The following is a 57,671-nucleotide window of genomic DNA, read 5'->3' as shown; positions in this document are numbered from 1 at the left end:
AAATAATCAATTGATTGATAGTTTTATCCAGAGTGTCAAGGGTGATTATGCAGAGAAAACGGTCAAATCATATGAAAATTCTCTCAAACTCTATTTAAATGAATATTTAGCTTTCAGATTTATAACGGTGTTTAATTATGAATCTGATAATGTTTCGGATTTGTATCTGCATGGTTCAAGTATGCAAGAAGTTAAACGGGTTCAAAAAAGCATGGTTAAATTTTATCAGTTTTTGGCGAATACTGGAGTAATAGATTTAAAGTTTGCAAAAACGATGAAGCAAGGCATGAAAGATAACATTGAATTATTAAATCTCTGGTAAAAATTAAAATATAACGAAATTGGTAGGTATGGTAATCACGCAATTACGATTAGCCATATCTATTTTTGTGGTTAATAAAGATTTGGTGTAATAAAATAAGGGAACTCGTTATAGTTTGTATTCTTTGAAATGACCCACAATTTACGATTGTTAATTATTTTATTTGTTAATAAATTCGATTTATTCATTATAAATAATTTGATTAAAATTGTCTTTTAAATAGATAAATTAATTAATCACGGATAAAAAGATAAATTAAAAAAGAATTCATTTAATACTGATAGAAAAGTCCTTATATGGTTAAATAAAATTTAGTTCAGAGCGTAGTTCAAAATGCTTTTTATAAAGGAGACTTTTCTAGTAATGAAAGTATCAGATCATGAGAATATTTATAAACAGATAAATAAAGACGGTAATTCAGGAAAATTAGTGGTATTAGAGGCTCCTACAGGGTGTGGAAAAAGTTACAGCGTTGTTTCTTTCTTATGCCAGCAAGCACTCAATAATAGTGGATTCAAGACTTTTTTTGTGACTGATCAAAAGAAAAACCTTATGGAGAAGAGTTTTGTGAATGAATGGAATCGTAAGAGAAAAAGCCAGAAATATTCTTACAAGAAGATTGCTGTTTTACGTTCATTAACAGACACTGTCAGTTTATTAGTGGATGATTATACTAATAAAGAAATTCCAATGATAATTATGAAATCAAATTTGGAAAAGGCTTTGATAAAACTTCAAGAGTCATTTAATTTATATAATACGATTCATAACTCTGACCCAGATACGATTTCAGGATGGTCTGAATTAAAAAAGATGGAATATGAATTTAGAAAAAGTTTAGCTGAGGTTCTTTCGGATTTAGCTGGAATTAATTTTAGTAATTTCAATGATGTTGAAGTACAAAAAGGTATAAAAGCATTTTTAAAGACATGTCCGGAAGAACTTCAAAGGTGGATAAATAAAATTTATCCAACAATTCATCCTGAGGATTTTCAAATTTTTCTATGCACAACTGATAAATTTATTCGAAGTTATACGCCTTTTTTTAAATTCGAAGGAGAATTATTTCAATACTCTGCTTTAATTGAAAATTCATTAGTTGTTTTTGATGAATTTGATAGTACTAAAACAAGATTTTGGAATAAGTCTATTAATGATGCTTTGACTATTAAATTTGATTTGATTGACCTATTTGATTCAATTTTAAAAGGATTGCAAAGAGTTGAAAATGATTTACCAATAAAATTGAACAAGATTCTTTCTGAAGGTAAAGGGTATCAACATTTTCTCGAAATTGCGAATAAATTAAATAGTGAATTCAAATTATCTTTTTTATATAAATTTAATGAAATGGAATCAAGTTCCTATGTGATTCACACACCAGGAAATACCTTAGTGAGTTTGAATAAAAAAAGATATGCTCATTTTGATGAAAATTTAAAGCAAATTATCGTTAATCAAAATGAACCGGATGAATTAAACTTTAGTCTTATGCTGAGACGCGTTTCCGGTTTTATCAAATATTTTAATGATTTTATCGTTCAATGTGCAAGACGATACATGAATTTTAGAAATTCCCATGGCTCTGATTTAGATATGGCAATTACTCAAATGGACGCCTACAGAACTATTTATCATGCATTACGATTGGACGACAGACAAATTGAAGGATTAGTCAATATCTTACCTGAAATCAAACAAAATGATAAGACTAACAAGATTAGCCAATATGATCCGCATGATTATCATGAATTTCAAAAGGAGGGAATGTCACTTTATTATTTTGAAAATTCAGCTGCGCATGATTTAGAAACAGAAATTAATGCTTCATTTTTGAATGCGACAGCTGAAAATTTTCTCTTAAATTTAACAAAAAAATGTCTAGTTTATGGATTGTCCGCAACTGCATTTGCACCAACAGTTTTAGATAATTATGATTTGGATTATTTGAAAGAAAAATTAGGTGATAATTTTATTAACGGGAGAAAATTTTTAACTAAATCAACAATTTCTGAATTTGATTATGTCAAAAGATATCATGAACACAAAATAAAAAATGATTCTTGGATAGTGGGTTTGAAATTGACTCTAAAGGACTCAGTTGAAATGGCTCTGTCTCATTCAAGAACTAAGAAAATTTCTAGGATAGACATAGATTGGAAAAAAATTCAATCTTTGGATTCAGAATTACAAAAAACTCTTAACGGAATCAAATGTTCAAATATTAAAAATAGAGAAAAAGAAATACAATATTTCCGAACTAGATATTTATCTTTATTTGAAAGTTTTGTTTACTTTATTTTAGATAAAAATTTGACTTCGTTTTTGGGCTTGCAATCAAAGTTGGCAGATGAGTCGGATGAGATGTCAAAAGTTTTAATCGAAAAAGTTTTTAATGGATTGTGCAATGAGTTGGCTGATAAACATGAAAGCTTACCTCAACTTTGTTTTATTTCAACACAAAATGGGCAAGTTCAAGAAATGTTAAATCAAGCTTTAGAATTACTAGAAAAAAAAGATATTAGGGTTTATTTATTGAGTGCTTATGCATCGATAGGTGTTGGCCAAAATTTGCAACATAAAATGAGCGAGAAAGAAAAGGCATTAGCATTCAATATAGCTATGCCAGAAGTTCAAAGAAATGACGAAAGAATGAATCAAATTGATTTAGGAGGAATGTATTTAGGCGATGTCACGAACATCATGACCAATTTAACTGATTTTAAATTGAGCTCAGATATTTTAAAATTTGTAACTGGATTAGAGTATCTGCAAGATGCTAACGAAATAGGACCTTTTGAAGTAAAAAGACAGATGAAAGCTATTCAAAATAGATCCCCCTATTGTTCTCATCCTAAACATACTAAAAGTATTCCAGTAAGTTATACTAGAGCGATTATTCAAGCATTAGGTAGGATGAATCGGACTTTTAATAAAGTTCGTCGACCGTTGATACTAGCTCACAGTAATGTCATTAAGAATATTAAATACATTCATAAAGATAAAATGTTGTTTAGTCCCGAATTTAATTCTCTAATGAAAAAGGTTGATTCAGAAAATAATATTTTGCAACAAGATTATGATACCAATGTTGTAAAAAATAATTTAACCGCTTATAGCTATCGTGATGTAAATCAGTTAGTCCACAGATTGAGTAGCGATGAAAAATTTGCCGAGGAATATCAAAAAATTCGCAAACTGGTTTTAAAATATCCAACGATTTCTAATGATGATTTAAAACTATTACAAAGTACTTCCAAAAGATGTTTACAATATCTTCCTAACTCAGATAGATCAATATCATATTGCGTTGATTGTGGTTCAATTAACCGAGGAGAAATTGATTTTAGTTCGACAATTGATTTTAAGGAAAAAACATCGTTATGTGTTTCTGAACAGGAATCAGGTTTAGATATTTTAATGAACTATAAAGGTTTGAAACAGTTCTTTGATAGTAATGGCTATGCAACAGAGTGGGTTCCAAATGAGAATATTTTAAATCCAATTCAGTATATAAATTTGTATCGAGGAATTTTGGGAGAAATTGCAGGAAAATATATTTTTGAAGATGTTTTTGGTAATCAATTGCGTAATTTTGAAAAGTTAGGGAATAATGAATTGTTTGATTACAAAATTGAAAATAATAATGTTGCGATTGATTTTAAAAATTGGAATCCAAGTCACTTGGAAGATCGAAAAAATGCACTTTTAAAAGTCCAAAAAAAATTAAATATTTTAGAAAACAATGAAAATAAAAAATGGCGAGCCATAATTATTAATATTATAGGTGAAAATTATTCTCCAGTGACTATTACTAATGATGGCAAAATCATGGAGGTTTCAGCATTAGTTGATTTCAATTGTCAGAATTCCTTAACATCTGAAGATAAAAAATTGATTGGAGAGTTCTTAATTGGAAATTAAAAAGATGGTTAGGACTAATGAGACAGTTTACGATTTAGATTTTCTTAAATTAAATCATGATTTTGATTTAATCTATGCTCAGTTGGAAAGTAAAAGTTCATATAAACAATTTCAAAAAGATATTAGTAAATTAAAGTTACAAGCTTTAACAGCTATTAATTCACTTAGGTATGTAATTTTGTTTAAAAAAAATGAATTTGTTGAACCAAAAATAAATAATGAAATAACTTATACTAAAGTAGATTTTGGTATCTTTAATAAGAAAACTCCAATTTATGAAAATAATATCGTTCAATTAATGATTAATCAATTAGCAATTGATGAAGTGATGTTACCTGAAAAAAGCATCACTCCTTATTTGTTTGTTGGCAAGGGACAACAACCCAAAATATTAGCAGATGATTTAAAACAAATGATTACCTTAAAGGTATCTCTTAACTGGGAAAAAAATTTCGAAATTGGTGTGACGACGTTTACTGAAATCAGTAAAATTAAGAAAGTTCAGGAAGTTCAGGAACCATATGTCTGGGATAATAATCGTGAACAAATGCAACGCACCTATGATTATGGGAAAAAAGAGAGAAAAATAGTCTTATATGAAAGACACAATGGTCATAAAAAAAATTTAATAAATTATCTTTCTTTAGAAGATTTAGAAAACTTTAGTAAAAGTAAAATCGGGATTTTAAACCAATTATTAGATGAAATGAATACTTACTTTAATAAATATTTTCTTGATGGATTCAAATTGAAAGAAAGAAAAGAAGAGCAATTTGTTGACGGTAAATTGGCAGTTGATGTTGATAATATTTGGGATCATCTTCAAAATAAGACGATAAATTTATTTTTTGATCCTGACGATTTGATTTCAAAACAATTAACTGATTTGTTAATGGCAGGTTTTCAAGATAGTGAGTTATTAAAGTGGGAGAATATTACGATTACTTGTGCCAATCAAGCAGTTGATGGACTTAATATCCAAGTAATTCGTGATGCTCGTAAAGATATGAGTGTTGATGAACGATATCAATTGGGACAAGATAAAAAAATCATTCAACATATTACACCTGATGGTTTGGGAAACTTGAACCATAAAACTAATAAAGTTAATTGGAAACTAAAAAAGCATAAAGTTGATGGAGAAGTTCAAAATAAAGATATTGTTAAGAGTCCAGAAATTATAAATACTTTTCTTAATTTGATTGTCAAAAATGACATACGCCAGAAACAGATGACGCTGGTTTCTGGAGATTTATTGAAATTAGTTAGCTGTTATGAATTCTTTAGTTTCGAATGGATTAAAAAAGGTTCGATAAAAGTTATCAAATTAAGTATATCTTCTGAAGGAACAATGTTATTTGATTCAGACATTGTTAGTTTAGAAAATTACAATAGGAAAAGTGAGTTGGCACATGTTGTTTATGATGTTGCCGACACAATTAAAAGTAAAGAAAAAAAATATCACTGGGATCGTGTTGATTGTGTTATTAAGTCAGGCTCAGACTATTTGTTAATCACACAAACATCAATACAGGTTGTTCCACTGCAAGATGAAATAAAAGAACGTGAAATACACTTTGATAGTGAAAAGATTGTGTTAAAAAATGAAGTGATTAAAGATTTGAAAACTTTTTTAAGTATAAATCACCAAACCACACATGATGAGTATAATGATGAAGATGTGAATCTATTGATTGCTGCAGTTAAAAAAATTTCGACTTCTGTGGTTTCAATAGGTGAAATTAAAGATCAATTAAAATTAGATAGTCAAATAAGTTTCAAAAAGAAGAAATTTCGAAGTATTTGTCGAGATTTAGAAAAAAATTTCAACTATACTTTTAACAATTCAGTTCGTCAAAAGGATCCAACATCTTTGTTCCCAGGTTTTGATGGTATCGGTATTACAAGGTACAATAATGCATTTCTTTACTATGTAGGAACTAAACGGAGTTCTGGTATAAAGCAAGAAATCAGTAAGGCAATTAAATTTAGGAAGATTACAGCACTGACAGGGGATGACAAGGTCATTTTAGATTCTTTTGGTGATATTGCAAAAATGATGAGTGTTGATTTTGTCCGCCTAAAGCAGCTTACTGTAATCCCATTTCCAATGAAATATTTGCGAGAATATGATGATTATCAAGATAGATTATTAAATCAAAATAAATCTTTATAACACTGAAAAAAAGCCACGACTTTGTCGTGACTTTTTAAATTAAAATGAATTTTTAGCAGTTCTTAGAATCGAAAAATTTGAGAGACTATAGAGTATTTCGTACAAACAATCACCAAACTTTGAATGGGTTATTTCTTTGTTGTCACATTAGGATTATTAGAAATTTTTGCCAATAAAAGAATCATTTTATCTAAATCATTATCTGACAAAAATTTACAAGTATCTAACTTTGATACCAAAGCAACCGTAAATGAATACTTAGGATGTGTCTGACGAATGTCATAAAGTTGGCGAGCAATTTTTCTATAATCTAAAGCGGGTCTTGACTTAAAGATTGTTTCAATAAGTTATCATAACATCCCCATAATGGAGAAACAAGACCAAAAAATCATGCGAAGTAACATTATGTAAATTCATGTTAATATTTTTGTAGCTATTGATAACATCTAAAACGTTATTCCATTCGATCCATGCTCTGAAGAAATTAAAAATAGATTTTGATTTCTTTATTTTTTTCCATTTCCGATATGTTCTAGCCTTGAAAAACTTTCGATTTCTTTTGTGACAAGATTTAATTCTTTAATATCCATTATTTGAACTCTATTCTAAAGCATTAATTGAAAATGTAATCATTCTCACACAACTGCTTTATTTTGCTATCTAGATTAAATAAATTCAGTGTGATTTGTAAAAATGGAGTTGAATTATTTATTAAACTTGAGTGTAACATCATAGCTAAGTTTCGTGATTGAAAAAGTTCAGAGCGTATCTTTCCAATTAAATAAATTGTAATGTATTATTAAATAGTAGTTTAGTTTTTAGCAGGAGGGCAATAATATGGAATTTCAAAAATTAAGTAATGGTGTTTCTATCCCTATGTTAGGCTTTGGGACATATCAAATCAAAAAATCCGAAGTGGCTGACGCAATAAAAGGTGCAATCGACGCTGGATATCGTCACTTTGACTGTGCTCATATTTATGGCAATGAGGTTGAAGTAGGTAAGGCTCTTAAAGATTCGGGAGTTAAAAGAGAAGACTTATTCATCACTTCAAAAGTTTGGAATGCTGATCAAGGTTATGATTCAACTTTGGCTGCGTTTGATAAAACTTTGAGTGACCTTCAATTGGATTATTTGGATCTTTATTTGATTCACTGGCCAAATGAAGACAATTTCCAATTGACTTTGGATACTTGGAAAGCACTCGAAAAGATTTATGCAGATGGAAAAGCTAAGGCTATTGGTGTTTCTAACTTTTCAGAAGAACAATTAAAGAAGCTCTTTGCGGTCGCAAAAGTTAAGCCTATGGTAAATCAAATTGAGCGTCACCCACTCAAGACTCAAGTTGAATTGGCTAAATTCGATAAAGACAATGGCATTGTGAATGAAGGCTATTCTCCAATTGGACATGGTCATTTAGTACTTCAAAATGAGACCATCAATAAGATTGCTAAAGCTCACAACAAGAGTGCTGCTCAGGTTGTACTTCGTTGGCAAGTTGATACAGGATTCGTTATTTTCCCTAAGTCATCAAACCCTGAACACGTTAAAGCAAACTTTGATATTTTCGATTTCAATTTGACTGATGATGAAATTAAAGAAATTAATGGTTTGGATGAAAACAAGCATTTGAATTATGATAATTAAAATTAATAAATTATAGTTTTTCAAGATATATTCTCAGTGTTTTTGCTGAGAATATATTTTTTTGTTTGAGAAATAAATAATAAATTATCTCTTAATGGGTATTGACCTAAAGTAAACTTTAAGAATTAGTATAGTAGTGATAATTAAAGGAGATAAAAAATATGGCAAAAAAAATCACAGTTTTAACTGGTAGTCCACACAAAAATGGAACTTCAAGTCAATTGGCAGACGCATTTGTTAATGGTGTTTCTAAAACCAATGATTTATATCGATTCGATGCTGGTTTAAATGCATCAAAAATTGATTTTCTAAAAATAGATGAAAATGAAATGACGATTCATGATGACGATATTATCTCTAAGGAAGTTATGCCTAGGATTTTGGACGCAGACGTTTTGGTATTATGTACTTCTCTTTATTACTATGGAATCAACGCTGAATTGAAAACAGTTATTGATAGATTTTATGAATACAACCATGAATTAAAAGACGGTAAAGATGTTTATGTTCTTATTAGTGGTTATAGTTCCGGGAATAAAGACAGTGAATTTTATCATTCTCTAGTAGAATATTTTGATCAACTTTGTAAATATATGCGTTGGAATATAAAAGGAGAAGTTCTTGCTTCAAATTCATGGAATAACAATGAATTGAATAAGCATATTGCAGAGGCAGCCGACTTAGGGAAAAGTATTAATTAGTTTTTTTATTGGAAGAGAAAAATACCCCTTAGATATACAAACTTTTGTATGTCTAAGGGGTATTTTTGAATTTTACTGTTAAATCATCAGGGCCTAAATTTACTCTTCTACAAATATGGTAAATTTAATGATTTTAAGTAATTCATAAAGCATTAATAGTCGAAATATAATCAGTTCATGAGTATAATAACCTCATAAGGAGGTAATGAAATGCAAATGAAAGAAGGCTCTAAGAAAAAATTAAACATCAATATTGATAGAAATTTGGCAGATGAGACTCAATCTGTTCTAGATGAATTAGGGTTAAATCAAACAACAGCAATAGTGATGTACTTTAAACAAATTGTGTCAAAGGGCAAGATTCCTTTTGCAATTGAACTAACTGATAAACAGAAAGCCTCACGAGAGTTAAGAAAAAGTATCAAAGATATTCCTATTGAAAAATTGCAGACAAAGAAGCAAATAGAGGAATGGGTTAATGACAAATCACAAGATTACTAAACCAGATGATATCTTAATACTTTATGTTAGTTTTATTGATTCTGATAGTGGGAAAAAAAGACCGATTTTAGTTGTAAATTCAAATGAATATTCAATTACTTTTTTTTCATTAACAACGAAGTACGAGAAAAAATCTAACAGAATAAAAAAACAATATTATAAAATAAAAAATTGGAAAAAATCTGGCTTGTTGAGGCAATCCTATGTAGATATTGGAACATTAAGGGAAATTTCTTTAGAAGAAAATATTAACTTTTATAAGTTAGGTGAATTATGTATTGATGATATTGTGGGATTAAATAAGTTTATAAATGAATTTTATATAAGGAAATATTGAGTTTCGTTTGAGAGTTGGGTTCTTTTAGTGAAATAATTTCATTAAAAGAATCCTTTTTTATTTGTAAAAATTGTTAGATTGAAAATCAGGGCAATTCAATTAGTCATGCTATAATTGAAAACGGCATTATAAGTAATTTCCTTAAATATAATAGTAATTAATTGTGAAATATAATCGTGGAGGACTAGTATGGCAACAAAACAAGACGAGAATAACCTAGTTGATCTGGCCAAACCAGTTCATCAACAAATGAATCAATATCGAATTCAACAGATTCAAGCGGTCTTGTCTCTTTTAAATGAAGGCGACACAGTACCATTTATTGCTCGTTACCGAAAAGAACGAACTGGCGCTCTTGATGAAGTTGCGATTCGAAATATCGAAGATGAAGCTCATCGTTTGATGAAATTGAATCAAAGACGTCAAGATGTTATCAATTTGGTTCAAGAACAAGGTAAATTAACACCTAAACTGCAACAACAATTGGAAAATGCGACCGTTTTACAACAAGTCGAAGATTTGTATTTACCATATAAACAAAAACGGCGTACGAAAGCTACTATTGCAAAAGAAGCTGGCTTGGAGCCATTGGCAAATTGGTTGCTGACTTTTCCAAAGAATGGACTTGATAGTAAGGCTAAGTCTTTTATTGCTGCAGATAAGGATTTACCCGATTTAACATCTGTTTGGGCTGGCGTCCATGAAATTTTAGTGGAGAATTTTAGTGAGAATGCTAAATTCCGTGAATGGATTCGTGGCTACACTTGGCAAAATGGCGAATTGACTAGCAAATTGAAACGTGGAGCTAAAGCTAAAGATGAACAACAAGTTTATGCAACTTATTATGAGTTCAGTCAAGCTTTGAAACAAGTACCACCTTATCGTGTCTTAGCCATTAATCGTGGGGAACACGAAAAAATCTTAACAGTGGGAATTGATTTAGACACAGCTGCAATTTTGAAGTATGGCCATTCTCAATTAGTAGGTCAAAAGACAGGCCCAGCGGTAGTTAAAATTGAAGATGCTTTTGCCGATGCCTATAAACGATTTTTAGGACCTGCTATCGAAAGAGAACTGCGTCGCAAATTATCGGAAGAAGCACAAAATCATGCGATTCAAGTCTTCGGTAACAATCTGTATCATCTTTTGATGCAAGCACCTTTAAAGGGCAAAGTAGTGATGGGATTTGACCCAGCTTATCGAACAGGTTGTAAATTAGCCATTATTGATAAAAATGGTCGCTTTTTGGCTAAGCAAGTTATCTATCCACATAAACCTGCCAATGCTAAACAACGCGCTGCAGCAGGTCCAGAGTTTAAAAAATTGCTTGAAAAGTATCATGTTGAAATGATTGCGATTGGTAACGGAACTGCCAGTCGAGAATCAGAAGAGTTCGTCAGCAACATTTTAAAAAAATTGAATCACCCAGTGTATTACGTAATCGTCAATGAAGCTGGTGCCTCGGTTTATTCAGCTAGTGCAAACGCTAGGGCAGAATTTGCGGATTTACACGTTGAAGAGCGTTCGGCTATTAGTATCGGCCGCCGTCTGCAAGATCCATTGGCAGAATTGATCAAAGTTGACCCTAAGGCTATCGGGGTAGGACAGTATCAACATGACGTTTCCGAAAAAGATTTAGATGAGAAATTAGACCGAGTGGTCGAAACAGCGGTCAATCAAGTCGGCGTTAATTTGAATACAGCTAGTCCGGAATTGTTGACGCATATTTCAGGATTGACTGCAACGACGGCCAAAAATATCGTGAAATTTAGAAATGAAAATGGGGCTTTCTCGAATCGTCAATCATTAAAGAAAGTTCCTCGCTTGGGACCAAAGGCTTATCAGCAATCAGTCGGATTTTTGCGGATAATTTCTGGTAGCAATCCCTTGGATAATACCGATATTCACCCTGAAAGTTATCCAGCAGCTAAGAAGTTATTGATAGATGTCGACTCTTCAGCTAGTGATATTGGAACAGCTAAATTGCAGCAACAGTTGAGTCAGTTGAATAAAAATGAAGTGGCTCAACAATTAGAAATTGGTTCGGAAACTTTGACTGATATTATTGCAGGGCTAAGTAAACCGGGTCGAGATTTGCGTGACAGCATGCCAGCACCATTACTGCGTCAAGATGTTTTAACCATGGCTGATTTGAAACCGGGGATGGAATTGCAGGGAACTGTTCGTAATGTCGTTGATTTTGGAGCTTTTGTCGATATTGGCGTCAAACAAGATGGCTTAGTTCATATTTCACAACTATCTGACCATTTTGTCAGTGATCCTAGTACTGTAGTGACGATTGGTGATATCGTGACTGTTTGGGTACTTGAAGTGGATGAAAATCGTAATCGAATTCAATTGACAATGCGTAAGGGTCAACAAAAATAATATATGATAAAAAAGACCATGAACAAAATTCTAGTTCATGGTCTTTTAAACTGAGGTTATTTTTTGATTCAATAGTAATTAATTGTTGATGCTGGTAGCGAATTCGGGTTCACTAACAGCAACATTAGGTACTGTGTCAGAATCGCCATATGACATTAAGGTGTTGGAATCTATCAATAACCATTCATTAGTGGAAACTTTTCCATAGAATTGATTATTCTTATTACGAACAACTCGATTAATTTTCCACGAAGAGCCGGCAGGCAAAATTCTGGTCATAGAATTAGTTTCTGTATTATAAACAGCTTGGCTATTTTTTAGAGTTGTTGTTAAGGAGTAACTTGGAATTGGAACGTTTGATACCCATTGATTAGTAGCGACACGATAGTAAGTAATGTTGTTCATGTTTTTCATACTATCGGCTTTCCATGACGTATTGGCTGGCAAAGTTTTACCAGTATAATTGCCATTGTCATCAACAATCCGTGAAGCATTGTTTAAAGTGATTGTTGTAATAGGAAATGCGTTTGTTTCAACAAATGCGGCAAGGACATATTCATTAGTTGCCACTTGGTAATAGGCGATACCCTTGATGTTTATCAATTGGCCTAATTGCCATGAGGAACCTGCAGGAAGGACGACGCCGTTAGTATTTCCATCGATGTTATAGACTTGAGCATCGCTTTCTATAGTTCCCAAAAGATTAGGGACAGCTGGCTGGATAACTGAATATGTTCCAGATGCTCCATCAGTTACTGTAATATGAGTAGCACTGAGATAGTTATTAGTTGCTACCTGGTAATATCTTTCTCCATTAATAAGAATAGATTTTCCTAACTTCCAAGAAGATTGACCTGGAAGAAAGAGATCAGTTTGATTGCCATTAGAATCAACGGTGTAAGCTCCACCCAGGTCAACTACTCCAACTGGATTTTTAAAGCTATCAGTTGTTGTAGTAGCTGCTTGTACAGAAGATTCAGATTCATATGAAATATTATTTAAAATACTTGGAGCAATTAAAACAGCTAATGTTGATGCTAACAAAAACTTATTCTTTTTCATTTCAAAATATTCCCCTCAAATCAATATTATTAGACTAGTTAATCCTTGAATCGACTTTTTACACAAACAATCTATTGTTGTTATTTAAGTAATGTTTTAAAAACGAAATATAATTGCACTAGATTAGGACAAGCAAGAGATTGTATTGGCAAAGTATTGGATTATCTAACTATGATTAAAGTAGCATTTATTTTTGACCCATTTTAGATTTATAAGAAAATTTAAAGAATTGAGGAAAGAATACTTTAAAAAAATCAGTTTTTTTGACTTAGAATAAAATCACAACAAAAAGAGCAATCTTCCTATTTCATAAAAATTGGAGATTGCTCTTTTTAAATTTGGATTGCTTTATTTAAAGTATTTCTTAGCAATTGTTTTATAAATATCAATATATTTCAAGTAATCATCTTCAAAAACAAATTCATTGATTTGGTGAGCACTTTCATTACCAGGACCAGCTACAACGACATCTAAATCAGGGTTAGCTTGAATAAATTGAGAGGCATCAGTTCCACCAGGAGCACCAACAGTCAAAATGTTTACGCCGAGCACATCTTTGTAACTGTCACGCACCAACTTAATGAAATCAGAATCGATATCTGTCTTAACTGGCCAATTGTTGCTGAGTAGTTTGAATTCCAAGTTCATTTTAGGATCAGCTTGATTTAATTTTTCAATTAAATCTTTCAAATCTGCAATCAATTTGTCATTGCTGAATTCAGGGATGGTTCTGATTTTAACTGTCAACTCAGCATAATCAGGGATAGTGTTCTCTTGGTCTCCACCTTTCATGATCGTAACTGAAGGTTTAGTCGTACCCAAAATGTCGTCTTCTGTTTGAACGATTTTTTGGAAGTATTCTTTTTGTTTATTATAGTAAGCAACTAAATTGTCGAGAGCATTGACGCCGACTTCAGGCATTGAACTGTGGGCAGCTTTACCGTGAGAAATAACCTTATAAGTAACTGAACCCTTGTGGGCACAAAAAGCAGCCATCCGTGTTTCTGGCTTTTGTCCATTGACTTCAATTAATCCACTGTCAATCAATTTTTCCATAACCAGACGGGATGATGAATTGCTAGGTTCACCAACGACTAACGCTTTGACATCGTCAACGAAGCCTTCCTTAGCTAACTTTTCAGAACCAATTTCGCCGACTTCTTCACCGACGGTTGCTAAGAATTTTAGATTGCCTTTAAAATCGGAATCTTCATTCAATTCAATCAAGGCAATTGCTAAACCTGCGAGGCCACTCTTCATATCTGATGAACCACGACCAAATATTTTGCCATCGATGTGTTTGGGATTGAAAGCACCATAATTCCATTTGTCATCATCAACAGTAGGGACGACATCCTCATGCCCAGTAAAGCCTAATATTGGACCATCGCCTTTTTTGATAGTCGCAACTAGAGAAACACGCTTGTCGGCATACTTATTCAATTCGACATTGATATTATGTTTTTCGAATAAATCTTTTAAGTAATTGGCAACTTTTTCTTCGTCGCCATTGACTGTTTCTAATTTTATCAAGTCGTCTAAAATACTAAGTCTTTGTGCTTTGTCCATTTTTTACTCCTCCAAAATAATGTATACTAAACTAATAAAACATTCTGTATACATTCTAATATTTTTTAATCGAAAATAATAATAAAAGGTCGTGCAAAATGAATTTACTGATGAAATTAGACCGTTGGTTGGGTATTTTACTTTTGGTCTTAGCTGTACTAGGATTTATTTTCAAATGGTTCAGCAAAAGTAATTTGATTTCTGCTGTCGTTGCAGGAGCGGTTTTACTACTGATCTCCGCTACAGCAGACATTGATAAGCCAAAAAAATAGCAGGGTTTAACTGCAATTGTCGTTGCAATCAAACTCTGCTTTTGTCATTTAATTGATTAATTTACTTTTTTACGTCCCTCAGGGGTATATTTATCTTTTTGGTGTTTCTTATATAGATAGTAGATTCCACCAACAATTGCCAAGATGACGATCAATGGCAAGATTAAATGGATAAAGATAGAAAACAATAATAGGGCGATGAAAAATCCTAAAACGTATTTCCAAATATTGTTCATTAAATTCTCCTTTTTTTAATGCTTGTGTCTTAAATTTTATGCGAATCCCTGATAAAGTCAAGGCAAGAGCTTAAAGTTGACTTTGGTAAAAGAAGACCGTATTATAATCTCAGTCGCTACCTCTAAGATATACGGAACATAAAGGAGGCGTGAATAATATGAAATACAGAATTCTTTTAGATATGAAGGATCAATTATTCACAGCAGTTGATGTTAAAGATAGTAATCGCTATGGCAACGGTACAACCATCGAAGAAGCTATCACTAATTTGAAAAACAAAGCTGCATAATTAATGTAAAAAAATTGTCGGAGTGTTAATTCACTTCGACTTTTTGTTTACTCTGGATTATCAACCTCAAAATCTCCAAATTTAGCATCAACTGATTTTGCCAGGTCATGTGGTTCAACCAAGAGTGATTGCCCAATTTTGCCAGCTGAGACGATAATTTTTTCAGCTTCATCGGCTTCTTTTGAGAAATAAATAGGATAATTGTGAAGCGAACGAATTCCCACTGGACTATTGGCTCCATGTTCAAAGCCACTAGTTTTAACGAGGTCTTTTAGAGGAATCATGCCAACTTTTTTATTGACTGATATTTTAGCCAACTTTTTGTAGCTTAGATGCTTATCTAATGGCAGCATGCCAACTAAAGGACCAGTTTTATTTCCAGTTAAAACTAATGTTTTATAAATTTTGTAGCCGTCACGACTAGTCTTATCAGTCGCAATTTCTTGAGTATCGCCGTCTTTTTCAGTTTCAAAAGTCATCGGTTGATATGCAATTTTTTCTTTATCTAAAATTTTTTCTACGAGAGTTTTTTGTAATTTCTTTTTTTTGCTCATTTTTTGTCACCAATCCCCAATACTTAACACTTACTTAGTATATAATAACAAAGCAGATAATTTTTAAAAGTAATTGAATATTTGGCATACAATTTATTTTTAATTATTAAACCATTTGTAGCTAACTGTTATATAATTATTAGCGTTACAACAGGATAAGGAGCGATTAGATGAGTTTGTTTAAAAAAGAACCAGAAGATCCTGCCAAAAATGATTTTAGCAAAATTTCTCAAGAAATTAAGAATAGCCCAAAGAAATTATCTGAGGCTCAAAAGTTGTTTAAGGATAATGAATCTTTAAGGAAAAAAGCTTATGACACAAGAGAACAACCTGATAAAAAATAGGTTGTTCTTTTTTATTATAATTATATAACTAAAAACTAATGCTTTTAATAATTAAAAACATATGGTATAGTCTTAAAAAGAAATGAGGTGGATTTATGGAATTAACAACTAGTAAATATCGTATTTTAGAAACAAATGTCTTATTAGAAAGGTTCGTTACTTATAATGAAGTGTTTGCGGAATATTTTAAAACGATGAAGGTAATCGAGCGTGGGGAAGCCTTACGATACGAAACATATGCTCGGTTGCAAGAAAACTATCTTTCTAATATTCATAAATTTATCAAACTATGCAATTCATATATAACAAAATACCAATTGGAAAATAGTTTGATAGCTGAAAAACTGAATCAATATTTTCTCGATTTAATTGATGGGATCAGCTGCTTAGATACGGATCAAAATCAAATCAATCATCCAAAATTAGAAGAAGCAAAACAAAAAATTAAACAACGCCAAGTAGATTTTATTCATACAATTGGTTTTTTAACTAAATAAAGACGGTAACGTCTTTTTTTTATTGGCCTTTTCTAGTAATCTTATAATAATGGAGGAACGTTTATGATTTGGAAAAAAATAACGGTCGCAATCCCAAATGATTTTGACCCCGAGATTATTTCTGACGTATTTATGCGTGTTGGCGCAAACGGAACAGAAATGGTCGATGATGAAGATAAAAGTGTCAAAACCAAGATTAATTCTTATTTTGATGAAAAAAATTATAATACAAAGATTTTGACAGAATTAGAAGCACAGATTAACAAATTAACTGATTTTGGTTTTGATATTACTGGAGTGGAAGTATCTGTCAGTGATTTAGACGATAAAAGTTGGGAAAATGAATGGAAACAATATTATCATCCCGTTCAAATCAGCCGTTATTTGACTGTTGTGCCAAATTGGGTCGATTACCAACCCAAGAACCCTGGTGAACGAATAATCACGATGGACCCAGGCAAGTCCTTTGGAACGGGGACTCATTCCACGACTTTTTCTTGTATGCAAGCTTTAGAGATGATACTTGGTCAATCCAAGTCACTCTATGACGTTGGAACAGGTTCAGGAATCCTGTCGATTCAAGCACGTCAATTAGGCGTCAGTGATATTAAAGCTTTTGATTTGGATAAAGAAGCCGTTCGTGCGGCTAAAGAAAATATTCAATTAAATCCTGGCTGCGAAGATATTGAAGTGTACGAGAATTCATTGTTAGACGGCGTAAATGGAAAAGTTGACGTCATTGTAGCTAATATTTTGGCAGATGTGATTTTACAGTTTGTCCCTCAAATCGATGAACATTTAAATAAAAATGGATTTGTCATTCTTTCAGGAATTATCAATGAAAAAGAAGCTTTGATTACTGATAAAATGACAGAAATAGGTTTTATCGTCGTTGAAGTTCTCCATCTTAAGGGATGGTCTACTTTGATTTGTAGAAGAAAAGAAGAGTACGAGGCAGAAGATGGAGCAATACTTCGTTAATAATGAAATAATTGATAGTAATTTTAAAATAAACGATTCTGAAACATTTAAACATATCGTTAAAGTTTTGCGTCATCAAATTGGCGATGTGATTTATTTAGTTGATCCAACAAAAAATTTATTTACAGCAAAAATTGCACAGATTGATTTAGACAATAAAGAACTTTCAGTAGAAGTAGATAAATTGGATATTCCAAGTACTGAAATGCCAGTTTCTGCAATTGTGGCTTGTTCTTTATCGAAAAAGGATAAAGTTGAATGGATTACGCAAAAGTCGACTGAACTTGGTGCAAGCAAGATTATTTTCTTTGCTTCCAAATATTCGATTATGCATTGGAAAAATAATGTCGTTGAAAAAAAGCTGGCCCGTTTACAAGAAATTGCCAAAAATGCCGCTCAACAATCTAAACGTCGCATTATTCCAGAAGTTATTTATTTGAATAAATTGTCAGATTTGTTGAAGTATCAGGTTTCAGCAAATTTAGTAGCTTACGAGGAATCAGCTAAAGTTGGCGAAATAAGTTTACTAGCTCAAACCTTACAGAAAAAGCCGGAATCAGTTTTGTGTGCTTTTGGTCCTGAAGGCGGTTTTGCACCAGATGAAATTGAAATGTTGAATCAAAATGGATTTTTATCCGTAGGACTAGGACCACGTATTATGAGAGCGGAAACTGCTCCCACCTATTTCTTATCAGTGCTATCATATAAGTACGAATTAACTGTAAAATGAGGAACAAATTGTGAAAAATATTTGGAAAAAAGTTGAAAAATCAAAAACAACTTACATTGCTTTAATCTCGATTATCTTGGTTTTTATTTTACCAATCTTAATTAAACTCTTTCATTTGGGAAGAACCAGTCGAATAATTTGGCTTTTCTTTGTGATTAATATCTTTTTTGCTGGTTTTATTGGTTGGTTCACCAGAAAATACGGTTTGTCTTTTTATAATTTATTTATTTTCCCAATCATTTTTGTAATCAGCGTTTTTGCAAAATATGGTCGTTATGGCTATTTTCTTACAGGCATTTACCTGCTTTTAAGTATTTTAATTTACTTTTTATTTGAAAAAGAAAAATAATTGTAATTTTGACCTAAAGGAATCATAATAATATGTAAAAATAAAAAGCACTCACTGAGTGCTTTTTATTGTAAACGGGGTGAATATTTCTATGAAAAAAAATAAAGATTATACGCCAGAGGAAGTTTTAGATATTTGCCGCGGGTATATGAATGAAGAGCACGTTGAATTTGTCAATAAGTCTTACAAGTTTGCCGCTTATGTTCATAAAGAGCAAAAACGTGCAACTGGTGAACCATATATTATTCACCCAACTCAAGTTGCTCAAATATTAGCTTCATTGCATATGGACCCTTATACTGTTGCGGCAGGGTATTTACATGATGTTGTTGAAGACACCAATGTCACTTTAGGAGATGTCAAAGAACTTTTCGGTACTCAAGTTGCAACAATTGTAGACGGCGTAACAAAAATTAGTAAATATAAATACCATTCTCACCAAGAACTTTTAGCTGAAAACCATCGGAAGATGCTTTTAGCTACGGCAAAAGACTTGCGTGTCATCATGGTCAAATTGGCCGATAGACTGCATAATATGCGGACTTTAAAGGCCTTGCGTCCTGATAAACAACGGAGAATTGCCAATGAAACTCTGGAAATTTATGCTCCTTTAGCTGATCGTTTAGGTATTAGCAAGATTAAATGGGAGCTGGAAGATTTATCGCTTCATTATATTAATCCTCAGCAATACTATCGAATCGTTCATTTGATGAATAGTAAACGTGACCAACGAGAGGCCTATATTGCGGAGGCAATTGATTATATCAAGAAGAACGTTGATGCGTTAGGGATTAAATATGATATTTATGGTCGTCCTAAACACATTTATTCCATCTATAAAAAGATGCGTGACAAGCATAAACAATTTTCCGAGTTATATGATTTATTAGCAATTAGAATCGTGGTAGATTCGGTCAAGGATTGTTATGCAGTCCTAGGTTCGATTCACTCGAAGTGGAAGCCTATTCCTGGCCGTTTTAAGGATTATATTGCTGTTCCTAAGGCCAATGGCTATCAATCGTTGCACACGACGATTATCGGTCCTGGTGGACAACCACTTGAGGTTCAGATCAGAACTTTTGAGATGCATCAAGTTGCTGAATATGGTGTTGCTGCTCACTGGGCATACAAGGAAGGTAACTTCGAGGGCGTTAAATTAGACGATAATGAACAAAAAATTGATGTCTTTCGTGAAATCCTTGAACTGCAGGAGAATTCCGATAATGCCTCTGACTTTATGAAATCAGTCAAAGGTGAAATTTTTAATGACCGGGTCTATGTTTTCACACCTGAAGGCGAAGTTATTGAATTGCCCAAGGGTGCAGTTACATTAGACTTTGCTTATCAAGTTCATACGGAAGTTGGTAATCATTCGGTCGGTGCTAAAATCAATGGCAAAATGGTGCCTTTGAATACGCAATTAAAGAATGGCGATATTGTCGAAATGTTGACTAATTCTAATTCACAGCCAAGTCGTGACTGGGTCAATACGGTTTTCACTTCTAGAGCTCGTAACAAGATTAAGCGTTACTTTAGAACTAAGGACCGTGAAGAGAACATTCAGCTTGGCCGTGAAGCGGTTGAAAATGAATTGAAGAATCGTTCACTTTCAAGCAAGAAATATTTGGACAAGAAGCATCTGGAATTGGCAATGAAGATTTTCAATTACACAGAGCCAGATGAACTGTTCAATTCAGTTGGTTATGGTGAATTGTCGCCAATCAACGTCGTTCATAAGATTTTGAGTGAAGACCCTGATCATAAGCGTGAAGCTGAGAAAAAAGAACTTGAAGAACAGGTCATCACTGATACGGATGATAAGACAGCACCAGCAACAGACAGTCCTAAATTACGCAAAGAAAGAAATAATGCCAACAGCAGCATTTCAGTTCAAGGAGTCGACAATCTCTTGATTCGTTTAGCTAAATGTTGCAGCCCAATCCCGGGAGATAAAATTGTTGGTTATATTACCAAGGGACGTGGTTTGACGATTCATCGAGCTGACTGTCCGAATGTCCAAAGCGAGGAAGCTCAAAAGCGTTTCATCGATGTCAGCTGGGATAATGTTACAAAAGAAAAGCGTTATTCAGCTGAATTGGACATTTATGCATTTAACCGCAATGGCTTGATCAATGAAGTTTTGCAGGTTATCAATTCCAATACTAATACGCTCAATAATGTCATTGGTCGTCTTGATAAAGAAAAAATGGCAATTATTCACGTCAGCATTGGTGTCAACAACAAGGAACATTTGGATAGCATCATTTCTAAATTGAAGAATATTCCAAATGTATACGAAATCAAGAGGACGGTAGCTTAATGAAAGTTGTAATACAACGTGTTAAAGATGCTAAAGTCACTGTTGACGAAAAAATCCTTGGTCAAATTGATCAAGGATTTTGTTTGTTAGTGGCTTTTGCGGATACAGATACAGAAGAAACATTGGAATACATGGCGCGTAAGATTGCGAAGATGCGGGTCTTTTCCGATGCGGATGATAAAATGAATTTATCAATTAAGGATGTCGATGGGAAAATTTTATCTATCTCTCAATTTACTTTGTACGCCGATACCAAGCATGGCAATCGACCAAGTTTTACGGGAGCAGGGAATTTTGTTGCTTCAAGTAAAAAATATGATCATTTCAATGATTTGTTACGAGGATACGATTTGACTGTCGAAACTGGCGAATTTGGAGCTGATATGCAAGTATCAATTACCAATGACGGACCAGTGACTATAATAATGGAGAGATAACTATGAAAAGTATTGTTTGGGATTTTGATGATACCATTGCCAACAGTTATCCGGGGATTGTCTCAGCAACTCAAAAATCTCTACGAGAAAATTTTGGCATTAGTTTGTCAAAAGATACAATTTTTAAAGAAGCTAAGAAGACTTCAATTAGACGATTCGTCACTGATTTATTAAAAGACGAAGAGGATCAAAAACAAGCTGTCAAAGTTTTTTATGCATCATATTTCCGTTTTGAAAAAGAATATCATGATAAAATAACTTTAATTCCACATGTAAAAAATGTTTTAAAGTATTGTGATGAAAAGCATTATGTCCAATTCATCATAACGCATCGTGATCAATCGATTTATGATTTAGCTAAAAGTTTAGGAATCGAGCATTATTTTAAAGAAATCGTCAGTGTCAGCGATGGTTTTAAACGTAAACCTAATCCGGAAATGTTAAATTATTTAATCGATAAATATGATTTGAAATCTGATGGTCTTTGGGTCATAGGCGATCGACAAATCGACATAGAGTTTGGTAAGGGCGTTGGTGCACATACAATTCTCTTAAACTCAGAAAAAGTTGATTTTGCTTGCGACCATCAAGTAAGTGATTTATTGGATGTTGAAAAAATAATTTAATGTTAATGGATGAAAAATATGGAAAACAAACTCGAAAAATTAACGTACGATCAAATTGTAGCAATTCACCTAGCAATTAATGATAGTGAAGAAATCACTTTTAGTGAAAAAAGGCTTCAAAGCAATGTTGAATTCTTGAATCAATTTGACAACTTGAACGTTTATTTAACACATTTGTTTTGCACAATAATTTGTGATGATATCTTTGCAAAGGATAATATTCAAACTGCAATTGTGGCAATGGACTTCTTTTTGCGACGTAATGGTTATTGTTTAGATTTAGCCAATAAAGAAGAGCACAAGACGATTATGGACTTAGTGAAAACTATTCAAGATAGTCGTGAATTAAAGAAGACTGAACTTAACTATATTCAATCTCGATTAGCAGATTGTGTTCACCCATATAGTGATTAAGATATTTTACTTAAAGAGTTTAAGATATAACTATTTTTCTCCTGAATTTGCAGCATAAACGGGGAACATAGCATAGCTTTTTATGCTTAAAACAAATAGCTCCTGGTAATCAGAGTGCGATTACCAGGAGCTATTTGCCTTAATGCTGTGTTATATTTCGCGCTCTTTATTTCGCGCTCTTTATTTTGAGCTAATTACCTTATATCCACCACTAGTAAATTTATTCAGCAATTGCAAATCGTGATACCAGGCCTCATCTTTGACAAAATGATGTTTCTTATTGATGGCAAAGGAACCATGAATGGCATAAATAAAGAGTAATTCAGCTTCTGATTTGCTAAGCCCGGTTCGTTTTTGAATAGATGGAACAGTTCGAGATTTTTCATGTTTAATAATGCGGCCGATAATATAATCGCTCAGACTAGGATCCATTAATAAATGATGATACTTGGGAGAATCGGCCACTCGTTGACAAGCTGGCAGTAATGACTCGTTTTCTTTTAAGACGTCGATTGATGGATTATCTTCAAAAGACATTGGTTCTACTTCCGTGTTAGAGAAGAGTAGGGCTTCATCAAGAACTTCATTTAAAACGTCAGTCAAATTATCAAAATGGAGATAAAAAGTCGAACGAGTGATTTCTGCTTCACGACAAAGCGAAGTAACGTTTATTTGACTGTAAGAATTTTGTTCGATTAATTTTAAAAAAGCTTTTTTAATGGCATTGATTGTATAGACTGTGCGACGATCTGTTTTACGTTTGTTTTTCATAAAACTCCTTTACATATTTCCTGATCCGTCAGATTAAAAACACTTTTAAAAAGTTGTTCTTAATTTCTGGCGGCTTTTTGTTTAGTATCTAGTTAATAAAATACACGTTGTAAATAATTATACAACTAGTCAATCATTTTATTAAGGAGGATAAAATGAATCAAGAGATAATTAAAGCTAAAAAAATGCTTGATAATAGCGATGCCATTTTAATCAGTGCCAGCAATGGGTTGTCAATTGCAGAAGGATACAACATTTTTGCAGACGATGAGAATTTTCGCAAATATTTTAATGAATTTAAATCGCTCTATGGCATATCCAGTTTGATTCAAGGTGTTTTTGCCCAAATACCGCAAACCGATCACCAGGTATTTATGCATAAAGTCCATCAATTAATGATTGATGATTATCAGCCCAATCAAACCTTTGGCAATTTAAAAAATATCTTGCATCAAAAAGATTATTTTGTCGTGACATCGAATGCTGATACGCATTTTCAATTGAATGGTTTTGACCCAGATAAAATTTTTGAAGTTGAAGGTAATTTTGATGGTCTTGAAATAAAGTCTGTGGCATGGGAGAAGCAACAGACTCGATTTGAAAAATTTATTACTGATTATAAAGACAAGAAAGTTGTGCAATTGGAACTAGGAATCGGCGCCAACAATAAAATGATCAAATTACCATTGATGAGTTTAGTTTCCCAAGATAAATTGGTCCTTCATTACGTTAAATATGTCCAAAGAAATTAACGTGCCTACAGAAATCAGTAACCGTTCAGCTTCATTGGCTGGCGACATTGGACAAACATTTAAGAGTTTATTAGCAGTTGAGGAGAATTGAAATTATGCAAAGAGAACAATCACTGTACGAAAAAATCGTTATGGAAACGCAAGTCAATTATCAAAATTATTTTAACTTATACGCTAAAGGCGGTACACCGGTTGTTTTAACTGAAAATAAACCACTGCCTTATGATGAACAGATCAAGGTCTTTGCCGAAAAGATCAAACAAGCGACTCACGTTATTGTCGGGGGTGCTTCAGGCCTATCAGCTGCTGGTGGTGGAGACTTTTATTATGAGAACAATGATTCATTCAAAAAGTATTTTGGGAAATTTGCAAAGAAATATCCTCTTAAAGGTGCTTTTTCAGGGATGAATTATCCTTGGTCGAGTCGTGAAGAGTTCTGGGGTTACATGGCAACTTTTCTTCACACAACCCAACATGCTCCAGTTAGAAAGCCTTATCGAGACTTGCAAGCTATCTTAAAGGATAAAGACTACTTCATTTTGACAACTAACCAAGATACACAAGCAATTAAGGCTTTTCCTGAAGAGAAGGTTGCCCAGATCCAAGGAGATCACCGCTTTTTCCAGTGCTCTAGGCAATGTAGCGATAAAGTTTGGGATGCGGTTAAACCGGTCCAAGAAATGGTTGATGCCATGGGTGATGATACTAAGATTCCTAGCGAATTGATTCCTAGATGTTCTAATTGTGGTGCTGAGGCCTTTCCTTGGGTCAGAGGCTATGGTAATTTCTTAGAGGGAACAAGGTATCAACAAGAGTATCAAAAGATTTCTGATGATGTTGTAGCTCATTTACATGACAGTCATGTGCTCTTTATTGAATTAGGAGTTGGCCGAATGACACCAATGTTCATCCAAGAACCATTCTGGGCTTTGACTAACAGTTTGGATGGTGCGTACGATATCATGGTCAATCGTGATCACCAGTTTTTGCCAAAGCAAATTGAAAACAAGGGTCAAGCTATTAAAGCCGACATCGATAAAGTTTTGGACGATGTCCGTTTGGAGCTTGGTAAATAAATTTCATTAAAAAAGAGTTTCAACGAAAAATTCGTTGAAACTCTTTTATTATTTAAAGTATTCTTTTAAGCCATTAGTTACATCAGTAGCAACTTGTTGCTTATAAGTATCTGATTTAATGTATTTATAGTCTGACTTGGAATTGATATAGCCTAATTCAATCAAGACTGATGGTTGACTGTTGTAATGCAATACGTAGAGATCTTTTTGTGCTGTACCACGATTGCCGATTGACAAGCCTTTTAATTGGCTATTGAGATCAGTAGCTAATTGACCATCTTTATTCTTGTTGTAGTAGTAAGTAGTTACACCAGAACCGGAATTTGCTTGTGCACTAGAGTCGAAGTGGAGACTGATAAAAGCATCCGCTTGAATCTTACTTGAGAGTCGAGCTCTTGCACCAAGCGATTTACTGTTGTCGCCAGATCTTGTCAAGACTACTCGAGCACCTGTTTTTTCAAGTTGTTCCTTGATAGCCTTAGCATAAGAAAGGGTGAAGTTCTTTTCAAAAGTCTTCTTCTTTGATTCAGCACCAGAGTCATCGCCACCATGTCCAGGGTCAATCACGATGGTAGCCTCAGAAATATTAGTGGCGGCGGATTTAACAGCGCTCTTTGTACCTGTTACAGTTACGACCCAACTAGCAACATAGCCAACTGAACCATCGGTATCGCGAACTTTGTACCATTTACCATTTTTACCAAGATAATCAAACTGTTTGCCAACTTTGACGGTTTTGACGACACGTCCATTTTGGTTAGGCTCAATTCTTAATTTGGTACTTGGTTGAGTAACGGTAACTTTTTTAATGTCATTATCAGAGGTAGTAGAACTATTTGATGAACCAGAAGTTTCTTGAGTACTTTGGATAAAACTAGACTTGACCCAGCCAGCAGTTCCGTTATAAAGAATCTGCGTCCAGTCTTGTTCACGGTACATGATAGTAACCTTTTGCGATTGCTCGATTGTGCCTAAGACATTACTATTAGCATCGGCGCTCTTGAAGACAGTCGTATTTGGTACTTTAACAATACCTACTTTATTGGTTGTCGAGCTTACATCAGTGTTGTCGATCAACCAGCTGGCAACCCAGCCAATTTTGTCACCGGATAATCTAACTTGATACCATTTGTTTTTTTCAGCTAAAATAGCTAATTTATCGCCTTTTTTCACTTGTCCCATATTGGCGTAAGCTAAGCCTGGTCCAACACGGACATTAACTGAATCTGATTGGACGACAACAGCATTAGCACTTGCTAAGGCGACAGTTGACCAACTTGATAGAGCGATTAATAACAAAATAGCAACAAGGATTCGGTTTTTAACAAAAAATTTAATAATTTTTTTCATTTCACTGATTCCTTTATTGTTTAACGACTGATAATCCTATAACTATATATTACTGAATATTTGTCCAACTTGAAAGAATAGAATACTAATTTCTTTGATAAAACTTGACTTTTTTAGTAAATTTGGATATTTTATAACTATATTACGAATCAAGAAAGGTTGTTTTACAGAGAATCTGGTGGCTGAGAGCAGATAACAATTGTTGTGTGACTTTTTTATCGTTCGGCAGGCGTTAACTGCAGCAAAAAAACTAGGTGGTACCGTGCAAATTGCGCCCTTGTCTTATTCAGACAGGGGTGCTTTTTTATTTTAAGGAGGATTTTATGCGTTATCAAAAACCAAAGGGGACGATGGACATTTTGCCCGGAGATTCCAAAAAGTGGCAATATGTTGAATCTATTGCTCAAGATACGTTCAATAAGTATCGTTTTTCGGAAATAAGAACACCGATCTTTGAATCATACGAAGTCTTTGAAAGATCTTCAGGTGATACATCTGATATTGTTTCAAAGGAAATGTATGATTTTCACGATAAGGGTGATCGACACATTGCTTTGCGTCCTGAAGGAACAGCAGGCGTTGTGCGTGCATACGTTGAAAATAAACTATATGGACCTGAACATATCAAGCCTTATAAAGTTTGGTACAAGGGACCAATGTTTAGATATGAACGTCCTCAATCAGGTCGTCAACGCCAATTTCACCAAATTGGTGTCGAAGCCTTTGGTTCAGATTCTCCTGAATTAGATGCTGAAATCATTTCAGTCGGTTTGGAATTTTTGAACCGTTTAGGTATTAAGAATTTGAAGGTTGCTTTGAACTCACTTGGCGATCCCGAATCACGAGCCGCTTATCATCAAGCATTGGTGGATTACTTCACTCCATTTAAAGATCAATTAAGCGATGACTCTAAAGTACGTTTGGAAAAGAATCCATTGCGTATCCTTGACAGTAAAGACAAGGGTGACAAGAAAATCGTGGCTAATGCTCCATCAATTTTGGATTATTTAAATGAAGCATCTAAAGACCGCTTTGAATATCTCAAGTCTCTATTAGACGATTTGGGTGTCAATTATGAGGTTGATTCAACAATGGTTCGTGGTCTAGATTATTACAACCACACGATTTTTGAATTCATGGTCACTGATCCAGCTTTTGACAATAAGGAAATTACTGTTCTTGCTGGTGGTCGTTACAATGGACTCGTTGAAGAACTCGGTGGACCACAGACTCCTGGAATTGGTTTTGGCCTTGGAGTAGAAAGATTGATGTTGTTGCTAAAGGATGAAGATTTGCCTGCAAGTGACGACTTAGATGTTTATTTAGTAACAATCGGTGAAAAGGCAGAACGTGCTTCAGTTAAGATTCTTGTGGGCCTACGTCAAGCTGGTTTTTGTGCCGATAAGGATTATCTTCAAAGAAAAATTAAAGCGCAATTTAAGACAGCCAACAATTTGAATGCTAAATATACCGTGACAATTGGTGACTCTGAATTGGAAAATGACACTGCAAGTGTTAAAAATATGGCAACAGGTGAACAAATCAGCGTTTCACTAGAAAACTTAGCTGAAGAATTGAAAAAGATCGAGGGATAATTATGGAAGAAAGAACAGATTATTGCGGAAACATCACTGAAGAATATGTCGGTAAAAAAGTTTCCCTAGACGGCTGGGTACAACGTCGCCGTGATTTAGGTGGCTTGATCTTCGTTGATTTAAGAGATTACAAGGGTATCGTACAATTAGTCTTCAATACTGATCACCAAGATGTACTTGACGTTGCTGAAACGTTGAGATCAGAATATGTTATCAACGCCATTGGTACAGTTAGACTCCGTGGCGAAGGTGCAACTAATGAAGAAATGACAACAGGTAAAGTTGAAGTTGTTGTTGAAAAAGTTGAGATTTTGAATAAATCACTGACACCACCATTTGAAATCAAAGATGATATCGATTCTTCAGAAGAAACAAAATTGAAGTATCGTTACCTTGATTTACGTAGACCTGAAATGCAAAAAGCTATCAGAACTCGTGCTCAAATCAAGCATTCAGTTAATGAATATCTTTATGACAATGGCTTTATCGACATTGAAACACCAAACCTAACTCCATCAACTCCTGAAGGTGCTCGTGATTACTTAGTTCCTTCACGTGTTTATCCTGGTCGTTTCTTCGCTCTTCCACAATCACCACAATTGTTCAAGCAATTATTGATGGTTGGTGGATTTGACCGTTACTTCCAATTAGCACATTGTTTCCGTGATGAAGACCTTCGTGGAGACCGTCAACCAGAATTTACTCAAATCGATCTTGAAACTAGTTTCATGAGTAAAGAAGAAATTCAAACAGTTACTGAAGGACTTATTGCTCGTGTCATGAAAGATGAAAAAGGTATCGAAGTTAAGACTCCTTTCCCAAGAATCGATTGGGACGACGCTATGGCACGCTTTGGTTCAGATAAGCCTGACGTTCGTTTTGGTATGGAGTTGCAAGACTTAAGTGAAACCTTCAAGGATAGTGGCTTCAAAGTCTTCAAGGGTACGATTGATAATGGTGGTCAAGTTAAGACTATCGTTGTTAAAGGCGGTGCTGATAAGTATTCACGTAAAAATATCGAAAGCTATCAAGAATATATCAAACGTTTTGGTGCCAAAGGCTTAGCTTGGGCTAAATTTAATGACAACGAATTAACTGGTGGCGTATCTAAATTCATCAAGGACCAACAAGATGCTCTAGTAGAACGTTTAGGCCTTGAAAATGATGATTTGTTACTATTTGTCGCTGACAATAAAAAAGTTGTTGCAGACGCTTTAGGTTACTTGAGAAACGCTATTGCTAAAGAACAACAACTTTATGATCCTAACGAATTTGCCTTTATCTGGGTCGTTAACTGGCCATTGTTTGAGTATGATGAAGGAATCAAGCGTTGGACGGCTGCTCACCACCCATTCACAATGCCAAATGAAGAAGATGTTCACTATCTAAATGATGGCGAAGATCCTCACAAAGCATATGCTCAAAGTTACGATATCGTCTTGAACGGTTATGAACTTGGTGGGGGCTCAATTCGTATCCACGATTACAAGATTCAAGAGAAGATGTTGAAAGCTTTGGACTTCACAAAAGAAAAAGCTTATGAACAATTCGGCTTCCTACTAGATGCTTTACAATACGGTTGTCCTCCACATGGTGGTTTGGCTATTGGTTTGGATAGATTTGCTATGTTATTGTCTGGCAAAGATAATATCCGTGATGTGATTGCATTCCCTAAGAATTCTAATGCTACAGAACCGATGACTCACGCTCCATTAGAAGTTTCAAAGCAACAATTAGATGATTTGGGCATCGAAATCAAAAAAGATAATCAATAATATTTAGAATAATGCAGGAGTCATATTGGTAATAACTGATATGACTTTTTTTATATGAAAAATTATCATTGAAATTACTAGTTTATTAGCGGTAAACTTAAAATAACATTAGAAAATTATTCAAATTGTGCACAATTTAACAATCAAACTAACTGCCACAGTAAGATTGTGAGCATAATTCTAGATTAAATTTTTCTGGTGTTTATACTGGAACATGTAATAAAGAGAAGGAGTGATTTTATGGCAGACTACAAAAAAGATTTAACTGGTCTAACTGATGAGGAATATGAGGTGACTCAACACGCTGCCACTGAACGTGCTTTCACTGGTAAGTATGATGATTTCTATAAAAAGGGAATTTACGTTGATGTAACTTCTGGTGAACCATTATTCTCTTCAGCTAAGAAGTATGATGCTGGCTGCGGTTGGCCTTCATTTAGTGAACCAATTGCTAAATTAAAGGAGCATCGTGATACATCTCTAGGTATGGAAAGAACTGAATTGACTAGTAAATCAGCCGATTCACATTTGGGACATGTATTTACTGATGGTCCTGAAGAATTAGGCGGTTTGAGATACTGCATTAATTCTGCTTCATTAAAATTTGTTCCATATGAAGAAATGGATGAAAAAGGTTATTCTGACTACAAAAAATATGTTGAAGATGGGGATGCTGAATAAATGAAAGAAGAAACTGCAATTTTTGCTGGGGGCTGCTTTTGGTGCATGGTAAGTCCTTTTGATCAACAACCAGGTATTATTTCAGTTGTTTCTGGTTATACTGGTGGTCATGTAGCAAATCCAACTTATGAGCAAGTGTGTTCTGAAACTACTGGACATACAGAAGCAGTTAAAATCACATTTGATGCCGATGTAATTTCTTACAAAGATTTAGTTGAAATTTATTGGCAAGTAGCTGATCCAACTGATGCTACTGGTCAATTTCAGGATCGTGGCGACAGTTATCGTCCTGTAATCTACTATGCCAATGATGAACAAAAAGAAATTGCCGAAACGTCTAAAAAGACTCTTGCTGAATCTGGTGAATTCGATGATCCAATCGTGACTCAAATTCTTCCTGCTAAAACCTTCTATGATGCCGAAGACTACCACCAGGATTTCTACAAGAAAAATCCGCTTCGTTATCAAATGGAAGAAATGGGCGGACGTGGTGATTTTATAAAAAAGCACCGTAAATAATATAAATATTATAAAAAGCCTGAAAAAAATCTTAATTGTGCTAATATGTTGTAAGTAACTTAACACAATTAGGAGAATTTATTAGTATGGGTGAATTAGATAAGCTGATCGAAAGGCATCAGTACTTATCAAAAGTTTCAATAGCATTTCTGTATTCAATTGCTGTATCGATTGCGGTTAATATGTTCTGGACTCCGGGTGGGATTTATGGTTCTGGAGTAACCGGTGCTGCGCAGTTGGTTTCAACAATTTCACATCGGTGGATGCCATTTAATATTTCTACAGCTGTTATGTACTTTGTATTGAATGGTCCACTTTTTGTGCTGTCTTGGAGAAAGATAGACCACAAATTTACCGTCTTTACGATAATTGCAGTCGCTTTAGCCAGTATGATGATGCATCTGTTGCCACCAATTAAAATTACGGCAGATCCATTAGTCTGTGCCATCTTTGGTGCGGTTGCCAATGGATTCGGTACCGGAATGGCTTTAAGAAATGGTATTTCAACAGGTGGTATTGATATTCTTGGGATTATTCTGAGAAAGCGGACTGGTAAAAGCGTTGGAACGATAAATATTATGTTTAATATCTTTATCGTTGCCTGTGCCGGATTATTGTTCGGTTGGGTCCACGCTTTGTACAGTGCGGTCAGTATCTTCATCAATGGTCAGGTAATTGACATGATTTATAACAAGGATCAAAAGTTACAAGTGATGATCGTTACTTCTAAGCCAAAGAATGTTATTACGCAGATTCAAAATGAAATGAGACGTGGAATTACTATCGTGCATGATGCCGAGGGTGCTTACAAGCATGAAGAGAAGACAATTCTCTTTACTGTTATCTCTCGTTCAGAGTTGCATGATTTGGAAACGGCGATGGCAAAATCTGATCCGCACGCTTTTGTTAGTGTCACGGATACGGTTAAAGTCATGGGTCGATTCTATCAAGCTCATATTTATTAAAATAAAATTTAAATATATAATCATTTTCTAAATGGGTAGACTAATCATTATTGGTTAATCTACCTGTTTTTTTTGATTGTTTGCCTATGCTATAATTTTCTTTGCATAGGGATGGAGGATTTTAAATGATAATTGGATCACACGTTGCCATGAAGGCACCTAAAATGTTAGCTGGTTCAGCTAAGGAAGCACATAGCTATGGTGCTAACACGATGATGATTTTTACTGGAGCACCGCAAAACACTCGTCGAAAAGATGTTTCGGAAATGAATATTCCTGAGGGTCAGCGTCTATTGAAACTTTATGGAATTGATCATGTTATTGGTCATGCTCCATATATTGTTAATTTAGGTAATACAGTCAAGCCTCAGAATTTGAATTTTGGGATTTCATTTATGCACGATGAATTTAAGCGTTGCGATGCTTTAGGAATTGAAGCCTTAAGCTTTCATCCAGGAGCACATTTAAAAAAAGGTCCAGAAGTGGCTATCAAGCAGGTTGGCCAAGCGTTGAATGAAGCCATTGATCCTAACCAAAAAGTTTCCGTTGCGATTGAAACTATGGCCGGTAAAGGTACCGAAATTGGGACTAGTTTTGAACAAATCGCGGAAATCTTTGATAACTGTGCCCAAAGCGATAAACTATCGGTTACGATGGATACTTGTCATATGAGTGATGCTGGTTATGATATTAAAAATGATTTTGATGGTGTTCTAAACGAATTCGACCATATTATTGGTTTGGATAAATTATCTGTAATCCATTTAAACGACTCAAAAAATGAAATCGGTTCGCATAAAGACCGTCACGAAGACATTGGTTTTGGTACAATTGGTTTCGATGCCTTAAGCTATGTTGCCCACCATCCACAATTGGAGAATGTTCCGAAAATTATGGAAACCCCATATGTGAAAAAAGATGAAAACGATAAAAAGGGCGTTGCTCCTTTTAAAGCAGAAATCGACATGTTAGTAGCTGATAAATTTGATCCAGAAATGAAAAATAAATTAATTAAATAGCCGAGTCGCACTCTAATTTGAGTGCGATTTTTTATTGATTATTTTTTGGAATTAGTATTAAGATACTATATAAAAATAATCAAACAGGGGTGATTCAATGTTAATGGATGGACATACGCACACTGAGCTTTGTCCGCATGGAAGTGGCGAGCCGCTAGAAAAGATGATTTTACGCGCAATTCACATGGGTCTAAAAAAGTATTGCATCACAGAACATGCCCCTTTGCCACCTGATTTTAAAAATAGCTATCAAGGGAGCAAAAGCGGCATCGATGAAGCGTCGATAAGTTTTGACGACTTACCCAGATATTTTGCTTTGACTGAAAAAATGCAAAAAAAATATGGTGACGAAATTGATATCACAATAGGATTTGAAGTTGATTATTTAGAAGGTTTTGAAGATTTCACCAAAACATTTTTGGATGAATATGGACCAAGGACGCAAGAAAACATTTTATCGGTTCACTTCATGAAAGGAACAAATAATAAATTTTGGTGCGTTGATAATGGCGTAGAAGATTTTGAAAATGGTTTTGAAAGTTACATCAAAAATCCTCAAAAGATTTTTAAGCTTTATTATCAAACCATTCAAAAATCGGTTGAAGCGGATTTGGGGAAATATGCTCCACAAAGAATTGGACATATGAGTTTGGTTAGAAAATATCAGGATTATTTTAATTTAACTGAAGATTTAGATGACAATAATTTAAAGTTGGTTAATGATATTTTGTCTAAAATTAAAAGACAAGATCGACAACTAGATTTAAATTTAGCTGGTTTATATAAACCACTGTGCAATGATTTTTATCCAGGGAAACAAATTTTAAATCTTGCTCAAAAACTCTCGATTCCTTTAGTTTACGGTTCTGATGCTCATGATATTGAATCTGTTGGTCGGGGAATTCACTTATTAAAAACTTTAATTAACTATTGACATTTCCAAATTCAGCGCCTATTATTACAACTAAATTAAATTCACTAATATTTTACTAATCAAATTATAATAATAGTCATGAATAGGACAAGTAAATATTGATCCCTCCTCAAGAGAGTTTCAGTAGCTGGAAATGAAACGGAAATTAATGTTGAACACACACCTATGAATAACTTCAAAGCTGAATCAAGTAGGCTTTGACGATACGGGTTCGTTATCCCAGTTGACACAGCCAACATGAGGTTTAATTCGCAAGGATTAAACGAAGGTGAGGTGGAACCACGTAAATTACGTCCTCTTAGCAATTATTTGCTAAAAGGGCTTTTTTATTCTCATTTTTTGTTTTGCTGTTTCAAAATTTATTCGATTAGTAAGGAAGATGGGGGCGTTGAAATGAATAATAATTTATTACCATTAGGAACTCGCGATGAGTTCGGTCAAAGAGCGGTGGTCAAAGAACATCTAATCTCAGTGATTGAAAATTCAATTTCCACTCGTGGATTTTCTAAGATCTCAACGCCACTTTTGGAAAAACAAGCTGTTTTTGAACCATATCAATTAGGCAATTATCAATTGTACCGTTTGCTTGATCAGGAAGGCGAAACCATCGTTTTACGACCAGACATGACTTTGCCCATTGCAAGATTCTTAAGTTCGACCAATGTTTCTTTACCACAAAAATTTTGGTATCTCGGCGATATTTTTAGAATTAGTCGCAAACTCTCGGGTTCGTACAACGAGTTAACTCAAGCAGGGATTGAATTAGTCGGGTATCCCTCAATCAAAGCTGAGTTTGAATGTTTAGTTTTAGTCAATCAACTCAGTCAAAAATTGTTGGATGAGCCAATTGAGTTGGAACTTGGTATGGCAGACTTTGCCGAAGTTGTTTTATCGCAAGTGACGTCCAATGAGGAATTGAAAAAAACCGTAGCTCAAGCATTATTCGATAAACAAATTCCTAAGTATGAACAATTAATTGCACAATTTAAAGATAAATCAGAATATCAATTTTTACTTCAGTGGCCCAGACTTTTTGGTAAACCTGAAAAAATTTTTAAAGAATTAAAAAAATTTGATTTATCCTCTAAGGTTCAACAACGAATCAAAAAATTGCAAGAGGTTGTTTCGTGGGCTAAGAAAAATCTTTTGAACCAAACTTTTTCAATCGATTTGAGTAGTCAGGCCCCACAACAATATTACACAGGATTAACTTTTCGGGGGTTTTCTAAAGCGGGATCAGGATATTTATTCAGCGGAGGTCGTTACGATAAATTATTAGCTAATTTCCAAGATGTGAGTGAATCAGCTGTTGGCATGGGAATCAATATTGATTTAATTACAGATTTAGTCGTCAACAAGACAAAACCAAAAAAGAAGCAATTGATTTACTTCAAAACCAATCAATGGCAAGAAGCAGAGTCGTTGTTGAAGGGTACTCCAGGAGGCATTCTTTCGCTTTCGGACAATTTGAATAATGCTCAAATCGAAGCAAAAAAATTGAATGCAACTTTAATCGATATGACAGAGGGTGAATTTATTGGCTGAAAGACGTTTAAAGATAGCTTTAACCAAAGGACGAGTAGAAAAACAAGTTGTCCCAATACTTGAAAAAGCTGGTATCAATTGCGACCAAATTCGGAATAAACAAAGAAGATTGATTTTTAACTCCGATAGTCAACCTTATCAATTTATTTTAGCTAAGGGTCCAGATGTAACGACTTTTTTAGAACGAGGAGCAGCTGATATTGGTATCGTTGGGAGCGATATTTTAACAGAGCATCAAAGTTCACAGTATGAACTATTAGATTTAAATGTTGGCAGATGTCAGTTCGTTTTAGCTTCAACTAAAGAATTCAATCCGAAAGCACCAAAAAGAAAGATTATCGGAACTAAATATCCAGTAATAACGAAACACTATTTTGATTCTTTAGGACAAGATGCTGAAATTATTAAAATTGAAGGCTCAGTTGAATTAGCGCCTTTAACTGGATTGGCTGATGCAATCGTCGATATTACGGAGACTGGGACAACGATTCGAGAAAACAATTTAAAAATTTTTGATTATTTAGATAAAGTTTCAACCCGATTAGTAGTCAATCGGATGGCTTTGAAACAAAGACCAGAAATGATTTTTGAATTCGTCGATCGACTCAAGGCTGTTGTAGAAAATGAAAAGATGGGGCAAGCACAATGAAAATCGTACAAAAAAGTTTAAATGAATTGGAAAAAATGGTTCAAATGAAGACTCGTCAATTGACTGATCCTAAGGTTGTAGAATCGGTCAGTCAAATAATCAATGATGTGGTTGAAAATGGCGATCAGGCCTTAAAAAAATATGAACAAAAATTTGATAATGTTAACATCGATAATTTCAAATTGAGTCAAGAAACAATTGATCAAGCTTATCAAGCAATCGACCCAGATGTTAAGAATGCTTTGTTATTAGCTAAGAGAAATATTGTTAGCTTTCACAAGAAGGAATTAGAAAATGGCTTTATTGATAGTGAACAGCCAGGAGTGATTCGAGGACAAAAGTTAGTTCCGTTACAAAAAGTTGGCCTTTACGTTCCAGGGGGTACTGCAGCTTATCCTTCAACTATTTTAATGAGTGCCTTGCCAGCCAAAATAGCTGGTGTGAAACAAGTTGTAATTGTGACCCCACCTCAAAAAGATGGCATTTCTAAAGCTGTTTTAGCAGCTGCCAAAATTGCCGGCGTCGATGCTATTTATCAAGTTGGTGGCGCTCAAGCAATTGCTGCCTTAGCTTATGGGACGAAATCCATTCCTCGAGTTGATAAAATCGTTGGTCCAGGAAATGTCTTCGTAGCTACAGCTAAGAAACAAGTTTTTGGTCAGGTCGCGATTGATATGGTAGCTGGCCCCTCAGAAATTGGCATTATCGCTGATGATTCAGCAGATTCTAAACAATTAGCAGCTGATTTATTATCGCAAGCCGAACACGACAAGTTAGCACGACCAATTTTAGTGACCGATAGTTTGAAATTAGCCCAATCCGTGAGCGAGAATGTCGATTCGCAATTAAAGGTTTTGCCACGTCTAGAAATTGCCAGTGCTTCGGTACAAAATAAGGGCTTTATTGCAGTTGTTGAAAAAGTTGAAGATATGTTCACTTTGATGAATACAGTTGCTCCTGAACATTTGGAAATCCAATTAGAAAATCCTACGCAATATCTCAATTCGATTAAAAATACTGGCTCAGTCTTTTTAGGAAAATATGCGTCTGAACCTTTAGGGGATTATGTAGCTGGACCTAATCATATTTTGCCCACTGGCGGGACAGCTAGATTTTCATCGCCATTAGGTGTTTATGACTTTGTCAAAAGAACGTCATTTATTCAGTACACTAAAAAAGCACTGGCGAAAGAGGCTCAAGCAATCACTACTTTGGCCAGAGTTGAAGGATTAGAAGGACACGCAAGAGCAATCGAATCACGTTTCGATAAATATTACGACTAAGGAGATTCTTATGAGAAAAGCAACGATTGAAAGAAAAACGCAGGAGACACAAATAAAAATCAGTCTAAATTTAGATGAGCAAACAGGTATCAAAATTGATACAGGAATTGGTTTTTTGAATCATATGTTGACGCTTTTTGCTAAACACGGACGTTTCGGCTTAGAAGTTGTAGCTCACGGAGACCTCGACGTCGATCCTCATCACACAACAGAAGATACCGGTATCGTTTTAGGCGAATGTTTCAAAAAGGCCCTTGGAAATAAGGTTGGTATTGAACGTTATGGAACAGAATTTGTACCAATGGATGAGACCTTAGGTCAGGTCAGCGTTGATCTTAGTGGAAGATCTTATCTGGTATTTGATGCCGAATTGACTAATCCAAGATTAGGTGGTTTGGATACTGAAACAGTGGAAGATTTCTTTCAGGCAGCTGCCTTTGCAGCAGAAATGAATTTACACGCGCGGATTCTCTATGGTAGAAATACGCACCACAAAGTTGAAAGCCTTTTTAAAGCTTTTGGCAGAGCAATGCGTGATGCAGTTACTATCAACCCAGATATTATCGGGGTCAATTCTACGAAAGGTGTGATTTGATGTTTGCAATCGTTGATTACGATACTGGTAATACATTGAATTTAAAAAAAGCCCTTAATTATTTAAAAATCGATAATAAATTGACAGCTGATGCAGAAGAAATTTTAAATGCTCAAGCAATTATTCTTCCTGGCGTAGGTGCTTTTGAAAGTGCAGTAGAGTCATTAGAAAAACGTGATTTGATTGATACTTTGAAGATGGCCGCTCGAAAAAAAATACCTTTTTTGGGGATTTGTTTAGGGATGCAGCTACTCTTTGAAGATAGCGAAGAATATGGCCTAAATAAAGGCTTAAATTTGATTCCCGGACATGTCTTGGCAATACCAGACACTGGTTTGAAGGTTCCTCAAATGGGCTGGAATCAAAATGTTGTTAAACAAGTCAGTCCTTTTAAGATAATCGATAATCAATTTACTTATTTTGTTCATTCATATTATGCTGATTGTCCTGCACAATACGTTATCTCAGAAGTCGACTATGGTATTAAAATCCCTAGTATCGTTCAGAATGAAAATGTGATTGGAATGCAATTTCATCCTGAAAAAAGCGGTCAAGTAGGTTTAGATTTGTTGAAAAAATTTCAAAAGATGGTGATGGAAAATGATTTTTCCCGCAATTGATTTACATAACAGTCAAAGCGTCAGGTTGTATCAAGGAGATTATCAAAAGGTCACCTTAATCAATAAAGATCCAGTTACTCAAGCTCAAGAGATAGCGAAACAAGGCGTCAATCAGATTCATTTGGTCGATCTTGATGGAGCTAAAAGCGGTCATTTGGAAAATTACGAGATGATAGAAAACATCAGACGACATTTTGCAGGCTTTTTAGAATTTGGCGGAGGAATTAGGGATGAAAAAACTGCCCGCATGTATTTAGATATGGGAATTGACCGAATCATTATTGGTTCAGCAGCTATTGAAAATCCTGATTTTGTCAAAAGATTATTAAAAGAATACGGTGGCAAAAGAATTGTTATTGGTGTTGATGGAAAAGATGGCAAAGTTGCGGTTAATGGCTGGATTGAGCAATCAAACATCTTAATGGAAGACTTAATTAAAGAAATGATGAATCAAGGAGCACAATCATTTATTGTGACTGACGTAGCTCGAGATGGAACAATGACAGGACCAAATTTAAATTTATTAATGTTGCTTAGTCAAAAAATTCCCCAAGCTAATCTTGTTGCTAGCGGTGGCGTTCGTAATAAGAAAGATTTACATAATTTAAGAGCTCTCGGAATTCAAGATGTCATTATCGGTAAAGCTTTATATGAAAAGACAATCACTCTTAAACAGATTGTGGAGGTGGAAAATGGTGTTAGCGAAGCGAATAATCCCCTGTCTTGATGTTGATGATGGACGAGTGAAAAAGGGTATCAATTTTGTTAACTTGACTGATGTTGGCGACCCAGTAGCAATTGCTGCACAGTATCAAAAGCAAGGTGCTGATGAACTGGTTTTTTTAGACATATCAGCGACTAACGAAAAAAGAAAAACGATGTTAGATGTTGTTGAACAAGTTTCTCAAGAAGTTTTCATGCCTTTGACAATTGGTGGCGGAGTTAGTTCAGTTTTGGATATCCAAAATTTATTAAGAGCCGGTGCCGATAAGGTTGCTATCAATTCAGCGGCAATCGATAATCCAGAATTGATTTCTCAAGGTGCTAAAAAGTTTGGCAATCAGTGCATCGTTTCAGCAATTGATGTGAAATTTGATGCTGCTCTTCAAAAATATTTCGTCTACACTCATGGCGGTAAAAAAAAGACCAATCTTGAAGCAATAGCTTGGGCCAAACGAGTCGTGGAACTTGGAGCAGGCGAATTGTTGGTCACAGGAATGGATCAAGACGGAACTAAGAATGGTTTTAACATTTCGTTATATCAAAAATTAAATCAAGCAGTAAATGTTCCCATCATTGCTTCTGGGGGTGCCGGAAAATTACAAGACTTTAGTGAAGTTTTTTTAAAAGCCAAAGTTGATGGTGCTTTAGCAGCCTCAGTATTCCACTATGGCGAATTAACGATAAAAGATGTCAAACAATATCTTAATCAAAAAGGAGTTGTTGTTAGATGATCGAACCAGATTTTTCGAAGGGATTGTTAACTACAGTAGTTCAAGATGACCAGACAAAAGAAGTCTTAATGGTCGCTTGGATGAATCAAGAGAGCTATCAAAAAACTAAAGCGAGCGGTCAAACATGGTTTTGGTCACGTTCAAGAAAAGAATTATGGCATAAAGGTGCCACTAGCGGCAATTTGCAAGATGTTGTAAAGATGACATTAGATTGCGATAAAGATACGTTGTTGGTTGAAGTGAAACCTCATGGTCCAGCATGTCATACGGGGCACAGAAGCTGTTTTTATCAAAGTATCGATGAATAAAGGAGAAATTTGGATGCAAAATTTAGATGAATTATACGAAATGGTCTTAGATAGAAAGAATAATCCTAAAAAGGGATCCTACACTGATTATTTGTTCACTAAAGGTTTGGACAAAATTTTAAAAAAAGTTGGCGAAGAGGCGACCGAAGTCATTGTTGCATCCAAAAACCCGGATAAACCACGTGGAGATGATGAATTAGTTTATGAATCAGCTGATTTGTTATATCACCTTTGTGTTTTGTGGGCTCAACAGGGAGTAAGTTTTGATCAAATCAAAAAAGAATTGGCTAAACGTGAAGGATTGATGAGTCAATTCAAGGATCGTCCTGAAATTAAAGACTTATAGGAGGCAACTGATGAGAGAAGTTATCAAAAAATTACAGCCATATGTCCCAGAAAAGCCTTTAGAAATATTAAAAGATGAACTAGGATTGAAAAAATTAGTTCGTTTGTCGGCTAATGAAAATCCTTATGGGACTTCACCAAAAGTAAAAAAAGCAGTAATCGATTGGACTTATGAACAAAGCAATCGATATCCAGATGGAAATGCTAGTGAATTGCGTCAACTAATTGCAAAAAGGTTTTCATTAGATCCAAAACAAATCGTTTTTAGCGTCGGCTTAGATGAAATGATTGCCATGTTATCAAGGGTCTTTTTGGAACCAGGAGATGAAGAACTTATTTCGACGCCAACTTTTTCAGAATATGCTCTGAATGCCGAAATCGAGGAAGCTTCTATAAAAAAGGTGCCGGTTTTAAATAATGGGGGCATTGATTTTTCAGGGATGCTCGAAGCTGTAAATTCTAAGACTAAGTTGATCTGGCTTTGCAATCCTAATAATCCGACAGGAACTTATGAAACAACTGCAGATATTGAAAAATTTATTCAGCAAGTTCCAAATAAACTGGTTTTAATCGACGAAGCATATATTGATTTCGTTGATCAAGAAAAGCCATCAACTATGGAACTGACTAAAAAATACCCTAATGTCGTTGTCATGCGGACGTTCTCCAAAGTCTATGGCTTAGCTAATTTTCGAATCGGCTATTCAGTCTTTGCCAAGCAAATCGCTGAGCAGATGCAAAAAGTAAGATTGCCATATAATGTTAATTCAATTGCTCAAGTTGCTGCTAAAGCGGCTTTTGAAGATCAAAATTTTGTGGATCAGGTGGTGCAAAAAAATTCTGAACAAAGAATTTCTTTGGAACGATTTTTTAACCGTTTGGAAATAAAGTATTATCAAAGTCAGGCTAACTTTATTTTCTTCAAATATCCTGAAGCTGAAAAGCTGGCTAATTATTTGTTACAAAATGGCTACTTACTCAGAACGGAACTGAAAAAAGACTGGTTAAGATTAACTATTGGCACAAAGGAAGATAATCAAGAAATTCAAAAATTGATTGAAAATTATGGAAGAGAGTAAAAAGAGAGCTCCTTAGACGTGTGAATTAAGTCTAAAGAGCTCTTTTTGATGTCATAAAAAATAATTAGCCTTTTTGATAGCCATTAAAATTAAGCTTTTCCATAATTATAGCAGCTGTCTCTTCAATTGAACGGTCGGCAGTGTTGATTACTGGACAACCGAGTTTCTTATAAATTTTATCTGAGTAATCCAGTTCTTTTTTAATTTCGTCTTCATCAGAGTAGGTAGCATCAGGATTTAGTCCATAAGCTATCATTCTTTGACGACGGATTTTAAGCAAAACATTCATATCATTAGTCAAGCCAACGATTTTACTTCTATCAACGTCCCATAATTGGTCTGGGAGACTCATCGAAGGCCCTAATGGTAAATTAGCTACTCTAATATTTTTATTTGCTAGATAAAGCGAGAGCGGTGTTTTCGAAGTTCTTGAGATTCCTAATAATACCAAATCTGCTTCGAGTAGTCCTTTAGGATTTTGACCGTCATCATTTGAGATGGTAAACTCCATAGCAGAGATCATATCGAAATAATTTTTATCCAATTCGTGCAAGAGTCCTTTTTTACGAATTGGTTTTTGATGGGTCATTTGTGAGAAAGTTCCGATAATTGGATTCAAAATGTCATAGTAAGTGAGGCCATTTTCCTGGCAAAATTTATTGATCACTTCACAGATTTCTTCTGAGACAATTGTGTGTAAAATGACTGAATTCTTGGCTTTAGCCTCATTTAAAATATTTTTTAGCTGTTCGTCGTTTTTAATAAAGGGATATTTAGTATATGTGGTGTCCATTTCAGGAAATTGAATGAATGCTGCTTTAGCAACTCTTAAAGCGGTTTCACCAACGCCATCTGATAGTACAAAAACATTTAATTTTTGTTTCATGATAAATTCCTCCAAAAAAATGTAAAAAATTATTTGAACATTATCTTCTTTTTGTTATAATAACATATGAACTGCAAGAGCAATAGACAGTTACGTTAGAAATCGGAAGGAGGGATTATCATATGGCAAAAACCGTCGTTCGTGAAAACGAGTCGCTTGATGATGCTCTTCGTCGATTCAAACGTTCCGTTTCAAAGAGTGGTACTCTTCAAGAATATAGAAAACGTGAGTTTTACGAAAAGCCAAGTGTCAAGAGAAAGTTAAAGTCTGAGGCTGCTCGTAAGCGCAATAAGAAACGTCGTTAATAGACTTGTTTCGAAAGGTTAAAACATTTATATGTTTTAACCTTTTTTTTATCAAAAAAAACTCTCAATGTGCTATCATTCAAGGTAACAATAGGAGGTTTGTTGTTTATTGACAGAAAAAGTTGAACTAATTAAAAAGAGCATTCAAATCAAGAATCCTCAAAATGCCATCAATCTTTTCGGTGTTAATGATAGTAATTTACATTTAATTGAGGAAGGCTTAGATGTTCAAATTCACGCCTTTGGCGATCGTCTGGATGTAACGGGGACTGAGGAAAATGTTTCTAATACATTGGCATTACTGAAGAAATTAATAGAATTAGCAAATTCCGGAGTTAGTTTGGGTGCTGCTGATGTAGTCAGTGGCTTGAAGATGTCCGAACGAGGAACTTTGGATTATTTTGGTGATTTATATAAGGATGAATTGATCAAAGATTTCAGTGGTAAACCTGTTCGGGTGAGAAATTTTGGTCAACGACAATATGTTAATGCAATCAACCACAACGACATAACATTTGGAATCGGGCCTGCCGGAACTGGTAAAACTTATTTAGCCGTTGTTATGGCAGTTTCTGCTTTGAAACAAGGTAAAGTTCAAAGAATCATTTTGACTCGTCCAGCTGTTGAAGCGGGCGAAAGTCTTGGCTTCTTGCCTGGAGATTTGAAAGAGAAGGTCGACCCTTACATGAGACCTATTTATGACGCCTTGTATGCCATTTTAGGGTCAGAACATACTGGAAGACTATTGGAACGTGGCGTGATTGAGGTTGCTCCTTTAGCCTATATGAGAGGTCGTACTTTGGATGAAGCATTTGTTATTCTAGATGAGGCGCAAAATACGACTCGTGAACAAATGAAAATGTTTTTAACACGTCTTGGATTTGATTCCAAGATGATTGTTAATGGTGATATTTCACAAATTGATTTGCCTGGACACACTCGTAGCGGGTTGATTCAAGCTCAATCAGTTTTGAATAACTTGCCACATATCCATTTCGTCAATTTCACTTCCGCTGATGTTGTTAGACATCCAGTGGTGGCTGAAATTATCGATGCCTATGAGAAATCAGACAAAAATGAAAAATAAGTATTGGGGACTATTATGGACTTAGAAATTTATAATGATGATAATTTAATTGATCAAACAAGAGAGAACTGGGTCAAAGATATCGTGCAATTTACTTTTAATAAATTGGAATTAAAAGATAATACACAATTGTCGATTCACTTTGTAACAAAGGATAAGATTCACGAGATCAACAAAAAATATCGTGATACGGATCGAGCTACTGATGTGATTAGTTTTGCCATTAACGATGGTGAAGATTCACTTGATTACTTGGAAGCGCAAATTCCTGATTTACCAGTTGACTTGGGCGATCTCTTTATCAGTGTAGAAATCGTTGACGAACATGCTAAAGAATACGAGCATTCATTTGACCGTGAATTAGGCTATACGATTGTTCACGGAATTCTTCACTTAAACGGTTATGATCATATTAAAAAAGAAGACGAAAAAGTCATGATTGGCTTACAAGAAAAAATTCTCAGTGCTTATGGATTAGAAAAGTAGAAAACAATTATAAATTGGAATATAAGGCGAATTTAGCTTTATATTCTTTTTTTTACTTATTACTTTCTAGTTAAGGGAATCTCTTGTATTATAATTAATAGTTAAGATACATATTAAAGGAGACTGTAACTAGTGGAGATTAACGAGAAGCAATTATTTGAGATTGCAAGTAAGGCAATGGAAAATGCCTATACTCCTTATTCGAATTACAAAGTGGGTGCAGCAATACTTTGTGACGATGGAAAAATTTATTCTGGTGTCAATGTTGAAAATGCATCCTTTGGATTGACGAATTGTGCCGAAAGGACAGCTATCTTTAAGGCTGTTTCAGAAGGTGCTAAGAAGGTTTTGGCGATTGCAATTGTCAACCAGACTAAAGTGATGTCAAAGCCTTGTGGAGCTTGTCGACAAGTGATGAGCGAATTCATGGGTCCAGAAGATGTCGTTTTTTTAGCAAATAGCCAAAACGAATACAAAGAATTTACTTTTAAAGAAATTTTGCCACTAGCATTCAGTGATGAGGACATGGATTAATTATGGATAACAAAAATTTTAAATCAGGTTTCGTAGCAATTGTAGGACGTCCTAACGTTGGTAAATCAACATTTATGAATCGTATTATTAAAGAACAGATTGCAATTACTTCACCGAAAGCACAAACAACACGTAACAAGATTCAAGGTATTTATACGGATGATGAACGTCAAATCATTTTCTTGGATACACCCGGTATTCACAAGCCTCACAACGACTTGGACCAATATATGGATAAAGCTGCTATTTCAGCTCTAAAAGAAGTTGATGCTGTTTTATTCATGACTGAAGCTGGCGAACAAGCAGGTCCTGGAGACAAGTTTATTATTGAAGAATTGAAAAAAGTCAAAGCACCAGTTTTCTTAGTTTTGAATAAAATTGATTTGATCAATCCTGACGAAATGGCGCCACAAATTGACGAGTATAAGGATTTAATGGATTTTGCCGAAGTAATTCCAATTTCAGCAACTAATGGTAATAATGTTGAAGACTTATTCGACACTTTGACAAAACATTTGCCAGAGGGACCACAATATTATGCAGCTGACCAAATTACCGACCACCCAGAATACTTTATCGTTGGTGAATTGATTCGTGAGAAGATTTTGGAAGATACCCGTGATGAAATTCCCCACTCAGTTGCTGTTGTCGTAGAATCGATGAAACAAAGAAGCGAAGCTGGAAAACTCCAAGTTGAAGCTTATATTTATGTTGAACGCGAGAGCCAAAAGCCAATCGTTATCGGTCGTGGCGGTTCAATGTTGAAGAATATTGGGATTGGTTCACGAATCAAGATTGAGCACCTCTTAGGCGAAAAAATCAATTTGAAGCTTTGGGTTCGAGTTAAAAAGAATTGGCGCGATGATCCTGCTTTCTTAGCTAGTGCTGGCTATTCACTAAAGGATCTCAATAATTAATGCACCAAACGCCTACTAATTTTTTTGGTATCGTCGTTCGTCGACAGCGCTATAAAGAACGGGATGCTTTAGTTACGATTTTGACCAAAGAATATGGCTTTAGAACTTTTTTGGTCAGAGGTACACAAACAGCTAAGTCCAAGATTTCTGGGTCAGTGATCACTTTTTCCTATGGTGAATATTCAGGCGTCGTCAAAAAAGAAGGTCTGTCTTATTTGAATTCAGCTAGTGATATCAAACAATTTGATGAAATCATCAATGATATCGAATTGAATGCCTATGCGACCTTTTTATTTGACCTCTATCATGAAGCCTTTATCGATGATCCAGTGCCGGATAACTGGTATCGGATGTTGTTTAAAGCTTTGCTTTATATTGAAAATGGTTCTGATGCCCAAATCATCGTTAATATTATGCAGATGAAACTCTTAAAGGCCTTTGGCGTTGAACCCAATATGGATTCTTGCGTCGTTGGCGGCGAAACTGAGGGTGTGTTTGACTTTTCAGTTTTATTAGGTGGCTTACTTTGTTCAAAGCATTTCGATAGCGATATTCATCGGCTGCACATTCCTAAACGAATCGTCTATTTTTTAAGATTGTTTAGCAAAATCAGCCTTTCACAAGTGGGAAAAATTGAGATTAAAGAGAACAATAAAGATTTGATTCAACATGCTATTGATGCTATCTATTTAGGAACAGTTGGTTATTATCCTAAAAGCAAAACTTTTATTGATAAAATGAAGCGTTGGCATTTGTAGTTAATTGACAATCATTAAAAAAATGGTTATATTGATAAATGTTGAAACAGCGACGAAGGACAGTGAAAGCTTCGAACAGATTTATGGCGTACAAATTTAATTTGAATATAAAAGAGCAGGACTTTGTCCTGAATTAGGGTGGAACCGCGAATACTCGTCCCTTGCAGAAGTACCTCAGTGTACCTGCAAGGGATTTTTTTGTGTTTTGTCCGAAGGGAGAAAAAATGGTTAAGAAGTTAAATATACAAGATATGATTCTTACGCTTCAAAAGTTTTGGGGCAGTAAGGGCTGCATGTTGATGCAAGCCTATGATACAGAAAAGGGTGCTGGTACCATGAGTCCCTATACATTTTTACGTGCGATCGGGCCGGAACCATGGAATGCAGCTTACGTTGAACCATCAAGACGTCCAGCTGATGGTCGTTATGGCGAGAACCCTAATCGTTTGTACCAACACCACCAATTCCAAGTTGTTATGAAGCCAGCTCCAGAAAATATTCAAGAATATTACTTGGATTCATTGAGAGCTTTAGGAATTGAACCTTTGGAACATGATATTCGTTTCGTTGAAGATAACTGGGAGAACCCTTCAATGGGCTGTGCCGGTGTTGGCTGGGAAGTTTGGCTTGATGGTATGGAAGTTTCACAATTTACATACTTCCAACAAGTCGGTGGACTCCAATGTCATCCAACAACTAGTGAGATTACATATGGTGTTGAACGTTTAGCTTCATATATTCAAGATGTTAACTCAGTTTACGATCTTGAGTGGGGCGACGGCGTTTTATACGGTGATATTTTCAAAGAACCAGAATATGAACACTCAAAATATTCATTTGAAGAAAGCAATCAAGATATGTTGTTTAAATTCTTCGATGAATACGAAAAAGAAGCTAATCGCTTGATGGATTTAGGCTTAGTTCACCCAGCTTACGATTATATTTTGAAATGTTCACATACATTTAACTTGCTTGATGCTCGTGGTGCGGTTTCAGTTACAGAACGTGCTGCCTTCTTGTCAAGAATTAGAAAGATGGCTCACAAGGTTGCCAAAGCCTTCGTTGAAGAAAGAAAGAAACGTGGCTTCCCACTTCTAGCAAACAGCCAAGTAAAGGAGAATGAAAATGCCTAAAAATTACTTATTAGAAATCGGTTTGGAAGAAATGCCAGCCCATGTCGTTACTAAGAGTGTTAACCAATTTGCTCAAAGAGCTGAAAAATTCTTAAAAGAAAATCGTATTTCCTTTGATTCAATCGAAAAATTTTCGACTCCTAGACGTTTGACGATTCTTGTTAAGGGAATTGCTGACAAGCAAACTGATATTGATGTTAAAGCTAAGGGACCATCAAAGAAAATTGCTCAAGATGCTGATGGCAACTGGACTAAAGCTGCTCAAGGATTTGCCCGTGGCCAAAAGATGACTCCTGACGACATCTTTTTTGAAGAACTAAAAGGTGTTGAATACGCCTATATTCAAAAACACGAAGACGGTAAAAAAGTTGAAGATATTTTGACTCATATGGACGAGGTAATTACAGCAATTACCTTCCCAACAAGAATGCGTTGGGGCTCATATGATTTCGAATATATCAGACCAATTCACTGGTTAGTTTCATTGCTTGATAACAAAGAAGTTCCTGTTCAAGTGCTCGATATTAAATCAGGTCGCATGACACGTGGACACCGTTTCTTAGGTGAAGATATCGAAATTGACGATGCTAAAAATTACGTTGAAAAATTAAAATCACAATTTGTGATTGCTGATGCTAAAGAACGTAAACAAATTATCTCTGACCAAATTGATAAAATTGCCAAGGATAACGACTGGGATATTGATGTTGACGCTGATTTATTGGAAGAAGTTAACAACTTAGTTGAGTATCCAACAACATTCTATGGCTCATTTGATAAGAAATATTTGGAAATCCCTGACGAAGTTTTGATTACTTCAATGAAGGATAACCAAAGATATTTCTATGTTCGTGACCAAGAAGGCAACCTTGCTCCGTACTTTATTGGGGTTAGAAACGGTAATTCAGAACACATTGAAAATGTTGTTCGTGGTAACGAAAAAGTGCTTGTTGCTCGTTTGGAAGATGCCGACTTCTTCTTTAAAGAAGACCAAAAGAAGACTATTGCTGATTACGTTGAAAAACTCAAATCAGTTAACTTCCACGTTAAAATCGGTACAATGTACGAAAAAATGGCTCGTGTTCACCAAATTGCCGATTACCTAGCAGATTTATTTGGTTTGTCAGCTTCAGAAAAGACCGACCTATTACGTGCTAGTGACATTTATAAATTCGACTTGGTAACAAGCATGGTCGACGAGTTCTCAGAGTTACAAGGTGTCATGGGTGAGAAGTACGCTGAAATCATGGGTGAAACAAAAGGCGTTTCTCAAGCAATCAGAGAACACTATATGCCAATTTCTTCAGAAGGCGATTTGCCTGAAACTAAAGTTGGTGCAGCTTTGGCAATTGCTGACAAATTGGATTCCATCATCACATTTTTTGCCGTTGACTTGATTCCAAGTGGTTCAAATGACCCATACGCCTTGCGTCGTCAAGCCTATGGTATTATCAGAATCTTGAATCAAAACCAATGGTCAATGAACTTAGATGATTTGCAAGATTATTTGAAAGCTAATCTAACTATTCCAGCAAAATTAGACTTGAGTAAGCATGAAAAAGACGTCAACGATTTCATGATTGATCGTGTACGTCAATTGTTGAAACAAGATAAGATTCGTGTTGATATTATTGATGCTGTGGCTGGTGGTTCAAATATTGATCCAATCAAGATGATCGACGTTGCAAAAGTCTTACAAAATCATGCTAACGACGATGACTTCAAGGTAGTGATGGAAGCTCTTGGTCGAATCGTTAACTTATCTAAGAAAGCTAAGTTTGATTATTCTGATGACTTAACAGTTGATGATGCATTGTTTGAAAATCCATCAGAAGCTAAGTTAAAAGAACAAGTTGCCAATGTCAGTGACGACAGTGCTGAAGCTTTGTTCAAACAATTAGCCGCTTTACGTCCTACAATCGATTCATACTTCGATGAGAATATGATTATGGCTAAGGATGAAAAAGTTAAGAATAATCGTTTGACACAACTAGTTATTGCTAATCACTTGATTGCCAAATTAGGTGACTTGTCAAAAGTACTTACTAAATAATTAATATTCTAAAAAGTAATTATATCCTCAAGGGTATGATTGCTTTTTTATTTCCAATCAAAAAAGTTATAAATTACCAGTTAAATGACGTGACTTTTTAGATAGACCGTGTATAATAAATAGTTGACAAGCGACCAGTGGTGCCAGTTTGCACTTTTTGTGGGAGCACTTTTTTATTTCTTGGTCGTTATGTATTGATGCAACATGTTTGTTTTCATGAAATGAATGTGTTAAATTATGATTCACCGTTTTGTTAAACATATGAGGAGGTGACGGCCATGGCAACGAGAATTCCTCAGGAATTCATTGATGAAGTTACCTCGAAGACTAATATTGTCGATGTTATCAGCAAATATGTACAGTTAAAGAAATCTGGTAAAAATTTGTTTGGACTTTGCCCGTTTCATGAGGAACGAACACCATCGTTTTCAGTTGCGGAGGACAAACAAATTTTTCATTGCTTTAGCTGTGGTCGTGGTGGAAATGTTTATAAATTCATTATGGAAATGGAAAATAAGAGTTTTCCAGAATCTGTAATTGAAGTTGCCCAAATGGGGAATATTCCCGTTCCTGATCAATATGAAGCTAGAAACACGCAATATCAAAATTCTGACAGTCGAACATTATTAAAAATGTATAGCGATGCGGCTAAACTTTACAGTCACATTCTGACTAAGACTGAAAATGGTACTCCAGCTTTGAAGTACTTGAAGAATCGAGATCTTTCGGATGATTTGATTCAAACATTTGGAATCGGATATGCGCCTAATAATAATAATCTTTTATTACAGTTTTTCAAAGATCGTGAAATCACAGAAGATGTTTTACGAAAATCAGGATTGTTCGCTGAAAATCAAGAGGGCGAGTTGTTTGACCGCTTTCGTGATCGGGTGATGATTCCAATCACTGATGAGTCTGGTAATATTATTGCCTTTTCAGGGCGTGTTTTAGATAAGAATGCTTCAACGGCAAAATATTTGAATAGTCCTGAAACTGAGATTTTCAATAAAGGTAAGACGTTGTTTAATTTAAATAATGCCAAAAAAGAAATCCGTGAGAAAGGAAACGTAATCCTTTTTGAAGGATTTATGGATGTTATCAGTGCTTATAAAGCAGGCGTTACTAATGGAGTAGCTTCGATGGGTACCAGTTTGACCGACGATCAGCTTTATGTTTTGAGTCGATTGACTGATAAAATCAATGTCTGCTATGACGGAGATGACCCCGGAGTCGAGGCAACTTATCGGGCTTTGACGCAATTGACCGATGACCGGTTCACTTATGGCGTGATCAGTATCCCTGATAAGAAGGACCCCGATGAATATATCAGAAGCGAAGGCGCACAGAAGTTTCAAAATTTAGCAAATGGTGGCGTGCAAACTCCAATTTCCTTTATTTTGAATTACTTCAAACGCAATTATAATCTGAACAACGAACATGACCAATTAGAATTTCTAAATCAGTCATTGCAAGAAATTGTTAAATTGCAATCACCCGTTGAAGTTGATATGTATGTTGGAAAAGTTGCTGATGAAATGGGTGTTTCTAAAGAGTCGATCAATAAGGAATTAGATTCCTTGCGTCGACAAATGGAAATCCAAAAACCAGCTAACAATTACAAAAATGTCCAAAAAAAGGCTTTAGAAAAGGTCACATCTACTGTCAAGCCTAAGTATGACCGCTTAGAAAAGTCTGAGAGATATTTACTATATTGGGCAATCAATTTCCCTGAAATCAGAGTAAATCTGAAAGGTGATGGTTTTAGTTTCGTTCATCAAGACTACCAACGAATTTTTGATTCATTGCTAGCTTATGTTGAAGAAGAAGATATTGACGAGGATGTTAATATTTCTGAGTTCATGAACTTTTTAAGCGATGAAGATAAAAATTTGTTAGCGGAATTAGAGATGATGAATATGCCTGAAGAATATAATGATCAAGAAATTGATGATTATATGAGGAATATCAAAAATTCAGGTTTAGAGTCACAGCTTGGAGATATCAATCAACAGTTGAAGAAAGCTGCTTTAGTTGGCGACAACAAATTGCAGTTGGAATTAGCTCAAAAATTGATTAATCTGAGAAGAATCCTTAGCAATTAAGCATACTGGAGGAATATAATATATGGCTACAAAGAAAACAGCAACAAAAACACCAAAAGTATCAAAAGAATTGAAAGCTGCTACTAAAAAACTTATCAAAGATCTTAAAAAGACCGGTAAGATTACAGAAGATGACCTTCAAGAAAAAATCATCAAACCTTACAAATTAAAAGGCGAGGCTTTGAACAACTTCATCAGTGAGCTTGAAGATGTTGGTATCGGTGTTGTTGATGATAAAGGTAATCCAAGTAAGCTAGCTCTTATGAAAGAAAAGAGCGAGGCTAAAAAGAGTAAGAAATCTACTACAACTACTACTGATATTAAAGTTAACGACCCAGTTAGAATGTACTTAAAGGAAATTGGTCGTGTTCCTTTGCTTAATGCTCAACAAGAAGTTGACCTTGCTTTGAAGATTGAACAAGGCGATGAAGAAGCTAAACAAGCTTTGGCTGAAGCTAACCTTCGTTTGGTTGTTTCAATTGCTAAGAGATACGTTGGACGTGGAATGCAATTCTTGGACTTGATTCAAGAAGGTAACATGGGTCTGATGAAGGCTGTTGAAAAATTTGATTACCGTTTGGGATTTAAGTTTTCAACTTATGCAACTTGGTGGATTAGACAGGCTATCACGCGTGCTATTGCTGACCAAGCTAGAACTATTCGTATTCCAGTTCACATGGTTGAGACCATCAACAAGTTGATTAGAATTCAACGTCAATTGCTTCAAGATTTGGGTCGTGAACCACTTCCAGAAGAAATTGGTGCTGAAATGGATATGCCTACTGGTAAAGTTCGTGATATCTTGAAGATTGCTCAAGAACCAGTTTCATTGGAAACACCTATTGGTGAAGAGGACGACTCGCACCTTGGCGATTTCATTGAAGATTCTGATGCAACAAGTCCTGAAGACCACGCTTCTTATGAATTGTTGAAGGAACAACTTGAAAATGTTTTGGATACTTTAACAGATCGTGAAGAAAATGTTTTACGTCTTCGTTTCGGCCTTGACGATGGTCGTACAAGAACACTTGAAGAAGTTGGTAAAGTCTTCGGTGTTACTCGTGAAAGAATTCGTCAGATTGAAGCAAAGGCATTGAGAAAGTTGCGTCACCCATCAAGATCTAAACAATTAAAGGATTTTCTTGAGTAAAATAGTAACTGTTTTGAGGATTGCCCTAGAGCAATCCTCTTTTTTTGTGAAAAAAGTGCTTTTAAAGACATTTTTATGAATATGTTTCTGAAAATTGGGAGTTTTCATTTATATTTTTTCACATTTTGATTTACAATTAGTATATATTTATTTTGGAGGATGTTATGTTAGATAAAAAGATTTATGATGAAATATTTGAACGTTCATTTACTATTCCTATTAAAGTTATTTTTTGGGATGGCAAAGAAAAGAATTACGGACCAGAGGGAAAATCTGATATAACTATCAAATTTAATGATAAGATTCCTATATCTGAGGTTGTTAAACATGCCACACTTACTTTAGGTGAAGCATATATGGACAAGAAGATTGAAATTGATGGCTCAATCCAAAAATTGATTTCTTCAGCTTACACACAATCAGACAGTTTCATGTCCAGTGCCAAATTAAAGAAAATCATTCCTAAGTTCAGTCACACTGAAGAAGGAAATAAAAAAGAAATTCAAGAACACTATGATATCGGTAATGATTTTTATAAGTTATGGCTTGATAAGACTTTGACATATTCATGTGCTTATTTCAGAACTCCTGAGGACACTTTGGAACAAGCTCAAATGAACAAAGTTCACCATATTTTAAATAAGTTGAATACTAAACCTGGAGAAACAATCCTTGATATTGGTTGTGGTTGGGGAACATTTATGTTCACAGCTGCTAAAGAATACGGCTTGAAAGCTAAGGGTGTAACTCTTAGTCAAGAACAATACGATTACGTTAACCAAAAGATTCAAGACGAAAACTTAACTGACCAAATGGAAGTTATGCTTGAAGATTACCGTGAAGTCAACGAAAAATTCGATCACGTCGTTTCAGTTGGTATGTTCGAACACGTTGGTAAGGAAAACTTGCCTGGCTATTTCCAAACTGTTAAAGACCTTTTGAAGCCAAATGCTAATGCTTTGATTCACGGTATTACTGGCCAACATTATGGTGTCGGTGTCGATGCTTGGTTAGTTAAATATATCTTCCCAGGTGGCTACATTCCTGATCTTAAGGAAAACGTTGGTCATATCTTGGATGCTAAACTCCAAATCGATGACTTAGAACCACTTCGTCGTCACTATCAAAAGACAGTTGAAATTTGGGATCACAACTTCAACAAGGTCAAGGACCAAGTTAAGCAGATGTATGGCGAAAGATTCGTTCGTATGTGGGACTTATATCTTCAAGCCTGTGCTGCTTCATTTGAAAGTGGTAACATCGATGTTGTGCAATACTTATTGACAAACGGACCTAGTGGTACTGCAATGCCAATGACACGTGAATACATGACAGACTTAGACAGAAAGACTGCAGAATAGAGGACAATGTGACTTTACTATCAAAGAGATTACAAGCTGTTTATCAAATGGTTGATAACAATGTGAGAGTGGCTGATATCGGATCAGACCACGCTTATTTGCCCGTAGAATTAATCGAACAAGGAGTTGCTTCATATGCGATTGCAGGTGAAGTGGCACCTGGTCCAATGTCTCGCTCAAAAGAAGACGTCGAGAAGTTCGGACTCAGTGAAAAAATTGATGTTCGTTTAGGTGATGGTCTTGCGGTTATTACTGATAACGACGCAATTGACACAGTTGTGATTGCCGGAATGGGAGGAATATTGATTCAAAATATTTTAACCAGAGCGACAACTGAACAACTGCAAAACGTTAAGACTTTAATTCTGCAACCTAACATTGGTGAGCCTCTTGTACGTCACTGGTTGGTGGAGAATAATTTTGCAATCGTCGATGAAGATATCGTTGAAGAAGATCATCACGTTTACGAAATTATCAAAGCTAACAAAGTTGAGAATCCAGTTAGTTTGACTGAAGCCCAATTTTTGATGGGACCAATTTTGATCGATAAGAAGACAAAGACTTTTGTTGCTAAGTGGCAACATAAACTCAATAGCTATCAAAAGGCAGTTGAGAACATGGGTCATGCTAAAAAAGTCGATCAAGATAAAATTGATGTAATGAACCGATATATTAAATATATTGAGGAGATACTCTAAATGGTTAAAGTTCAAGATATTATTAATAGAATAGAAGAAACTGCACCATTATCAATTAAAATGGAAGGTGACCCCACAGGTTTTCAATTAGGCGATCGTAAGCAAGATGTCAAAACCGTTATGACAGCCTTAGACGTCAGACCAAATGTGGTTCAAGAAGCCATTGAAAAAAAGGTCGACTTGATTGTGGCACACCATCCATTGATGTTTCATGCTGCTCATAATTTAGATTTAGCTTCGCCACAAAATAAAATGTATTGTGACTTGTTATCTCATAATATTTCCGTCTATGCCGCTCATACTAATATTGATAAAGCTCATGATGGTATGAATGACTGGTTGATGGAAGAATTAGGTTTGGAAAATGCTCGCTTCATAGATGAAAATGACGATTATTCGATTGGTCGTATGGGTCAATTGAAAGAACCTATGGATTTAGTTGATTTCGCCAAAATGGTTCGTGATGCCTTTCATGTTCAGAATTTACGCTACGTAAAATCTGATTTAGGACAAAAAGTTAAAAATGTTGCCATAATCGGTGGCGATGCTGGCAAGTTTTATCCAGAAGTTTTGAAGGCTGGTGCCGATACCTTTATTACTGGAGATGTTTACTACCATACGGCCCAGGATATGATGGCTAATGGTCTGAATGTAATCGATCCCGGTCACCATATTGAAGTAATCTTTATTAAAGAAATGGCAAGTATCTTAAATGATTGGAAAAAATCTAATAAATTCGATGTAGATATAGTACAATCAGAAGTGGATACAGAACCATATAATTTCTTATAGGGAGCGTATAAAAATGGCAATAAAATATGAAAAATTGATTCCTCGCTTTTTGGGATATGTTAAGCAAAATACCCGTTCAGATGAGAATTCAACAACAATTCCTTCGACGAAGAGACAAACAGTCTTTTTAGAGAAGCTGGCTGATGAATTAAAAGAAATCGGCATGGAGGATGTCAAAATCCGGAAAGTTGATTCATATTTAACGGCTAAGTTGCCTTCAAATCTTGATAAGGATGTTCCAGTCTTAGGATTGATTTCTCACATCGATACTGCTGACTTTAATTCTGAAAATATCAAACCTAAAATCGTTGAAGATTATGATGGCAAGAGCGTTATCAACTTGGACGATAAAGGCGAATATACTTTGGACCCAGCTGTTTTTCCTTCATTGAAGAACTACGCTGGTCAAACTTTGATTACTGCTAGTGGCGATACACTTTTAGGTTCCGATGATAAATCTGGTGTGGCTGAGATCATTACAGCCATGGAATACTTGATTGGTCATCCAGAAGTTAAACACGGTGAAATTAAAATCGGCTTAGGTCCTGATGAAGAAATCGGAACAGGTGCTAAGCATTTTGATGTCAAAGACTTTGGTGCCGACTTCGCCTATACAGTTGATGGTGGTCCAGTAGGTCAATTGGAATTTGAAACTTTCAGTGCTGCTAGTTTGAAAGTTCATATTACTGGTAAAGATGTTCACCCATCTGGCGCTAAGGGTATCATGGTCAACTCATTGTTAATTGCTAATGAATTCCAAAGTGCCCTTCCTGCTGATGAAGTACCTGAAAAGACTGATGGTCGTGATGGTTTCTTCTTACTTTGCGATGAACAAGGTTCAATCGATCATACTGATATGAATTATATTATTCGTGACTTTGAACGTGACGGTCTAAAAAGCCGCAAGGACAAGGTCACAGAAATCGTTAAGTCATTGAATGACAAGTATGGTGAGGGTACTGTTAAAATCGATATGGGCGACCAATACTACAACATGTATGATGTTATGAAAGACCATATGGAAGTAGTTCACTTAGCTGAACAAGCTATGAAGAACTTGGATATAGAACCAGATGAAGCCCCAGTTCGTGGTGGGACTGATGGTTCAACAATTTCCTTTATGGGTCTACCAACACCAAACTTGTTTGCTGGTGGCGAAAACATGCACGGACGCTTTGAATATGTGGCTGAAGAGTCAATGGAAAAAGCTGTCGATGTAATTTTAGAAATTATTAAATTAAATAATGATAATAAAAAATAAAGTTAATTCGTTTAGAAGGTAGCTTTATCGGCTGTTCGTCAAATTAAGTTGATGGCAGTTTACATAAGCAGTTAGATCATAATTGGTCTAGCTGTTTTTTATTTGGCTGACGAGCTTGCTCGGAGCCAAAAAATTTGAAGATTGATACGCTTAATA

Annotated in this window: 59 protein-coding genes and 1 other annotated feature (1 of these 60 running past the window's edge); of the genes, 52 read left to right on the top strand and 7 right to left on the bottom strand. The window is 35.0% G+C overall.

Annotated features, from left to right (window positions below; genetic code table 11):
- From FHL05_RS01325 to FHL05_RS01290, 8 genes are all read left to right on the top strand, one after another.
- Nucleotides 1-322: the 3' end of a DUF6933 domain-containing protein gene (locus FHL05_RS01325; RefSeq protein ID WP_153385490.1), read on the top strand. 674 nt of this gene lie to the left of the window's left edge; the window shows 322 of its 996 coding nt (coding positions 675-996); the start codon falls outside the window, past its left edge; it ends in the stop codon at nt 320-322.
- Between the two features lie 363 nt (nt 323-685).
- Nucleotides 686-4,246, top strand: a complete 3,561-nt coding sequence (locus FHL05_RS01320) for a hypothetical protein (RefSeq protein WP_153521849.1) — start codon at nt 686-688, stop codon at nt 4,244-4,246.
- Nucleotides 4,236-6,422, top strand: coding sequence for a hypothetical protein (locus FHL05_RS01315; protein WP_153521847.1), 2,187 nt, complete (start codon nt 4,236-4,238; stop codon nt 6,420-6,422). The genes FHL05_RS01320 and FHL05_RS01315 overlap by 11 nt, the downstream gene beginning before the upstream one ends.
- 837 nt (nt 6,423-7,259) lie before the next feature.
- Nucleotides 7,260-8,069 (top strand): aldo/keto reductase, encoded by an 810-nt coding sequence (locus tag FHL05_RS01310; RefSeq protein WP_153521845.1) that lies wholly within the window; start codon nt 7,260-7,262, stop codon nt 8,067-8,069.
- Nucleotides 8,070-8,230: 161 nt separating this feature from the next.
- Nucleotides 8,231-8,770 (top strand): flavodoxin family protein, encoded by a 540-nt coding sequence (locus tag FHL05_RS01305; RefSeq protein ID WP_153521843.1) that lies wholly within the window; start codon nt 8,231-8,233, stop codon nt 8,768-8,770.
- 210 nt (nt 8,771-8,980) lie between these two features.
- Entirely contained in the window at nt 8,981-9,271 is a 291-nt protein-coding gene (locus FHL05_RS01300) for a type II toxin-antitoxin system RelB/DinJ family antitoxin (RefSeq protein ID WP_153521841.1), read from the top strand.
- Nucleotides 9,249-9,608 (top strand): type II toxin-antitoxin system PemK/MazF family toxin, encoded by a 360-nt coding sequence (locus FHL05_RS01295; RefSeq protein WP_153385483.1) that lies wholly within the window; start codon nt 9,249-9,251, stop codon nt 9,606-9,608. The genes FHL05_RS01300 and FHL05_RS01295 overlap by 23 nt, the downstream gene beginning before the upstream one ends.
- Nucleotides 9,609-9,797: 189 nt before the next feature.
- A complete protein-coding gene (locus FHL05_RS01290; protein WP_153385482.1) occupies nt 9,798-11,996 on the top strand; it encodes a Tex family protein in 2,199 nt (732 codons plus the stop codon).
- A gap of 78 nt (nt 11,997-12,074) precedes the next feature.
- On the opposite strand, the gene FHL05_RS01285 is transcribed toward FHL05_RS01290, so the two are convergent.
- Together FHL05_RS01285 and FHL05_RS01280 are read right to left on the bottom strand one after the other, a co-directional pair.
- Nucleotides 12,075-13,058, bottom strand: coding sequence for an SLAP domain-containing protein (locus FHL05_RS01285; RefSeq protein ID WP_153385481.1), 984 nt, complete (start codon nt 13,056-13,058; stop codon nt 12,075-12,077).
- 348 nt (nt 13,059-13,406) lie between these two features.
- A complete protein-coding gene (locus tag FHL05_RS01280; protein WP_153385480.1) occupies nt 13,407-14,627 on the bottom strand; it encodes a M20/M25/M40 family metallo-hydrolase in 1,221 nt (406 codons plus the stop codon).
- Between the two features lie 98 nt (nt 14,628-14,725).
- On the opposite strand from FHL05_RS01280, the gene FHL05_RS01275 reads away from it, so the two are divergent.
- The gene (locus tag FHL05_RS01275; protein ID WP_153385479.1) at nt 14,726-14,899 is read left to right on the top strand and encodes a hypothetical protein; all 174 of its coding nucleotides are present in this window, start codon (nt 14,726-14,728) and stop codon (nt 14,897-14,899) included.
- A 56-nt stretch (nt 14,900-14,955) separates the two neighbouring features.
- On the opposite strand, the gene FHL05_RS01270 is transcribed toward FHL05_RS01275, so the two are convergent.
- Nucleotides 14,956-15,135, bottom strand: a complete 180-nt coding sequence (locus FHL05_RS01270; protein ID WP_153385478.1) for a hypothetical protein — start codon at nt 15,133-15,135, stop codon at nt 14,956-14,958.
- 158 nt (nt 15,136-15,293) lie between these two features.
- On the opposite strand from FHL05_RS01270, the gene FHL05_RS12665 reads away from it, so the two are divergent.
- The gene (locus FHL05_RS12665; protein WP_272950453.1) at nt 15,294-15,425 is read left to right on the top strand and encodes a hypothetical protein; all 132 of its coding nucleotides are present in this window, start codon (nt 15,294-15,296) and stop codon (nt 15,423-15,425) included.
- A 47-nt stretch (nt 15,426-15,472) separates the two neighbouring features.
- On the opposite strand, the gene FHL05_RS01265 is transcribed toward FHL05_RS12665, so the two are convergent.
- Complete coding sequence (locus FHL05_RS01265) at nt 15,473-15,979, bottom strand: aminoacyl-tRNA deacylase (protein ID WP_153521839.1); 507 nt, start codon at nt 15,977-15,979, stop codon at nt 15,473-15,475.
- A gap of 170 nt (nt 15,980-16,149) precedes the next feature.
- Here FHL05_RS01265 and FHL05_RS12445 point away from each other — a divergent pair, with 170 nt between their 5' ends.
- The 9 genes from FHL05_RS12445 to FHL05_RS01225 all read left to right on the top strand — a co-directional run bounded on the left by FHL05_RS12445 (nt 16,150) and on the right by FHL05_RS01225 (nt 22,677).
- Entirely contained in the window at nt 16,150-16,323 is a 174-nt protein-coding gene (locus FHL05_RS12445; RefSeq protein ID WP_162853722.1) for a hypothetical protein, read from the top strand.
- A gap of 95 nt (nt 16,324-16,418) precedes the next feature.
- Nucleotides 16,419-16,820 (top strand): hypothetical protein, encoded by a 402-nt coding sequence (locus FHL05_RS01260; protein WP_153385476.1) that lies wholly within the window; start codon nt 16,419-16,421, stop codon nt 16,818-16,820.
- A gap of 63 nt (nt 16,821-16,883) precedes the next feature.
- On the top strand, nt 16,884-17,801 hold the full coding sequence (gene prmA / locus FHL05_RS01255; RefSeq protein ID WP_153385475.1) for a 50S ribosomal protein L11 methyltransferase: 918 nt from the start codon (nt 16,884-16,886) through the stop codon (nt 17,799-17,801).
- A complete protein-coding gene (locus FHL05_RS01250; RefSeq protein WP_153385474.1) occupies nt 17,782-18,531 on the top strand; it encodes an RsmE family RNA methyltransferase in 750 nt (249 codons plus the stop codon). Before prmA ends, FHL05_RS01250 begins: the two co-directional genes overlap by 20 nt.
- 10 nt (nt 18,532-18,541) lie before the next feature.
- A complete protein-coding gene (locus FHL05_RS01245; protein WP_162000153.1) occupies nt 18,542-18,880 on the top strand; it encodes a hypothetical protein in 339 nt (112 codons plus the stop codon).
- A 91-nt stretch (nt 18,881-18,971) separates the two neighbouring features.
- Nucleotides 18,972-21,200: a RelA/SpoT family protein gene (locus FHL05_RS01240; protein WP_153521837.1), complete on the top strand. Its 2,229-nt coding sequence runs from the start codon at nt 18,972-18,974 to the stop codon at nt 21,198-21,200.
- Entirely contained in the window at nt 21,200-21,637 is a 438-nt protein-coding gene (dtd, locus tag FHL05_RS01235; protein WP_153521835.1) for a D-aminoacyl-tRNA deacylase, read from the top strand. Before FHL05_RS01240 ends, dtd begins: the two co-directional genes overlap by 1 nt.
- 2 nt (nt 21,638-21,639) lie before the next feature.
- Nucleotides 21,640-22,263 carry an HAD-IA family hydrolase gene (locus FHL05_RS01230; RefSeq protein ID WP_153385471.1) on the top strand — a complete coding sequence of 208 codons (624 nt, stop codon included), beginning with the start codon at nt 21,640-21,642 and terminating at the stop codon, nt 22,261-22,263.
- 18 nt (nt 22,264-22,281) lie between these two features.
- On the top strand, nt 22,282-22,677 hold the full coding sequence (locus FHL05_RS01225; RefSeq protein WP_153385470.1) for a hypothetical protein: 396 nt from the start codon (nt 22,282-22,284) through the stop codon (nt 22,675-22,677).
- 180 nt (nt 22,678-22,857) lie between these two features.
- Here the strand turns inward: FHL05_RS01225 and FHL05_RS01220 are convergent, their stop codons facing one another.
- Entirely contained in the window at nt 22,858-23,448 is a 591-nt protein-coding gene (locus FHL05_RS01220) for a TetR/AcrR family transcriptional regulator (protein ID WP_153385469.1), read from the bottom strand.
- Nucleotides 23,449-23,603: 155 nt separating this feature from the next.
- Here FHL05_RS01220 and FHL05_RS01215 point away from each other — a divergent pair, with 155 nt between their 5' ends.
- Together FHL05_RS01215 and FHL05_RS01210 are read left to right on the top strand one after the other, a co-directional pair.
- Nucleotides 23,604-24,200 (top strand): SIR2 family NAD-dependent protein deacylase, encoded by a 597-nt coding sequence (locus FHL05_RS01215; RefSeq protein ID WP_238333973.1) that lies wholly within the window; start codon nt 23,604-23,606, stop codon nt 24,198-24,200.
- Nucleotides 24,201-24,295: 95 nt separating this feature from the next.
- On the top strand, nt 24,296-25,276 hold the full coding sequence (locus FHL05_RS01210; protein WP_153385468.1) for an SIR2 family NAD-dependent protein deacylase: 981 nt from the start codon (nt 24,296-24,298) through the stop codon (nt 25,274-25,276).
- Nucleotides 25,277-25,324: 48 nt separating this feature from the next.
- On the opposite strand, the gene FHL05_RS01205 is transcribed toward FHL05_RS01210, so the two are convergent.
- The gene (locus FHL05_RS01205; RefSeq protein WP_153385467.1) at nt 25,325-26,626 is read right to left on the bottom strand and encodes an N-acetylmuramoyl-L-alanine amidase family protein; all 1,302 of its coding nucleotides are present in this window, start codon (nt 26,624-26,626) and stop codon (nt 25,325-25,327) included.
- Between the two features lie 323 nt (nt 26,627-26,949).
- Between FHL05_RS01205 and hisS the strand changes: the two genes are divergently transcribed.
- The 17 genes from hisS to hisC all read left to right on the top strand — a co-directional run bounded on the left by hisS (nt 26,950) and on the right by hisC (nt 41,992).
- Nucleotides 26,950-28,221, top strand: coding sequence for a histidine--tRNA ligase (hisS, locus tag FHL05_RS01200; RefSeq protein ID WP_153385466.1), 1,272 nt, complete (start codon nt 26,950-26,952; stop codon nt 28,219-28,221).
- Between the two features lie 2 nt (nt 28,222-28,223).
- Entirely contained in the window at nt 28,224-29,996 is a 1,773-nt protein-coding gene (gene aspS / locus FHL05_RS01195) for an aspartate--tRNA ligase (RefSeq protein ID WP_153385465.1), read from the top strand.
- A 240-nt stretch (nt 29,997-30,236) separates the two neighbouring features.
- Complete coding sequence (msrB, locus tag FHL05_RS01190; protein ID WP_153385464.1) at nt 30,237-30,677, top strand: peptide-methionine (R)-S-oxide reductase MsrB; 441 nt, start codon at nt 30,237-30,239, stop codon at nt 30,675-30,677.
- On the top strand, nt 30,678-31,196 hold the full coding sequence (gene msrA, locus FHL05_RS01185) for a peptide-methionine (S)-S-oxide reductase MsrA (protein WP_153385463.1): 519 nt from the start codon (nt 30,678-30,680) through the stop codon (nt 31,194-31,196).
- Between the two features lie 86 nt (nt 31,197-31,282).
- On the top strand, nt 31,283-32,161 hold the full coding sequence (locus FHL05_RS01180) for a YitT family protein (RefSeq protein ID WP_153385462.1): 879 nt from the start codon (nt 31,283-31,285) through the stop codon (nt 32,159-32,161).
- Nucleotides 32,162-32,286: 125 nt separating this feature from the next.
- The gene (locus tag FHL05_RS01175; RefSeq protein ID WP_153521833.1) at nt 32,287-33,180 is read left to right on the top strand and encodes a deoxyribonuclease IV; all 894 of its coding nucleotides are present in this window, start codon (nt 32,287-32,289) and stop codon (nt 33,178-33,180) included.
- Nucleotides 33,181-33,277: 97 nt separating this feature from the next.
- Nucleotides 33,278-34,114 (top strand): histidinol-phosphatase HisJ, encoded by an 837-nt coding sequence (gene hisJ / locus FHL05_RS01170; RefSeq protein WP_153385460.1) that lies wholly within the window; start codon nt 33,278-33,280, stop codon nt 34,112-34,114.
- Between the two features lie 69 nt (nt 34,115-34,183).
- Nucleotides 34,184-34,415: a binding site (T-box leader), on the top strand.
- 92 nt (nt 34,416-34,507) lie between these two features.
- On the top strand, nt 34,508-35,659 hold the full coding sequence (locus FHL05_RS01165; protein ID WP_153521831.1) for an ATP phosphoribosyltransferase regulatory subunit: 1,152 nt from the start codon (nt 34,508-34,510) through the stop codon (nt 35,657-35,659).
- Nucleotides 35,652-36,308 (top strand): ATP phosphoribosyltransferase, encoded by a 657-nt coding sequence (gene hisG / locus FHL05_RS01160; RefSeq protein ID WP_153385458.1) that lies wholly within the window; start codon nt 35,652-35,654, stop codon nt 36,306-36,308. Before FHL05_RS01165 ends, hisG begins: the two co-directional genes overlap by 8 nt.
- The gene (gene hisD / locus FHL05_RS01155; protein ID WP_153385457.1) at nt 36,305-37,591 is read left to right on the top strand and encodes a histidinol dehydrogenase; all 1,287 of its coding nucleotides are present in this window, start codon (nt 36,305-36,307) and stop codon (nt 37,589-37,591) included. The genes hisG and hisD overlap by 4 nt, the downstream gene beginning before the upstream one ends.
- A gap of 10 nt (nt 37,592-37,601) precedes the next feature.
- The gene (hisB, locus tag FHL05_RS01150; RefSeq protein ID WP_153385456.1) at nt 37,602-38,186 is read left to right on the top strand and encodes an imidazoleglycerol-phosphate dehydratase HisB; all 585 of its coding nucleotides are present in this window, start codon (nt 37,602-37,604) and stop codon (nt 38,184-38,186) included.
- On the top strand, nt 38,186-38,806 hold the full coding sequence (hisH, locus tag FHL05_RS01145; protein ID WP_153385455.1) for an imidazole glycerol phosphate synthase subunit HisH: 621 nt from the start codon (nt 38,186-38,188) through the stop codon (nt 38,804-38,806). The genes hisB and hisH overlap by 1 nt, the downstream gene beginning before the upstream one ends.
- Nucleotides 38,787-39,533 (top strand): 1-(5-phosphoribosyl)-5-[(5-phosphoribosylamino)methylideneamino]imidazole-4-carboxamide isomerase, encoded by a 747-nt coding sequence (gene hisA / locus FHL05_RS01140; RefSeq protein WP_153385454.1) that lies wholly within the window; start codon nt 38,787-38,789, stop codon nt 39,531-39,533. The genes hisH and hisA overlap by 20 nt, the downstream gene beginning before the upstream one ends.
- Complete coding sequence (gene hisF, locus FHL05_RS01135; protein ID WP_162000156.1) at nt 39,502-40,260, top strand: imidazole glycerol phosphate synthase subunit HisF; 759 nt, start codon at nt 39,502-39,504, stop codon at nt 40,258-40,260. Before hisA ends, hisF begins: the two co-directional genes overlap by 32 nt.
- Nucleotides 40,260-40,568, top strand: a complete 309-nt coding sequence (gene hisI / locus FHL05_RS01130) for a phosphoribosyl-AMP cyclohydrolase (protein ID WP_162000155.1) — start codon at nt 40,260-40,262, stop codon at nt 40,566-40,568. The genes hisF and hisI overlap by 1 nt, the downstream gene beginning before the upstream one ends.
- 13 nt (nt 40,569-40,581) lie before the next feature.
- Nucleotides 40,582-40,914, top strand: coding sequence for a phosphoribosyl-ATP diphosphatase (hisE, locus tag FHL05_RS01125; RefSeq protein ID WP_153385451.1), 333 nt, complete (start codon nt 40,582-40,584; stop codon nt 40,912-40,914).
- Nucleotides 40,915-40,924: 10 nt separating this feature from the next.
- Nucleotides 40,925-41,992: a histidinol-phosphate transaminase gene (hisC, locus tag FHL05_RS01120; RefSeq protein WP_153521829.1), complete on the top strand. Its 1,068-nt coding sequence runs from the start codon at nt 40,925-40,927 to the stop codon at nt 41,990-41,992.
- 64 nt (nt 41,993-42,056) lie between these two features.
- Here hisC and FHL05_RS01115 read toward each other — a convergent pair whose 3' ends face one another.
- Nucleotides 42,057-42,878 carry a pyruvate, water dikinase regulatory protein gene (locus FHL05_RS01115; RefSeq protein ID WP_153385449.1) on the bottom strand — a complete coding sequence of 274 codons (822 nt, stop codon included), beginning with the start codon at nt 42,876-42,878 and terminating at the stop codon, nt 42,057-42,059.
- A gap of 122 nt (nt 42,879-43,000) precedes the next feature.
- On the opposite strand from FHL05_RS01115, the gene rpsU reads away from it, so the two are divergent.
- The 14 genes from rpsU (at nt 43,001) to pepT (ending at nt 57,515) form a co-directional block, all read left to right on the top strand.
- On the top strand, nt 43,001-43,183 hold the full coding sequence (rpsU, locus tag FHL05_RS01110; protein WP_010019742.1) for a 30S ribosomal protein S21: 183 nt from the start codon (nt 43,001-43,003) through the stop codon (nt 43,181-43,183).
- 109 nt (nt 43,184-43,292) lie between these two features.
- Nucleotides 43,293-44,270 carry a PhoH family protein gene (locus FHL05_RS01105; protein ID WP_153385448.1) on the top strand — a complete coding sequence of 326 codons (978 nt, stop codon included), beginning with the start codon at nt 43,293-43,295 and terminating at the stop codon, nt 44,268-44,270.
- Nucleotides 44,271-44,285: 15 nt separating this feature from the next.
- Nucleotides 44,286-44,756: an rRNA maturation RNase YbeY gene (gene ybeY / locus FHL05_RS01100; RefSeq protein ID WP_153385447.1), complete on the top strand. Its 471-nt coding sequence runs from the start codon at nt 44,286-44,288 to the stop codon at nt 44,754-44,756.
- Between the two features lie 132 nt (nt 44,757-44,888).
- Nucleotides 44,889-45,290: a cytidine deaminase gene (locus FHL05_RS01095; RefSeq protein WP_337692537.1), complete on the top strand. Its 402-nt coding sequence runs from the start codon at nt 44,889-44,891 to the stop codon at nt 45,288-45,290.
- Between the two features lie 2 nt (nt 45,291-45,292).
- A complete protein-coding gene (gene era, locus FHL05_RS01090) occupies nt 45,293-46,207 on the top strand; it encodes a GTPase Era (RefSeq protein ID WP_153385446.1) in 915 nt (304 codons plus the stop codon).
- Nucleotides 46,207-46,965, top strand: coding sequence for a DNA repair protein RecO (gene recO / locus FHL05_RS01085; RefSeq protein ID WP_153385445.1), 759 nt, complete (start codon nt 46,207-46,209; stop codon nt 46,963-46,965). Before era ends, recO begins: the two co-directional genes overlap by 1 nt.
- A gap of 224 nt (nt 46,966-47,189) precedes the next feature.
- Complete coding sequence (gene glyQ, locus FHL05_RS01080) at nt 47,190-48,098, top strand: glycine--tRNA ligase subunit alpha (protein ID WP_153385444.1); 909 nt, start codon at nt 47,190-47,192, stop codon at nt 48,096-48,098.
- Nucleotides 48,091-50,151 (top strand): glycine--tRNA ligase subunit beta, encoded by a 2,061-nt coding sequence (gene glyS / locus FHL05_RS01075; protein ID WP_153521828.1) that lies wholly within the window; start codon nt 48,091-48,093, stop codon nt 50,149-50,151. The genes glyQ and glyS overlap by 8 nt, the downstream gene beginning before the upstream one ends.
- Nucleotides 50,152-50,429: 278 nt before the next feature.
- Nucleotides 50,430-52,253 carry a DNA primase gene (dnaG, locus tag FHL05_RS01070; protein ID WP_153521826.1) on the top strand — a complete coding sequence of 608 codons (1,824 nt, stop codon included), beginning with the start codon at nt 50,430-50,432 and terminating at the stop codon, nt 52,251-52,253.
- 22 nt (nt 52,254-52,275) lie between these two features.
- A complete protein-coding gene (gene rpoD / locus FHL05_RS01065) occupies nt 52,276-53,403 on the top strand; it encodes an RNA polymerase sigma factor RpoD (RefSeq protein WP_153385441.1) in 1,128 nt (375 codons plus the stop codon).
- Nucleotides 53,404-53,567: 164 nt separating this feature from the next.
- Nucleotides 53,568-54,764: an SAM-dependent methyltransferase gene (locus FHL05_RS01060; RefSeq protein ID WP_153521824.1), complete on the top strand. Its 1,197-nt coding sequence runs from the start codon at nt 53,568-53,570 to the stop codon at nt 54,762-54,764.
- An 8-nt stretch (nt 54,765-54,772) separates the two neighbouring features.
- On the top strand, nt 54,773-55,462 hold the full coding sequence (locus FHL05_RS01055; RefSeq protein ID WP_162000152.1) for a tRNA (adenine(22)-N(1))-methyltransferase TrmK: 690 nt from the start codon (nt 54,773-54,775) through the stop codon (nt 55,460-55,462).
- Nucleotides 55,463-56,254, top strand: coding sequence for a Nif3-like dinuclear metal center hexameric protein (locus FHL05_RS01050; RefSeq protein WP_153385439.1), 792 nt, complete (start codon nt 55,463-55,465; stop codon nt 56,252-56,254).
- Nucleotides 56,255-56,267: 13 nt separating this feature from the next.
- Nucleotides 56,268-57,515: a peptidase T gene (gene pepT / locus FHL05_RS01045; RefSeq protein ID WP_153521822.1), complete on the top strand. Its 1,248-nt coding sequence runs from the start codon at nt 56,268-56,270 to the stop codon at nt 57,513-57,515.
- The last annotated feature ends 156 nt before the right edge of the window (nt 57,516-57,671 follow it).

Source organism: Companilactobacillus halodurans, from assembly GCF_009600995.1.
GTDB classification, from domain to species: domain Bacteria; phylum Bacillota; class Bacilli; order Lactobacillales; family Lactobacillaceae; genus Companilactobacillus; species Companilactobacillus halodurans.
The sequence above is the reverse complement of the archived record's forward strand: the minus strand, read 5'-3'. Positions and strand labels throughout refer to the sequence as shown.

What these genes read in the sequence shown, in the direction of transcription:
- pepT (WP_153521822.1), top strand. Translation starts at nt 56,268, where the DNA reads ATGGCAATAAAATATGAAAAATTGATTCCTCGCTTTTTGGGATATGTT.
- dnaG (WP_153521826.1), top strand. Translation starts at nt 50,430, where the DNA reads ATGGCAACGAGAATTCCTCAGGAATTCATTGATGAAGTTACCTCGAAG.
- FHL05_RS01205 (WP_153385467.1), bottom strand. Translation starts at nt 26,626, where the DNA reads ATGAAAAAAATTATTAAATTTTTTGTTAAAAACCGAATCCTTGTTGCT.
- FHL05_RS01165 (WP_153521831.1), top strand. Translation starts at nt 34,508, where the DNA reads ATGAATAATAATTTATTACCATTAGGAACTCGCGATGAGTTCGGTCAA.
- hisS (WP_153385466.1), top strand. Translation starts at nt 26,950, where the DNA reads ATGCGTTATCAAAAACCAAAGGGGACGATGGACATTTTGCCCGGAGAT.
- era (WP_153385446.1), top strand. Translation starts at nt 45,293, where the DNA reads ATGGATAACAAAAATTTTAAATCAGGTTTCGTAGCAATTGTAGGACGT.
- FHL05_RS01265 (WP_153521839.1), bottom strand. Translation starts at nt 15,979, where the DNA reads ATGAGCAAAAAAAAGAAATTACAAAAAACTCTCGTAGAAAAAATTTTA.
- FHL05_RS01060 (WP_153521824.1), top strand. Translation starts at nt 53,568, where the DNA reads ATGTTAGATAAAAAGATTTATGATGAAATATTTGAACGTTCATTTACT.
- FHL05_RS01285 (WP_153385481.1), bottom strand. Translation starts at nt 13,058, where the DNA reads ATGAAAAAGAATAAGTTTTTGTTAGCATCAACATTAGCTGTTTTAATT.
- FHL05_RS01295 (WP_153385483.1), top strand. Translation starts at nt 9,249, where the DNA reads ATGACAAATCACAAGATTACTAAACCAGATGATATCTTAATACTTTAT.
- FHL05_RS01050 (WP_153385439.1), top strand. Translation starts at nt 55,463, where the DNA reads ATGGTTAAAGTTCAAGATATTATTAATAGAATAGAAGAAACTGCACCA.
- msrA (WP_153385463.1), top strand. Translation starts at nt 30,678, where the DNA reads ATGAAAGAAGAAACTGCAATTTTTGCTGGGGGCTGCTTTTGGTGCATG.
- recO (WP_153385445.1), top strand. Translation starts at nt 46,207, where the DNA reads ATGCACCAAACGCCTACTAATTTTTTTGGTATCGTCGTTCGTCGACAG.
- hisB (WP_153385456.1), top strand. Translation starts at nt 37,602, where the DNA reads ATGAGAAAAGCAACGATTGAAAGAAAAACGCAGGAGACACAAATAAAA.
- rpoD (WP_153385441.1), top strand. Translation starts at nt 52,276, where the DNA reads ATGGCTACAAAGAAAACAGCAACAAAAACACCAAAAGTATCAAAAGAA.
- FHL05_RS01260 (WP_153385476.1), top strand. Translation starts at nt 16,419, where the DNA reads ATGGAATTAACAACTAGTAAATATCGTATTTTAGAAACAAATGTCTTA.
- FHL05_RS01320 (WP_153521849.1), top strand. Translation starts at nt 686, where the DNA reads ATGAAAGTATCAGATCATGAGAATATTTATAAACAGATAAATAAAGAC.
- FHL05_RS01275 (WP_153385479.1), top strand. Translation starts at nt 14,726, where the DNA reads ATGAATTTACTGATGAAATTAGACCGTTGGTTGGGTATTTTACTTTTG.
- FHL05_RS01300 (WP_153521841.1), top strand. Translation starts at nt 8,981, where the DNA reads ATGCAAATGAAAGAAGGCTCTAAGAAAAAATTAAACATCAATATTGAT.
- hisJ (WP_153385460.1), top strand. Translation starts at nt 33,278, where the DNA reads ATGTTAATGGATGGACATACGCACACTGAGCTTTGTCCGCATGGAAGT.
- FHL05_RS12445 (WP_162853722.1), top strand. Translation starts at nt 16,150, where the DNA reads ATGAGTTTGTTTAAAAAAGAACCAGAAGATCCTGCCAAAAATGATTTT.
- FHL05_RS01220 (WP_153385469.1), bottom strand. Translation starts at nt 23,448, where the DNA reads ATGAAAAACAAACGTAAAACAGATCGTCGCACAGTCTATACAATCAAT.
- rpsU (WP_010019742.1), top strand. Translation starts at nt 43,001, where the DNA reads ATGGCAAAAACCGTCGTTCGTGAAAACGAGTCGCTTGATGATGCTCTT.
- FHL05_RS01270 (WP_153385478.1), bottom strand. Translation starts at nt 15,135, where the DNA reads ATGAACAATATTTGGAAATACGTTTTAGGATTTTTCATCGCCCTATTA.
- glyQ (WP_153385444.1), top strand. Translation starts at nt 47,190, where the DNA reads ATGGTTAAGAAGTTAAATATACAAGATATGATTCTTACGCTTCAAAAG.
- FHL05_RS01210 (WP_153385468.1), top strand. Translation starts at nt 24,296, where the DNA reads ATGCAAAGAGAACAATCACTGTACGAAAAAATCGTTATGGAAACGCAA.
- FHL05_RS01280 (WP_153385480.1), bottom strand. Translation starts at nt 14,627, where the DNA reads ATGGACAAAGCACAAAGACTTAGTATTTTAGACGACTTGATAAAATTA.
- hisC (WP_153521829.1), top strand. Translation starts at nt 40,925, where the DNA reads ATGAGAGAAGTTATCAAAAAATTACAGCCATATGTCCCAGAAAAGCCT.
- glyS (WP_153521828.1), top strand. Translation starts at nt 48,091, where the DNA reads ATGCCTAAAAATTACTTATTAGAAATCGGTTTGGAAGAAATGCCAGCC.
- FHL05_RS01215 (WP_238333973.1), top strand. Translation starts at nt 23,604, where the DNA reads ATGAATCAAGAGATAATTAAAGCTAAAAAAATGCTTGATAATAGCGAT.
- hisD (WP_153385457.1), top strand. Translation starts at nt 36,305, where the DNA reads ATGAAAATCGTACAAAAAAGTTTAAATGAATTGGAAAAAATGGTTCAA.
- aspS (WP_153385465.1), top strand. Translation starts at nt 28,224, where the DNA reads ATGGAAGAAAGAACAGATTATTGCGGAAACATCACTGAAGAATATGTC.
- FHL05_RS01115 (WP_153385449.1), bottom strand. Translation starts at nt 42,878, where the DNA reads ATGAAACAAAAATTAAATGTTTTTGTACTATCAGATGGCGTTGGTGAA.
- hisE (WP_153385451.1), top strand. Translation starts at nt 40,582, where the DNA reads ATGCAAAATTTAGATGAATTATACGAAATGGTCTTAGATAGAAAGAAT.
- msrB (WP_153385464.1), top strand. Translation starts at nt 30,237, where the DNA reads ATGGCAGACTACAAAAAAGATTTAACTGGTCTAACTGATGAGGAATAT.
- hisA (WP_153385454.1), top strand. Translation starts at nt 38,787, where the DNA reads ATGATTTTTCCCGCAATTGATTTACATAACAGTCAAAGCGTCAGGTTG.
- prmA (WP_153385475.1), top strand. Translation starts at nt 16,884, where the DNA reads ATGATTTGGAAAAAAATAACGGTCGCAATCCCAAATGATTTTGACCCC.
- FHL05_RS01180 (WP_153385462.1), top strand. Translation starts at nt 31,283, where the DNA reads ATGGGTGAATTAGATAAGCTGATCGAAAGGCATCAGTACTTATCAAAA.
- ybeY (WP_153385447.1), top strand. Translation starts at nt 44,286, where the DNA reads ATGGACTTAGAAATTTATAATGATGATAATTTAATTGATCAAACAAGA.
- hisH (WP_153385455.1), top strand. Translation starts at nt 38,186, where the DNA reads ATGTTTGCAATCGTTGATTACGATACTGGTAATACATTGAATTTAAAA.
- FHL05_RS01250 (WP_153385474.1), top strand. Translation starts at nt 17,782, where the DNA reads ATGGAGCAATACTTCGTTAATAATGAAATAATTGATAGTAATTTTAAA.
- FHL05_RS01230 (WP_153385471.1), top strand. Translation starts at nt 21,640, where the DNA reads ATGAAAAGTATTGTTTGGGATTTTGATGATACCATTGCCAACAGTTAT.
- FHL05_RS01240 (WP_153521837.1), top strand. Translation starts at nt 18,972, where the DNA reads ATGAAAAAAAATAAAGATTATACGCCAGAGGAAGTTTTAGATATTTGC.
- FHL05_RS01225 (WP_153385470.1), top strand. Translation starts at nt 22,282, where the DNA reads ATGGAAAACAAACTCGAAAAATTAACGTACGATCAAATTGTAGCAATT.
- FHL05_RS12665 (WP_272950453.1), top strand. Translation starts at nt 15,294, where the DNA reads ATGAAATACAGAATTCTTTTAGATATGAAGGATCAATTATTCACAGCA.
- FHL05_RS01305 (WP_153521843.1), top strand. Translation starts at nt 8,231, where the DNA reads ATGGCAAAAAAAATCACAGTTTTAACTGGTAGTCCACACAAAAATGGA.
- FHL05_RS01175 (WP_153521833.1), top strand. Translation starts at nt 32,287, where the DNA reads ATGATAATTGGATCACACGTTGCCATGAAGGCACCTAAAATGTTAGCT.
- FHL05_RS01290 (WP_153385482.1), top strand. Translation starts at nt 9,798, where the DNA reads ATGGCAACAAAACAAGACGAGAATAACCTAGTTGATCTGGCCAAACCA.
- dtd (WP_153521835.1), top strand. Translation starts at nt 21,200, where the DNA reads ATGAAAGTTGTAATACAACGTGTTAAAGATGCTAAAGTCACTGTTGAC.
- FHL05_RS01310 (WP_153521845.1), top strand. Translation starts at nt 7,260, where the DNA reads ATGGAATTTCAAAAATTAAGTAATGGTGTTTCTATCCCTATGTTAGGC.